This is a genomic window from Glutamicibacter sp. BW77, from assembly GCF_002332285.1.
In the GTDB taxonomy this organism is placed as follows: Bacteria; Actinomycetota; Actinomycetes; order Actinomycetales; family Micrococcaceae; genus Glutamicibacter; species Glutamicibacter bergerei.
Genome location: NZ_NRGT01000047.1, coordinates 103,131 through 159,202, shown reverse-complemented (window position 1 = coordinate 159,202; position 56,072 = coordinate 103,131). Strand labels below are relative to the sequence as shown.

Sequence of the window (56,072 nt, the reverse complement as noted above, 5' to 3'; positions counted from 1 at the left end):
GACCAGTGCTAGACCGAGGGTCAGTGCGGTGCTCTTACGAACGATGTTTTTCATTGGGTTCTCCCTTGAACTAAATGGTGTCAGAAACGGTGATACAAAAACTTTTAGTGGCGCACGTTCTTGCGACGCAGCACGTCGAAGCCCACGGCGATCGCGATAACCAAGCCGATAACTACCTGCTGCCAGAAGGCGCTGACCGAGAGCAGGTTCAGGCCGTTGCGGATCACCGCAAGGACCAGCGCACCGATGAGCGTTCCGGAAATACGACCCACACCGCCAGAAAGCGAAGCGCCGCCGATAACAACCGCCGCAATGGCGTCCAGCTCGTAACCGCTGGCCAAGGTTGGCTGTGCCGAATCCAGACGGCCCGCAAGGATCATGCCGGACAGTGCGGCGAAGATACCGGAAATAACAAACACGGTCACCAGTACGCGCTTGACCGGAATACCCGAAAGACGTGCCGCTTCGGTGTTGCCGCCTACGGCGAAGGCATTCTTGCCGATGATGGTGCGGTTCAGCACGAACGCTGCGATGAGCCCGGAGACAATCAGAATCAGGATGGGCACCGGCATGAAGCCCAGGTCCCCGCCCAGCCAGGACACCGAATCGCCGGTGGCGATGGGCCGTCCGTCGGAGATGACCAGGGTCAGTCCGCGCACAATGGTGAGCATTGCCAGCGAGGCAATGAAGGTGGGCAGTTTGCCGTAGGCGCTCATGGCACCGGTGACCCAGCCGCACAGCCCGCCGATGGCCAGGCCAACCACGATCGACAGTACGTCGGGCAGCCCCGCGGTGGTGACCCAGTAGGAAGAGGTCATCGCGGAGATCGCAGCAATGGAACCGACCGAAAGGTCGATACCGGCGGCGACGATCACGAAGGTCATGCCGAAGGCCATCACCGCGATGGTGGAGACCTGGATGCCGATATTCATCAGGTTCGGCCCGGTCAGAAAGCGCGGGGTTGCGATGAACATGGCAAGGCAGAGAACAACCAGGCCGACGAGGGCACCGTTGTTTGCAAGGAATGCCTTGAAGTCAAAGCCCTTCTTGGGTGTAGTGGCTACGCTGCTCATTACTTCTTTTCCATTTCATCTTCGCGGTGCACATTGCTCACGGCCAGGGCCATGATGCTGTCTTGAGTGGCTTCATTGGTGGCTAGTTCTCCGGCGATCCGGCCCTGGCTCATCACCAGGACGCGGTCGGACATACCCAGCACTTCGGGCAGTTCGCTGGAGGCCATCAGTACGCAGCCTCCGGCGGCGGTGATCTCATTGATCAATTCGTAGATTTCTACCTTGGCCCCGACGTCTACGCCGCGGGTCGGTTCATCGAGCAAGAGCACTTTGGCCCCGGCGGAGAACCAGCGTCCGAAGACTGCCTTCTGCTGGTTGCCTCCGGAGAGCGAACGGATCGGCTGGTCGATGTTCCCCATGCGGATGCGCAGACGCGCGGCGACCTTTTCGGCGCGCTCGCGCTGGCCCTTGCGGTCTACCAGTCCGGCTTTGGCAGTGGATGCCATGGTGGCGTAGCCGATGTTCTCGGCAACCGAGGCATCAAGGACCAGTCCCTGGGTTTTGCGGTCTTCAGGCACATGTCCCAAACCTGCACGGGTGGCCGCAGCAACGTCATTGCGCGGCAGTTTTTTGCCGGCAACCTTCACGGTGCCCGAAGTGTATTTATCCGCTCCGGCGATCGCACGGATCAGTTCGGTACGCCCAGCACCCATCAATCCGGCCAGTGCCACGACCTCGCCAGGACGAACCGAGAGCGAAATATCCTGCAGCGCTCCGACGCTGAGATTTTCCACGCTCAGCAGGTTCTGCTCGCCGGGAACGGAAGCTTGGCGCGGGAACTGCGCGTCGATGTCACGGCCCACCATCAGGCGCACCAATTCGTTCTCGGGGGTGTCTGCCGGGACGGTGGCAATGAACTTTCCATCACGCAGCACGTTGACGAAGTCGCCAATGGCAGCAATTTCATCGAGGTGGTGGCTGATGAAGACCATGCCCACGCCCTTGGTCTTGAGCTGGTTGACGACCTCGAAGAGACCTGCAATCTCGGCGTTGGTCAAGGCGGCAGTTGGTTCATCAAGGATGAGTACGCGGGCGTCCAAGGACAGTGCCTTGGCGATCTCCACTAACTGTTGCTGGGCTAGCCCTAGGTCACCTACTGGGGTGTTGACATCAAGATTCAAGCCCAGCTGGTCCAGTGCTTCGCGGGCAATGCGGCGCATCTCTCGGCGGTTGATAATGCCAAAGCGACGCGGTACACGGCCTAAGGTGATGTTTTCAGCGATAGTCATCGAGGGAACGAGGTTTAGTTCCTGGTGGATGGTGGCGATGCCCAGGGCTTCGGAAGCCTTAGTATCTGGGATCTGCACTTCCTTGCCGTCCATCAAAATGCGTCCGGAATCGGCGCTGTGCACTCCGGCGATCATCTTGATCAAGGTGGATTTGCCTGCACCATTTTCGCCGAGCAGCACCGACACCTTACCGGCGTGGACCTCGACGGTAACCTCATCGATTACCTGGACGGGGCCGAACGACTTGCAGACCCGGTCAAGGACCAGTAGAGCGTCGTTGCTCATGGGCGCACCTTTCCTTCCATCACTTGTGTTGCTTTGGCTGACGCCACCGAGGGGCGCAGCGTAAATTTGCTAATTAGTTCTTCGGGTTCCGGTTTCTGACCGGCCATCACTTCACGCAGGGCTTGAACCGCCATTTTTCCCATCTGGCTCAGGTCATGACCGATAGTGGCAATTGGCGGATCATGGATGAGCATCGCATCGACCTCGTCGAAGGTAATCACCGACAGGTCAGAGCCAACTCTTACCCCCAGTTCGCGCCAGACGCGAAGCGCTCCAATGGCCATCGGTGCATCCGCAACGATTATGGCGCTAGGTTTTGCTGGGTTTTCCAGAAGCCATTTAGCTGCCAGCGCGCCGGAGGCAGGCTGGAAGTCACCGACAAAGTGCAATGCTTCATCGGCATGCAGCCCGTTGTTCGCCAGTGCGGTTTCGAAGGCGCTATACCGTTCAAGGGCGGTGGAGGCGTGCTTTGGTCCGCCAACAAAGGCAATGTTTTGGTGGCCCAGGGATTGTAGTGTGGCTACCGCTTCATCCAACGCTTGGGCGCTGTTGGCGGTGATGGCTGGAACCTGAACGCTAGGCAGTGCCCGGTCAACGAAGATAGTGGGAATGCCGCTGGAAAGCACGCGATTCATCATTTCGCTGGGCTGGTTTGATTCTTCATTCAACCCCTGCGGCACAATGACCAGTCCGTCCACACGGCGTGAAAGCATGGTGGCCAAAAAATCATCTTGTTGTGCGGCATCTTCGTTGGCATTACCAATGAAGGTCATCAGTCCGGCGGCGCGCGCATGCTGTTCCACCGCATGGGCCAGGTCTGAGAAGTAGGGGTTACGCACGTCAGAGATCAACAGTGCGATGGAATCTGTTTTGGTGGAGCGCAGTGAGCGGGCCTGCGCGTTGGGCATGAAGCCCAATTCTTTCGCGGCACTTTCAACCTTGGCGCGGGAATCTGGCGAGGTCGCCGGGTGACCTGAAAGGACGCGCGAAGCGGTGGCAACAGATACTCCTGCTGCGCTGGCAACGTCCTTGATGGTGACGGCGTTCATGGCCAATAAGCTCCCTTGCTTACTCATGTAAACGATTCCATGGAATCGTTTACACAGTCTTCCCTAACAAGTTTTTCAAGTCAAGACGGCGCCCGTGACTCGACGCCAGGGCTTCGTGAGACCTGGGAAAAACGAGTCAATGACTTGTGATTTTTTAGCCAAACCAGACTAGGTCACCGAATAACTCAGATTTATTCGCGATGCGCAGTTCAAGCCTTCGGCGTGCACAGCACAGTTGACTATGATTAGTGATGTGTCGGTAACTCAACTTTCAGATAGCGCGCAGAACTACCTCAAGATCATTTTTAGTCTCAACGAATGGTCTGATGAGGCGGTGTCCCCTACCGTGATCGCAGAAAAGGCCGGGGTCAAACTTTCCACCGTCTCCGGGGCCATGTCTAAACTGCGCCAACAAGGATTGCTGAACCACGCTCCCTATGGCGCGGTTTCGCTGACCGCTTTGGGCCGCGAGTATGCGGTCACCATGGTGCGCCGGCACCGGCTGATCGAGACTTTTCTCGTCCAGATGCTCGGATACCGCTGGGATCAGGTGCACGAAGAGGCCGAACAGCTTGAGCATGCGGTGTCCGACTTCATGGTTCAACGAATCGACGAGTTACTCGGTTATCCAACCCGGGACCCGCATGGAGATCCTATCCCCACCGCAGAAGGTGCGATTTCATTTCCCGCTGCGACCTTGCTTGCCCAGGCAAAGCCGGGGCAAAAGGTCAGGGTCGAGCGAATCTCCGATGCGGATTCGGAACTACTTCAGTACTTTTCGGAAAACGGCATTATCGTCGGCGCGCAATTAAACATCGCGACAGGTGAACCATTTTCCGACACCTTAGAGGTCACCGCGAATGGCGAGCCGACGGTGATCCGTCTAGGCGCGCGAGCCACCGAAGCGGTCTGGGTTTCGCCCCTAGACTCCACCGACTAATCCGAGGAGAATAAGCGCACATCGGTAGGGAGTGAACAATGTTTGGGGTACGAACTTACGACTCGATCAATAAGGTCGAAATCATCAACACCATGCGTTTGGAAGCTTTCCCTGTGCGTTCTGCAGCAGTCTCAAAACTCTGTCGGCGCTCAGCGCGGTTTGCATCGCTAGCTCGTAGGAGCATGCGGAAAACAAGTTTACGTCGGCACGCTCACAAGCTGCGCGAGTAGCTCGACTTATCCTGCGTGCTGCAAGTTCTTGCGTCGTCTGCGCACCGCGAACCGATGCGCAACTAACCCTTGGCGTGGGCTAAACAGGTAGATCAGTACAAAGATCGCCCCTTGCGAAAGCACCACCATACCTCCGGTAGAAGCATCCAGATAGTAGCTGACGTACACGCCGATAATTCCAGCCAGTGCCGCCAAGGCCGGAGAAATCACCAGCATCTTGCCGAAGCTGTTTGTCAGCAGATAAGCGCTCGCACCCGGAATGATCAGCATCGCTACCACCAAGATGACACCCACCGCCTGCAACGCCACCACCGAAGTCATGGCAAGCAACCCTAAAAGGACCGCCCCGATCATTCGCGGGTTCATGCCCAGTGCGTGAGCGTGGGTTGAGTCAAAAGCGTAGAGCGTGAAATCTTTGCGTTTGAGGATCAGAATCAGGAAGGTCACCGCGCCTAGGATGATGACCTGCCACAGGTCCGCAGCGGACACCCCGAGCAGATTTCCAAAGATAATGTGGTTCAAATCTAAGTGACTTGGGGTCACTGAGATCAGCACCAGCCCAAAGGAAAATAAGGTGGTAAACACGATTCCAATAGCCGCATCCTCTTTCAGCCTAGAGGTATCGCGTACTCCCCCAATCAATGCAACCGCCAAGAAACCAAAAACTAGGGCGCCCAAGGCAAATGGTGCGCCGACAATATATGCGAGCACCACCCCGGGCAATACCGCATGGGACACCGCATCACCCATCAGCGACCAGCCGATGAGCACAAGCCAGCAGGAGAGCACCGCACACAGTATCGCAGCGATTACGGTGACGGCGAGCGCGCGCACCATAAAGGTATAACCCAGTGGCTCGGCCAATAATTCGAAGAGGTTCATGCGTCTTCGCCTCGGTTCATAGGATCCAGCCCGGAGGCCATGGCTAGGTTCTCTGGTTGCAGAACCAACTGTGGATCTCCTTGCATCAGTACCTTGCGCATCAAAAGTATTGCTTGATCCGCTAAATTTGGCAGCGCATGAAGATCATGCGTCGAAATCAATACGCTTCCGCCCTGGTCCGCTACTTCCCGCAGGAGCTTGGTAATTGTTGCTTCGCTTCTCTTGTCTACCCCGGCGAATGGCTCATCGAGCAACATGATGTTCGCTTCTTGGGCGATACAGCGAGCTACAAAGGCGCGTTTCTTTTGCCCGCCGGAGAGCTGACCGATCTGTCGTGAAGCCTGTTCGGTGAGTTCAACTCGGGCTAGTGCTTGCTCTACCGCCTCATGGTCCGCCTTCCGCGGGCGTCTGGTGAATCCCATATGCCCGTAGCGTCCGGTCATCACTACTTCGCGCACCGAAATCGGGAAGTCCCAGTCCACGGCCTCGTTTTGTGGAACGTAACCGATAGCCCCTGATTTACGCGCCTGCAGTGGATTAGTGCCGTTGACTAATACGCTGCCGGTGTCGGGTTTAACCAGCCCCATAATGGTTTTGAAGAGTGTCGATTTTCCGGATCCGTTCATTCCAACCAGTCCGCAAACAGATCCACGCTCCAGTTGAATCGATGCCTTATCCAGGGCGAGCAACGAGCCATAGTGAACTGTCGCATTGGCGACATCGATGGCGAGCGTCATGGCATTTCTCCTCTTAAGGCGCGGGTAATAGTTTGAGCGTCGTGGGTGATCAGGTCCAGGTAGGTTGGCACCGGCCCGTCCGGTTCGGACAGGGAATCAACGTAGAGTGTTCCGCCGTAGTACGCATCGGTGGATTCGACGACTCGTTGCATGGCTGCATCCGAAACAGTCGATTCGCAGAAGACCGCAGGAACCTGATGTTCTCGCACGTAGTCAATGGCTGCGGCAACCTTACGCGGGGTGGCCATTGACTCTGCGTTCACTGCCCAAAGGTATTTCTCACGCAAGCCAACATCCCTGGCCAGATAACTGAAGGCTCCTTCGCAGGAAACCAGCACCCGCTGGTTTTCGGGTACTTTTGCTAGGTCAGCCACCAGTGAGTCCTGAACCGCCTGCAATTTACGCTTATAAGTGGCGGCATTTCCCCTGAAATCATCGGCATGCTCTGGATCTAGCTCGCTGAACGCCTTGGCCATCGTATCGACATAAGTTTGGACGTTCAGCGGGCTCATCCAAGCGTGCGGGTTGGGTTTTCCGTCACCGGCACCCCCGGTGATGCTGATGGGCTTGACTCGGTCACTGACGGTGACATGCGGCGCCGGGTTATCGTGCACAAATTGTTCAAACCATGCTTCCAGATTCATCCCGTTATCAAGGATGAGATCCGCATGGGAGGCCCTTCGCAAATCTTCCGGGGTTGGTTCATAACCATGAATTTCCGCCCCGCGTTTAGTCACCGACTCCACACGCAGGTGTTCCCCTGCCACGTTTTGTGCAATATCGGCCAGCACCGTGAAGGTTGTCAGCACCACCGGACGTTCGTCCTGAGGTGCCACCGTCTCAGGTTGGCGCGAAGCGCTGCAACCGCTGAGGATCAGTGCTACTGCGCAAGCCAGCGCCAGAACGCGACGATGCGTTGTTCTGGTCCGTGGACCTTTTGCTGCTTGCACCGTTGCTCACACCATTTCACTTTGACTGCCCGCGAGAAATCCGCTTTCACACAGCATAATGTTTGAGGGGTCAAACATTCAAAGTTGATGTCACAATCAGCGCGAAATAAGTGCGCCTCCTAAACGCCGATCAACGTATTGATTAGCCTGGCAGCGGTACGCGCGGTACGCGCATCGATGTCAAAGCTTGGATTCAGTTCCACCACGTCAACAAGTCCAAGCTTCCCGCTGTCCGCAACATAACGGCACACCGCATGAATTACTTCTAAGGGCACGCCGTAAGCCGCCGGCGCGCTGACCCCTGGGGCCGTTGCCGCTGGCAAAACATCAAGGTCAATGGTCAGGTACAGCTGGTCAACAGAACCCAAGAACTCACGAACAAACTCAATGACCGCTTCCAGGTTCCCCGCGCCGCATTGCTCATCGACTAGGTACCGGACCCCGAGAGCATGAGCCTGGTCAAATAACACCCGGGTGTTATTTGGTTCGCTGATCCCAATGACTGCGTATCTAAAATCGCGTCCCGCCGCTTGCATGTCATTGGCGATATCTTTGAACGGCGTGCCACTGCTCCGACGCGGTGCGCTACGCAGGTCAAAATGAGCGTCCAAGTTCAAGATTCCAATGCGCGTATCGGGGTGTTCTCGAAAATGATCAAAGAGTCCGCTAAACGATCCGTAAGCGGTCTCGTGCCCTCCGCCAAGCACTACCGGCATCGTGCCGGCGTTCAGCAACCCCGACACCGCCTGGGCCAGTCGAACCTGGCCCGATTCGAGTTCGTCACCGAGCACCACGATGTCGCCCGCATCATGCACGGCACGTGGCTGATGGATTGCTAATGAGCTTAAGGCTGTTCTCAACGCCTGCGGGCCACTAGCCGCGCCTGTTCGTCCTTGGTTTCTCAAAACTCCCGCGTCCGAAGCAAAACCAAGCAGTGCTACCGGCCGCGAAGTGGAATGCTCCTCGGAAGGAGCGAACCGATCGGAATTTACATGCTGGTGCCAGCGAAGATGCTCGGCCCCTTCTCCGTCTAGGCGGCCACCCCATTCTGCGGCCGGCCGATCTACCTGAATTCCCAGATGTGACGCATTATTCCCCATGTCACCAGCTGACCAGATCCGCGGCTAGCTAACCAGTACATTGAGCCAACTTAGTCCGAGATTTCGGACTGTTGGTCTCTGGTCGCGAAAATACCGTTAGATACTATCGAGCTCGCCGCGAGCAAAATCGCGGAAGGCAAGGTTTTGATACAACTGCTCCCCACGATTGGTCCTGATGATCAACTAGGGCGTTAATCCCAGTGCACGACTGGCACCACGGTTATTCCGGACACCACGGCGGGCGCGCAAAGGGTTAATTTTACCGGAGTGCGTCATCCGAGGTGTTGTGACAACTACTGTTCACGCAGCTACTTGCCCAGTCCGGGCCGGCGCACCAATTCGCTCTAATTTAGCCTCCCATCAGAACCAGAATCACCATTGACCTCAACATGAATATGATCCATATGCTTGGTGGTGTCATTCCAATTATTGGTGAACTGGGTACCGTATTTACCCGAGGCGGAATATTCGTTCCAACCTGAGCCGGGCAACCATATTTGGTCTTGCCAGATGAGGTAATACACCCCGAGCTGTTCCCGGTTATCGAGCAAGAACTGGGCTATCTTGTCGCCCTGAGCAATACGAGTTTTGTTCTTGTAGTCTCGGATCATCAAGTCAACGGCCTTACCTGCGCTGTGCCCCACCGAACCGCTCCTGATGGTGTGGATATTGCTCACGGTGTCACCGAAACGATGATCTATTGCCTTGAGAACGCGTTGCGCATCGGGTTGCAGACTCACTGGCGCTTTAGTCGCGAGATATTTGGCGCTGACCCATCCGGTGCCTTGAGAAGATTTGATCTGGGACCAGCCGTTGCTCATCTTGAGGAAGGTGACCTTCTCGCCCATTGGCACTACACCTAGGCTTCGGTGCTCAACACCACCGCCTGCTCGTAGATTCACGTTCGCCGTAGTCCAACGAAATACCTGCTGCTTATCGGGAACCGGTGCTTGAGGTTGATTGGACGTCACGTAGGTAGAGCTGACCCACCCGACACCTTGCGTAGTGGTGACGCGAGTCCACCCGTTAGCTGTTCCGTGTGCGGTTACTTGCTGGTTCTTAGGAACAACACCGAGGGACCTGAACGACGTCGAACTGCCTTCGCGTAAGTTCACGTTTGTAGTTGCCCAGCGTTTAACGTTATTCAGTGGCAAGTAGGTCTTGTCGATCAGTGTAGTGCTCGGCACCCAGCCGATAACCTGTCCAGTTTTGATCTTTGACCAAGAGCCACTGCTGCGATAGAACCCTACTTTGCTACCGGGACGAATCGTCCCTAAAGATTTCGCTTTCGACGAGGTGGAGGCTCGGACCGCTACCGAGCTTATGGCCCACCGGTTGCCTTTCAACACGTCGTTCACGGGTTTGTTCGCCGAGAGATCCTTCGAAGAAATCCAGCCGAGGCCCTTCGATGTTTTGACGCGGGACCACCCATTTGAGGTGCCGTACAAAGTCACTTTTTCGCGTGCGGACACCGAGGCCTTTTTGCCCGTGGTGCTAGAAGCTCCGGAACGCAGGGTTGTATTCTTCACGACCCACCGTGGGGTGGCGGGGATTGCTTTGAATGCTCTGCTTGTCAGATTTGCTGTCGGGACCCATCCGGTGCCGCGAGTTGTTCGCACCTTGCTCCACGAACCCTTGGTGAGAAACAGACCCAGTTTTTCTCCGGCTCGAACTGTGCCCAAAGATTTAGTCTTGTTCCAGTTGCCCTCGCGAAGCACCGTGTCCGCGATGAGCCAGCGAGATCCGATGATCTTGGCGTTTACAGGCTTCGTATTACTGAGCTGTGCAGCCGAGATCCAACCCTTTGTCCCCGACACCGAGACATGTGCCCAGCTACCAGAAGTGCGGAACCATTCAACCTTGGCGCCAGAAGCGACATTTGCCAATTTCTTCGATTTGCTCGAGTTCTTCTGGAAAAGCGGCTGCTTGGATTTCGAGTATTTGTAGACAGCCGCCGGCATCGCCGAGGATAGCTGATTTGTGGGAACAAATCCGATGCTTCGACCAACCTTGATGCGCGTCCATGATCCGGAAGAGCCAAGACGTTGAACCTTAGTTTTACGGATGACCCCGGTTAGCGAGGTAGACGCTGCCGCGGGCTTCTGCCGTAACGACTGGAACGATTTTAGGTAGCGATAGACCACGGTCTTTGGCGTCGGCTTCGTCTGAGCCTTGACTGGTGTCAATTGTTTAGCCGGGACCCACCCGGTTTTGCTCTTGTAACTGACTTGGTCCCAACCGGAGCTACTTCGCGAAACGCTGAGTGTGGTGTTCTTGGGAATCACCAACACTGAGGCAGCCTTAGTTGACGGCGTCTTGCGCATCGTCAATTTTGAGTTGGTCTTCTTGGTAATCTTAGCTTTCGCCGCGGAACTTACCAGTGCGGTTCCTTGAGCAGGTTGTGGGGCCGCCACCGCCGGTGTGCCAAGTCCGAGAGTCAAAATAACTGCAAGTCCAAGACTCAGGACACGGTTAACGCGCATATCTTTATTCACTCTCGCGACTAGGCCTTTACGCCATTTCTTGATGGCTCACCAAAATGAACAGCCCTAGGCTGTGGTGCTTGTTCTGCTACCGCCAAAAAGAATCATGACACAAAAATGGTCAGCTAGGTGTAAACGTACTTCTTCAACATTTTATGAGTCGGTACAGTGCACGAATGCCGTGGTGGACCCAGGTTCAATTTCGGTGCGTCCAGCGTCTTGAATCACTGGGCCTGAAGCCTTCGCGCGCAGCTTGTCGAACTCGGCGCGCGGTAGTTGTTTGATCCCCACCGGGGCATGCGATTTCAACCAGTTTTCAATGAGTTCTGGCTGTGCTTCGGTCAGCCAGGCAAAAAGGGCATGAGCAGCTTGCGCTGCGGCTTTGCCCGTGGACATCTCCAAGGATTTATTGAGCACAATATTCACGTGCGCTACCAGCACTTCGTCACTTTTCGGGAGCTCAGTTCCGGAAACCTGAAGCTTAGCGATCAGCTTGGGTAGATCAGCCGCGGGCAAGGGTGGCAGCCCCACGGCCTGCGCTTTACCAACTTCGCTAATCATTTGCTCGGGGAAGAGTTCTAGCACTTTGGCGAACATCTTCGGATTAGCCCGGCGCACGGATTTTGCGAACGCTTGGCTGGCCCAGACCTGCCATTCGTCGTTTTGTGGGTCCTGCAGGTAAGCGATCACCGCCGCGCGGGCTACCGCCGAAATTCCCTCGTCCTCGGTGGACGGGTCTTCCTTATCGATCCGCAAGATGATGGGCTGCACTAATTCGTCTGGTTGTCTTTCAGTATGCTCACTCACCAGTCCATTCTAGATGCGGCGCTCTCGACATGCAGCGTTCCAGAGTTCTCTCCAACCTCACCATTTGGCGCACGGACGGTCAGGCACCGGTTTTGAATGCCGATACCACTATTCCAGCATGATCATCCGCGAGTGGTCGATGCAGTGCTTGCGAGCGGCAAGGCTTACAAGCAGGCCGGCGACTTGATTGGCGTGAATGCTTTCGCGGATCAGATGGCTCAGAAATATTTGGCGGAGGGCCCCAAGTTTGTGAACGTCGGTGCCGAAGTGTCGATTCTGGCTCGAAACACCGAAACACTGGCAGCAAAGTAGTTACTTCCGGCGCCGCTTCACCTATGGTCAGTGCGACGGTTAGGGGCGCCCTAGGGAGTTCATAGCAATCAGCCGCTTCGGTGTACGAACCTTGTAGGAGAACAATGACTTCTTAAGGTCCAAAATCGCGTGACGCACGCACCGCGGTAGACAAGGCAGTGGTCCTACTGCGCGTTTTCGGCGAGGAAGCCTCCACTGGCGTTGGGGTCAGCGAATTAGCTCACCGCGCCGAGTTTTCGGGATCTACCGCATTCCGGATCCTGATATCCCTGCGATTAAATGGTGTCGTGGACCGCGCTGGCAACGCTTACCGACTCGGCAAGCGGATCCAACTTCCGGGGACAAATTCAAGGAAACTTGGCAGACCTCATTTTTAGTACCTGGAATTCTAGGACGTAGTCTGGACTACATGAACTTCGCCCACTCTGACTCGCAGATTTTCTACGCGGTGGCCTCGCCTGGACAAGTGCAGTTGGCGGCCGAAAAACTTGGCGGACCCGCAAAAATCCTAGGCAGCGAAGCCGGCCGGGCTGAAGGCTTCACTCATCAGGAAGACCGCGAAGCATTTACCGCTTCTCGAACGCTGTTGCGACTGCTGCTCTCCTACGTCACATACGGAGAGCTTGATCAATCATCAGACGTGGACATTTCGCGGCATTGCATCTCCTGCAATTCCAGCGACCATGGCAAGCCAACAACGCCACATCACTCAATCTCGTTGTCCAGAACTAGAGAACTAGTCATTGCTGCCGTGGGCCCTAAAGACTTGCGCCTTGGCACCGATATTGAACGGGGCACCGCGCTGAGCCCGCGGGGGGTCTTTCCCGGCTTTGACCAGATCGCGCTAACGCCTGCCGAACTCAAACTGGTGCACCGAGACAAAGACCCAGATGACACAAGGCTTTTGGCGTGGACCGCCAAAGAAGCACTGCTCAAGGCGGATGGCGCCGGATTACGAAGCGAACCTTCAACGGTGCGGGTACTCTCGCCTTCGGTGTTAAAGGCGGCCCGCCGCAACAGGTGGGCCAGCTCAAGGCACCTTGCCGGGTACAGCCTTCGCTGGCTCCCGGTGCCAGCCACGCATGTGGCGGTGCTTGCCGCTTCGACGCCTTTGCCTGTTCAAGAACTCGGCGCGGAAATCTTCAAAACGACACTGAGCTGACGATTCGTTTCTAGATGTTGATGAAGGTAATGAGTATTCTGGCGGGTTTCTCGGCATAAACGGCGTGCACGACTCCGGCTTCGAGCCGAATAATCCCGCCGTAGTTGAGGTGATGGGTTTCTTCACCCACGCTGAAATCCACTTCCCCATCAAGTACTTGCACAATAATTGGCGTGCCGGCTTTATGCTCGGCGAGCTCAACATCTGCGTCGAAGGCGATCTGCACCAAGGTGGCTCCCGAGCCGGCGCTGAGGCGCTTAGCCGAATACCCTCCAGGCTTTATCGGATTCGCCTGCTCCAAATCGCCAAGTTCCTGCGCCAGGAGGTTGCTTGCTTCCTTCGTATCGTTATTGTCCACCACGAACATTCCTTTACTTCAGGTGATGCCGGATTTCCAGACCCCGGTCACTTCCGAGTATCTCAGAGATTACCGTTCTTGCACGCTCAATGGCCTTCGGGCTTCAACGAACTAATATGAGCGTCGTTTGGCCTTACGGACAATCAGGAGAATAACACTGACCAACATGGCTACCGCAAGGGTCACCAAGGACGGTATGAGCCAGTCGGTTTGCCCGATGGAGCCTTGGGTCAGCTCACCAAATTTGGCCAACGAACCACCGGCGGAACCCACCGGATTTTCCAGAAGTGTGACGACCGCGGAGATTACCGCTGGCATGATCCATTGGATAGCTAGGGCGATAACCCAAACCACCAAATGCCAGATCTGCAAAAATCCGAGGAAACCCAATACTAAACCAAGCACCAATGCCCCGGCGTAGGTTAAGGATGAATAGATCTCCGGCTCTAAGGGAGTATAGGTTGCCACCATCTGCAGCCATTGGCCCACACTAAAAACAAGCGCGGCTACCAATAGCGCCACGATACTCAGTCGCAATTTGGCAATCAAGAAATACAGCACCTGGCTGATCACAAACGCCGTGCCTAAGGCCCAGAGCTGGGTTTGGAGTCCGTCGCTGATTTTCCCTTGGAAAATTTCCGGTGCGTCGCCCCAGATCCATTGGAAAACAAGCCCGACCAGGGCGAGAAGCACACCAATATCGGTCAGGATTGCGAAGCTTGTACCGTGGCGGCCAATCACTCGCGTGAACCAACCACCGAGCAAGGCGATGCTCGCGAAGATGATGATCAGCCCCGCCGCGTCACTCATTGAAGTTGGCAGCATTGGTTGCTCTCGTTGCCCCAACCATAACCACAACCACGGACCAACCGCGAGCAGGACAATAAATAGCCCGGCAATGATCTGTGCCCACCACGGGCTCCAGAACTGACGACTGCTTCTCATACTTAACGTGTGTGCTCCCACGCGCTCATTCTGTCAGAGCCGAGCTAACGTTCCTAGGACCTCGGGACCCGTTTCACCTTTCATTGAGCGCGCCACCGTATCTACGGCTTTGAGAATTTCTCCTCGGAACAAAATCAAAGGGATCCGTAAGCGCTTCTCCAGAGCTGGAGCGAACGCTTACGGATCCCTTGATCAGATGCTTCGATGCCCAAGAACGGTATCTTTGTCCCGTCTCTCAAAACCAACCGTCAAGACATGATGATCTTTTCGGCGATCGGCGCAAGCCATGCAAGGTGGTAACCCGATGACTTCAACTGAGACCAGTAAACATGGAACCAGTCAGTGTGCGCAACAGGCACATTCATGATTGATCAATATGATCACTACAATCAGGGAGACATCGTCTAAAACCTGCGTTTTGCTAAGCGCACTGAATTTAGTGCCGTGCATCACTCTCGAGTTCAGGTCCATCGGAGACCCGTTCAAGTTTGATTTTCCTTTCGGCAACTGCCGATGAAAAGAACATCGCCACAATGACAAATCCAAGGGGAAGGTGCAGCGCCTGCCGTAATCCAAATTCATTCCCTATAAAGCCCAGAAGTGGTGGACCGACTAAGAAAGCGATATATCCGATGGTGGCGGCCACCGCGACGCGCCCCGCCGGATCCGCCCCAGAAGCTCCGGCGGCGGAAATCGCCAAAGGGAATGCCAACGAAGTACCAATTCCCCACAGGATGACCGCGGCACCGGCAAGGACTGGGCTGTTCAGGAAAATGACGCCTGCAAGCCCCAGCGCTCCAAGGAAGGCACTGACCGCAAAGGTTCTGCTTGCTCCAAAGCGCCCAATAAACCAGCCACCGCAGAACCGCCCGATAGTCATCGCCAGCGCGAACCCGGTGAAGATCAATGACCCTGCGGCTGGATCAAACCCGTGCCCGTCAACCATCACCAATGGCAGCCAGTCATTGGCCGACCCTTCGGCGAGCGCCATCGCCAAAACGATAAACCCGATCAACAGCAAGCGTGGGTCCGTCCAGAGTTTGGCTGCGCTCGGCGATACGGACTCTTCCGTGCATGACCTGTCAATTTTCCCTGTGCCTTGCGGAAGGTAACGGATAACGTACAGAAATAGTGCTAGCGAAAGCAGCCCGCTGAACACCAAATGCCAGAGGACTGGAAAAGCGATTGAAGTGAAAATAATTCCTGCGCTGGCGCCAATGACCGTGCCAAGGGAGAAGAATCCGTGAAGACTCGCCAGGAACGGTTTCTTAGTGAGTCGTTCAATCTCGGCGCCTTCCACATTCATTCCAACTTCTGCGCTTCCCATACCGGCACCGAAGAGAAACAGCCCAGCGGCCACGCACCATTCAAGTTGGAAGTGGGCGCTAATTCCAATGAGCGGCATCGAGGCGATCACCGCTGCAGAGCCGGTGCGGATAACCGGACGTGCGGCAAACCGTGCAACAAGTTTTCCGGAGAAGATGATGCCGAGCATGGAACCGACCGATAGTCCGAAGAGTACGAGGCCCATCTTCGCCGGGGTGGCTTCCAGCAGGTCTCTAATGGCCGGGGTGCGCGTCACCCACGAGGCCATACTCAAGCCGGGCAGGAAAAATAGTGTGTACAGGGCCCAACGACGTTGGGTAATGGTCGGTGACAATTCCGCTCCTGGTGCGGGTGCTGGCAGTGCCGAAATCGGCATTCAATCTAAAACTACATAAGTTTCGGATTCTCTACTTGCTCACCGGCGCCTTAGATCAGTCAAGATCTCCGGTGACTTCCTCACGGGCTTGGGCGTAACGATGCTGAATGTAGTTCTCTAGTTCTACCCGCTCCACCCGCCACATGCCACGGCCACCAATTTGAATAGCAGGAAGCTCACCGCTTTTCACCAGCGCACGAACTTGGGGAAGCTTTACGTTCAATTCCTCGGCAACATCCTCTAATCTCAAAAACCTCATATCTGAAAGGTTACTGCGATTTAGGATCATTTGGTATGAAACCGGACAAGTTGTTCATAAGTAATGCTTTGTGATTCGACGCAAGCCAAGCCATGGCACATAATGGGTTAGACGCAACAAAACCGGTCAGACCGTGCAACACAGTTGGGCATGGCTGGTCATTTTGACTAAAATCCTATGAAGGCACCTAGGCCGCGGACCACCCAACATGGCAGCACAGGAGAATCTCCACATGAATTCGGAAACGTATCAGCTCGATGAGACCGACCGCCGAATTCTGTTGGCTTTAGATAATGATCCACGTGTACCGATCATGATGCTCGCTCAGCAGCTAGGCCTGGCACGCGGAACGGTGCAGACACGTCTGGAACGTCTGGCTCATTCCGGTGCTTTGCGCCCGAATACCGCCCGTATCCTGCCAAGCTCTATGGGCCGTGGAGTCAGTGCGTTTGTGAGCGCCGAGTTGAACCAGTCGAGTCTGAATGAGGCCATCGATGCATTGCGTCGCATCCCAGAAGTTTTGGAATGCGTTGCTCCTGCCGGGGAAACTGATCTGCTGATTCGCGTCTCGGCTACCGATCCAGATGACCTTTACCGGGTCTCTGAAGAGATCCGTTTATGCCCTGGGATCACTCGCACCTCAACCTCAATGATTCTGCGTGATGTTATCCCCTACCGCACCACTGCATTGCTGTCGAAGCTGAGCGGAACAAAGAACTAGTTTCTAGCCTTGCACCAGATCCAAGGTCCGTGCTGGCAGATGCTTGCGGGCTGCGTAGACGCAAACCATGCTCACTAGGCAAAGCCCGATAAGCAGCACAATAAACCAGAGGGGATCAGCAAACGGGCGCCACATGGCAAAGAGCGTTGGGAAGCTGAAGCCGATAAAGCACACCGCATAGAACCGGCCGGTAAGTTTTCCGATTTCGCCGGATCCTGCAAGGTCGAGTACCTGGCTAAGCCCAGCAACCAGCAGCACTCCATTGGCCGAACCCGAAACGATGAAGGCCACATAGCCCAACGCTTCAGATCCGCTGAGGTATACCAGAATCATCAATGCGAATGCCAGCACTGAGAGGATCAGCCCGGCCATCAGTACGTTGACCTTGCTGGTGTCGTTATAGCGTTTGGCCAAGGGCTGGACCAGCAGGCCCATCCCCATGGTGATAACTACCGCGGCAGTAGTGAAAAACAACGATGACTGACCTGCTGCCGAGCTCAACGCGGGCACGATAGCAAAACCGCTTGCCGCGAGTCCGAAGACCCATGGGGCAGCGGGAAGCACCACAAGTTTAAACCGCTTGAGATTCTCGGGGGTGGTCGCAGTCCCAGAATTATTGGCCTGAACCGCCTTTTCTTCCTTGACCGTAGTGATAAGGAATAACCACGAGAGCGCAGCGACCGCGTGAATTCCATAGGCCAGTTCAGGGCTGGCGCTCGCGCCCACAATAGTTCCGGAGATCATCGGGCCGATGGCAAACCCTGCCGAGGTGCACAGTGCCGCTCGGGTTGCTCCTGCCGGTCCCACACTGAGCACTTTAACCCAGCTGGTCACCGCCACCATGGCCAGTCCCATGCCCATTCCGGTAAACACTCGTCCGGCATATAACCCGGAGTCGTGGACTGCCCCGAACATCATGCTGAGCGAGCCGAGCGTGGAGGCGGTCAAAGCGAGGAGGGTGAAAGGCTTGCGGCCAAACTTGTCAGCTAGCGGGCCGCCCAGCAGCAGCGTCGGAATCATGCCGAGCAGATAACTGCCCATCACCAGCATTGCTTCAAATTCACTGAGCTCGCGGTGCTGCTGATACCAGCTAATGAGTGAAACATACTGGTTAGCGCACCATCCGGTGAGAATCAGGCAGATTCCCGGTAGCCACCACGAGGTTGTGCCCAGTTTCGTCTTGCTAACGCTGATCTTATTTCTCCAGTTCGCGGTACAGTTCGCGTACCCGCTCGGCGATTTCATCACGGATCAGGTTCATCCGTTCGCTGCCCGTCACCCCGTCCTCGCTTGGCTCATAGGTGACCCAGCGTTCGGTGGGAATGCTTTCGTTGATGCTGGGATTAGCTTCGCTGCCCAGAATAACCACGCGGTCCACCTGGTCCAATATTGCAGGGTCAATGCCCTTGGGAACACCTGCGGACATGTCTGCTCCGGCCTCGGCGAGCGATTCGGCAGCCTCGTGATTGATCACGGAGCCAGGGTTTGTCCCGGCCGAATAGCTGGTCACCTTGCCGTCCGAGACAAGGTCCATCAAGGCCGCAGCCATTTGCGACTTGCCTGCATTGCGAGAACAGATAAAAAGAACCGAAGTAGCCATGAACATATTGAACCACCCACTGAGCATTAGTGGGTGGTTCAATAACAATTGTTGAGCGCAGCAAGGGTAACTAGCTACCGAGTCCTAATGGTTTCTCCTCTGAAGAAGGCTGGATGCCGCCACTTGGTGAACAGCATGATTGCGACACCGAGCAGCAAAACACCCACCCCCAGAATGAAGACCATGCCCACGGAACCAATCGCGGATCCTGAACCATAGTCGGGATTCATTGATTCGATGGCCGTGCTGAAGAACATCACCAGCAGCACTGCACCGCCGATGAGGGGTGCAAGGAACTTGAAGAAGAAATTCCGAACGCTTGCAAACAACTCAGAGCGGAAATACCAGACGCAGGCTAGTGCGGTAATCCCGTAGTAGAAGCAGATCATCAGTCCCAGAGCCGTGATGGTGTCCCACAGGGCATTTTCAGAAATCAACCGGGTCACCACGTAGAACACGGCCGCGGCTGCTGCCGAGACTACCGTGGCAACTGAAGGGGACATGAAGCGCGGGGAAATTTTTGCGAAGCTCGGCGGCAGCGCCTTGTAGTACCCCATGGCCAGCAAGGTACGTGCCGGAGAAACCATGGTTGACTGCAGCGAAGCCGCCGAGGAGGAGAGAATCGCCAGCGACATCAGAATGGCTAGTGGACCCATGATAGGTCCGGAGAGCACCGCGAAGATTGATTCCTGGTTTGCCTCGTTGCCCGCACCGAGTCCGGTTTGGCCTACTCCGGCCCAGTACAGGACGCCCAAAGACACCGCAAGGTACAACGCGATGATGACCAGCACCGTCCACGTCGCACCGCGTCCGGGAACCTTGGCCGGGTCAGTGGTTTCCTCGTTCATGGTCAGCGTGACATCCCAGCCCCAGAAAACGAAGATTGACAGGGAAATGCCTGCGGCGAAGGCGGTGAAAGAATCCACTGAGGCCGGGTTGAACATCTCTAAGCTAATTGGTGTCCGGTCAAAGGGAGTGTCACTGGTGAACGCCATGATCGCAAAGAGCAGCAGGACCGCCACTTGAAAACCAACCAGTATGTACTGGAACACCTTGGTGGCGTTGAGTCCACGATAGGAAATGTAGGCGGCCGCCGCGATGAAGACCAACGTGGTGGGAATGTTGACCCACAAGTTTTTCGTCAAGTCGGCGATTGCCTGGTTTCCGGTGAGCTGGGCGAGGAGAATATAGAAGAAGTCCACCGCCACCGCGGCAAGGTTGGATAAGACGATCACGGTAGCCGCGATAAGCCCCCAACCGCCCATCCAACCGATCATCGGTCCGAAGGCTCGGGTGGCCCAGGTAAATGAGGTTCCGGAATCTGGCATCGCGTTGTTTAGCTCGCGGTAGCCCAAGGCGACCAGCAACATCGGAATGAAGCCGGCTAACAAGATGGCCGGAAGGCTCGTGCCGACCTCTGCCACGGTGGCGCCGAGTCCGGCGGTCAAGGTGTAGGCCGGGGCAATGCAGGAGATGCCGATGACTACTAGTCCGACTACTCCTACGGTGCCGGTGGACAAACCTTTAGAGTGCAGACCGCTCTCGGATTGCTCGGCAGTTTCCTGCCTCAGTTCTTGCGACATAGTGTTAACCTTCTGGGTTTTTTCTGGGCAGACCTCTGCGTCTGCCCAGAAAACGGGTATCCCCCGCGCGATGGTTTTAGTTCGGTATCACTGCCATGGGCACGTGCAACTTGCCTAGGATTCGTTGGGCCTTGGCTCCGACAAAGAGACGACGGCTTGCAGCTAACCGGGAAGAACCCAGAATTGCTACTTCTCCGGCTTCCCAAGCCAGCGAATCAATGGCTTCATCCAGGCTTTGACGTGAAATCACTTCGATACTTGCCTGCAGTCCCATGGACTCGGTCAGTTCCGCGAGGAACTTCTTGGTGCGCACCAGATGCGGATCAAGCTCAGTGGCTGGATCCGATACGTCGGTATCGGATACGAGCGTCGCGACGCGTAATGCCACTTTGCGGACCGTGGCGAACTTGGCCGCGTTGGCAATGACCTCCCGCGCTCCGGGACGGTCTCCGACGAATGCTGTCATTCGGGTGATTTGCCCATTCGCTGCACGCAACGAGGCAAGCGCCTGCGGGCTGGACATGAATACCGGAACCGGTGAAGCGTGCAGGAGTGCATTTACTACCGCGCCGGGCATGAAAAATCCCGCACGGTGGCGTTTACGCCCACCCAAGACGATGCCATGCACACCGGTTTCTACGGCAAGCTCAATCAGGCCTCCGGCGACCGAGGATACCGAGCGAGCCACGACTTTGGCGCTGACTCCTTGCGGAACCTGGGCTAGCGCGGCAACTGCCCACTCATCAACTTTGGCCGAGAGAATAGAGTCGAACCCATGGTCTCCACCGGGGTAGATGGCGCTGAAGGGTGTCGTTGCAGGCACCACAATGCCTATGGTCAGGCTAGGCGTTGTGGTTCCCGCCACCAGAGCAGCCGCCAGCTCCAGTGCTTCGGCACCGCGCTGATCTGCGGTGTATCCAACAAGCAGATTCATGGCTACGCGTTGACCTTTCCTAGCGGAGCAACACCGTCATAGCTTTCGTCATAGCTGCTTCCTTCTAGCTTTGCGATGATTCGAGCAGCGCTGCGGCGTCCCATGCGTACCGCACCATCCACGTGCTGGTAGCCCTCACCGGCAAGATCTGATGAGGAGAAGTACAGCGGTCCCACATTGTCGTTCTGGACTGAGCCAAATCGTGTCAGACCACCAAGGTCGTAGCTGGTGGCGTAGGCGCCTCGGGTCCATTCTTCGGCCGCGAAGTCGGAGAGGTAAAAGACCTTGGGGTCCAAGGCCTTAGCACCGAGGAAGTCGGCGATTCCCTGCAAGATCTGCGATTTGCGTTCTGCTTCGTCTAATTCCCACATGGCATCGGCGTCAACATCGGAGATAAATCCGACCAGTGTGCCGGTGCTTTCTCCGGTGTAGGTATTGTCGTAGAGTTCCTGGACTACTGCATTGGGTCCGAAGCAGGTCCCGGAAAGTCCAGCTTCACGCCAGAAAGGCGTCTCGTACACTGCGTGAACCTTGATCACCAATCCCATGGACTGGTGCTGGTGGGTGACCAATTGCTTGCGTGGAAGCGCAGGAACGTAGCTGATACGCGAGTACAGGTTCGGAGGAACCGCTATCACGGCCTTTTTGGCCTTGATGCTCACCGTCGCACCGTGGGCAATCACGCTGTCCTGTGACCATTCAAGCTTGAGTACCGGGTTCTCCAGGTACACGTCGTCGCCCAGGCGTTCGGCCACCGTTTTGGAGACGCCCTGCATGGTGCCAACGATACGGCGGTCAAGAATGAAGTCTTCGTCCACAAGATTGTCGAAGGAGCCAGCCGAGGAAGCCATGAGCACTGCTTGCAGCGCCGAGAAGGTGTGAGCGGGTTTGGTCAGCATGCCACCGGCGATAAATAGACCTACGTTATCGCAGGCAAGTTCATCGCTGCTGTGCTCGCGCAGGAAGTGATGGAAGGAGATCATGTCAAGCTCTTCAGCCTGCGGGTGCTCCCACGGCTTGTCCGGATCCATTTGCGCTGCGAGGCCATTCATCACCTCGATAAGCTTGTTCATTTCGGCCACGGTGCTTGGCGCTACGGGGAAATCTTCACCGTCGTAGGCAATGGTCTCGCCCTCCGCTGTGCGGTACAGGCTTTTGCCTTCCTTGTAACGCTCGAAGGTTTCGATGCCCAGTTCGTTGATTAGCGAATACAACCCGGTTTGGTCCGGGCTAATCCATTGCCCGCCAATTTCAATGGTCGCCCCCTCCATTTCTTCGCTCCAGGTACGTCCGCCGACGCGGTCGCGGGCTTCAAGAACTGCCACCGTTTTCCCGCACTTTTTCAGTTCATAGGCGGCGGTGAGACCCGATGGACCTGCCCCGATAATGACAACGTCGCGTTCGATCTGTTTCACAATAATTCCCTTCGGCACTAAATGAATTTGGTTCATTTACCTCTGCGTATAGCATAGGGTACGAAGATGCTCTTGTGAAGCATGCCACGTCAGGGGGAAATTGGAATGAGTACCGAGAGTCCTCGACGGGCTGGAAGGCCGCGCAAAGCGATACTCAGCCGAGATCGCATTACCGAGCACGCGCTGAGCCTAGTCTCCCAAGACGGTTATGATGCACTGACCATGCAGCAACTCGCACGATCCTTGGGGGTATCGCCTTCGGCGCTCTACAACCATGTCGATTCCAAACAAGACCTACTGCAATGGATTCAGGAACTGGTCATGGCTCAGGTAGATACCTCGGCCTTTGGGAAACTTGAGATCCACGAGGCGCTGATCCAATGGGCGACGAGCTACCGAAACGTTTTTGCGTTGCACATCCCGCTGATTCCGGTCATCGCAGTGCTACCGGTATCTGATTCCCCACGCACCATAGCAATGTATGAGCATGTGGCCGAAACACTGAGAGGCCGTGGTCTGGCCGACGCCGCAGTGATTCCCACCATCGTCGCCCTTGAGTCCTTCATCTTCGGATCGGCAATGGATACCGGTGCACCGCACGACATCTTTGATACCAGCAATCATCGCGAGGCGACCCCGCACTTCACCCAGGCAGTGGCGGCGCAACGCGCAACCGGGGTCAACACCAGTGACGACTCTTTTGAACGCGGATTACGCGCCCTGGTGACCGGACTACTAGCATCGAGAGACCTCACATGAGCCAGGATTCAGTCCCGGCAGGGCACCGCCGGCTTTCTGCCAAACAATGGACAGCAATTGTTCTGGGAATTATCGCACTCATATTCATCTTGCAGAATCTGAATTATGTTCGTGTGGAGCTACTGATATTCCATACCAGCGCCCCGCTCTGGGCAATACTCAGCATCACCTTGATCATTGGTTACTTGATTGGGCGTTTCTCCAAGAAGCGGGATTAGTCCTCAAGTAACGCCCACTCGCCAACCTCTTCCCCTTCGGCGTCGAGAATATCTTCCTGCGCGCCGGGTTCAAATGGGTAAAGTGCGATATTTTTAGACCAATCCGAGAGAATTTTCTGCAGCTCTTCCAGCGGCTTGAGTTGCATACTCTCGGAGTCAAAGTTTACTTCCATGACGAAACGCATGTTGGGCTCCAATCCCTAGGATTATCGCCATCTTATGCCCAGAAAACTTAAATTACGAGACTTGCCAGCCCGTCTTCAAAGTGCTCACCTGCAAGGAATTCGGCTCTCCATATGCAACAAGGGCGAAACCCCATGGTTTCGCCCTTGTTGCCAGGAAATTTGAGAGCCTACAGTGTTGCACCCATGCTCGAAAGGGAGGTAATCGCTTCATTGCCACCGACCTTGTACAGGGCTAGAAGCAGTCCACCAAAGACAATCCCCATCACTGCACTGAATCCGAGGGACACCTTGACCAGCGAACGAACTTCCTGACGGCTAACCGAGGACTCGTTGTTCAGGTAGTTCATCGTTCCCTGGCTGATCGCCTGGACAGGGGTGCGCACGGAAGTGCTGAGAACACGAGCCGAGAGTATGTTGGATGCCGAATCCGTTTCGCCACCACGTAGGTAAGCTACCGTTGCACGGTTCTTGCGATCCTGGCGGAATTTGATAATGCTCTCGCCATGGCGGGCCAAGAGTATGTCTTCACCAAGAGGGATCGCGCCCATTGTTTTCTCCTAAAGTTTCAATAACACCGTAATTCCAGTAAAGCCCATAAAGTTTTCCCTTTAATACAGAACCCCCTTATTCGTTCACAAGGTCACAGGAGACTGTGATTGAACCGGCATCAATTCAATTAGAATTCCATAAGAATGGTGACCTGCGTCATTTTATGAAAGCCATTATGGAATGCTATTCATCCATTAGTTGCTGGGTTGGGTTTTGACCGCCTTCATGGCGAGCTACACCACACAACGCACATCGCTTACACGGCGCTACGAACCAAATGCAAAATGAGGGCCGAAGGATCCTTGCGACCCCTTCGACCCTCACGATGCTGCACTTGAGCTAAAAACTATGCGGCTTTCATGTGCTTTTGTTTACTTTCACGTTTAGCGTTGTGAATTGCCACTGCCAAGTCATGATTTGTCAGCTCATCCGGAGACGCAACTGCGTACTTTCTTGCCTGCCGCATCAGGGATTCGCGAATCTGGGACGCATGCGTCCGGCGATACTTCGCAACCAGATAGATACTGGCGCCTGCTAGTACCGCAAGGGTGACCAGCGCGGTTAGTAGAGTAACTTCAATACCCATTGCCTTCTCATCCTCCTCGATCCTCAACTGGGAAGGTGATACGTCGTAGTTAACGTAGGACCCTAGTCACCCAGGGCCTCATCACGTCTCGCCGCTGAAGAGAACATTTATCTTAGCATTTTTATTCGAATAGTTCAAATGCTTTTAGTGAGAGAATTCGAATCTACACAGAGGTCAGATTAGATTCGACAACCGGCAAGATGGGATATCAATAATTTGATCAAGCCTTTGGTTAGTACTCGTCAGTTCCGTGGCTGTGTTCGAAGACTAGGGATGTTTGAGTGGTTGCCACCGCAGGGTTGGCTGACAGGTTATCCAATACGAACTGTCGAACGTCGGCTGAGTTGCGGACGGCAATATGCAACACGAAGTCGTCTGCTCCGCCCAAGAAGAATAACTGCTGCACTCCGGGCTTTGAGCGCATATCCGATGCGAAGGTAGACATCAGATGTCTTGCACCTGGGCGGATTTTTACGAAGATCAATGCTTCGAGCTCACGGCCCAGGACTTGGGGGTTCACCTCAATAGTGAATCGTGAAATAACCCCCGAGTCGCGTAAAGCGTTCAGCCTCGCCAAACATGTAGAAGCCGCAATGCCCAGTTCTTCAGCCAATGAATTATTGGTCCGCCGCGAGTTCTCTGAAAGCAAGGACAACAGACGACGGTCTAACTCGTCGAGCTGCGCCGTGCGCTTTTCGCCGGAGGCAGGATTGTTCAGCATTAGGTGGCACCGGCTTTCACTGCGATATCTTTTGACTTTGAAAAACTCGCGGAATTCCTACGCGATGGAACTACAGCATAGTAAATTTATGTCTCGTCTGATTTCGCCACCGGAGACCTGCTCTGCCGAAATCGCAAAACCAGGATAACAATGGCGGAAATGAGTAAGGCGCCTGTGAGTAGGTACGGCCATTCCAGAGAGAGCCAAGCATAGAAAATTGCCATGCCAATGGTCGTGTATATCAATGCCCACGCTAGTGCTCCGACAGTGACGGCGGGAAGGTAACGCCGCAAGGGCATTCGGCTCACCCCGGCGGTTGCGTTCACAGCTGATTGAATGCCGATGGTAAGAAAGCACAATGGGACCGCGAGCATTCCCCACCGCGCGATAAATCGTTGTGCACGCTGATACATCGCCCCGTGCACGATCCTTTGATACCGGGTATTCTCAACTCCGCGCGCCACAGCACGACCTAACCAGTAGGTCGCGTTGCCTCGCAGCATTGCTCCAATGAAGAAGAAAGTAAACGTCACCATAAAAGGTGCCTCATTTACCAACCAATTTATTGTCATTACTGGCTACGGAACGCTTTTAATTTTTAAGACCAGAACCGCACCGAGCAGGCTGATCACTGCAGAACACATGAATAACGTTGAATAACCGCCTAGCCACGTCACCGAAAGCCAAGCAATAAGCGGGGCAAACACCTGTGGCAGCGAGTTCGCAATATTGATCATGCCCAGATCTTTACCGCGAGAATCCTCAAACGGCAGTACCTGTGTAAGCAAGGCAAAATCGACGGCGAGATAAGCGCCAAAACCAACCCCGAGAAACACGGCCGCGAAGATCGCAGTGGTGAAGGTAGTCGCAAATGCGAGGGTCAACGCAGCCCCAGCCACAATGACCGAGGAGAGGATCACGTATTTCTTGCGTTTTCCATCCCGGTCAGAGAGCCGACCGGCAATCACCGAGGAGAAAATCACGCAAAAGGCGTAGGTCGCTGTCAGGATCAGCACGCCGGTGGCGGGTTCTGGGTGGCGCAACTTGTCCTGCAAGAAAAAGAGCAGGTAAACCAAGCACAGCTGGCTGCCCAGATAGAGCAGGAAACGGGAGAGCCAAGCCCATCCGAAATCTGTGTGCTGCATCGGGTTGATCCAGAAGCTCTTGACGAATTCCATGAGCTTTAACGGTTCTAACGCACCCTTTGGAAGCGGAACATCTTGCCGCAGCAAGACAAAGGGAATCGCGCAAATGGCTACGGCCGTTGCAACAATCGCATATCCGAACACCAGATTTGAGGCCGCAAACATGCCGATGACTGCACCAATAAGTGAGCCGCAGGTCTGCCCCAACGCCACCATCCCACCGACAAGGCCACGTTGTTCCACCGGCACCTTGTCCGGGATGGCGGCAAAAATCGCGGCTAAGGCTGCATTGCCAGCCGCTTGCATCAGCGCCCAGCCCAGTACCAGCATGCTCACCGTTTGGGCGGTTGACATGAGTAGCAGCGCTAACGCTCCGCAGACCGTGCCGAACAGAACCCACGGAACACGCCGGCCAAATTTCGAGGTACTCCGATCGCTCAGAGCCCCGAAGAGTGGATTTGCCACCAAAGAGACAGCCGCACCAACGCCGGTTACCAGCGAAAGAATGGCGGCCTTCTGGCTGGCATCTAGCTGTTCAGCGTGTAATCCAAGGAGTACCTGAATCGGCGCGAAGAAGCCAACATTAATCCCGATATGAACGGTGACAACAGCTGCAATCCAGCCAACGCCGACTCGTTTGGTAGGGATCTTGAGAGCTTCGGGGACTCCCCAATTGCGTTCAGCGATCATAGCTGTTCCTGCCGTCCAAGGTCACGCGGACCAACACTGGAGTCTTGCAGTTCCTCAATGCTTGGCGTGTAGCCACGTGCGATGAGTCGTTTGACGGCTTTAGACATCTGGCCACCGTCAATCATGGAGGCCGCTACCAAATTGCCTGCTTCGTTAAGACCGAAAAGTACCTGCAACTTCCCGCGTCGGTTCAATCGCGGCACATGCTGCGCAGCTTGGGAAAAATCCCCTACCGCTTCAACATGGCTCTCGTGCCTATCAGACCAGAACCACGGTACCGAATGGGGCCGTGCGTCGCCTCCCATGATGGTGGCCGCGGCAATCGCTGCGTCTTCCATGGCTGCTTCCCAGTGCACGGCACGGGTGCGTTGAGTCATCCGTGCGCCATCGCCTATGGCCAAAACCTGACGGTGCATGGTGGTGCGTTGCTGATCATCGACAAGTATTCCGTCGTTGATCTCTAGCCCCATCGCTTGTGCGAGGGTAGTTTCGGGCTCGACTCCAATGGCAGCGACGAGGATTTCAGCCTCGATTCGTTGCCCATCGACCACCGCGTAGCCTGCACCGGCCTCGGTGAGTTCACCAGATAATACGGTGATCCCGTGCCGGGAGTGCTCGGCATGCAAGACTGCCGCCATCTCAACACCCAAGACGTTGGACAACGGCGCCTCCGAGTTGGAAACGAGTGTGACCTGAGCGCCGAGCATTTTTGCGGTGGCCGCAAATTCTGCCCCCACCAGGCCGGCACCGATAACCAGTACGCGCTGCCCGAACATTCCATCTTCCAATGCGACCGAAAGATCAGCCGCATCGGTGGCGGTATGCAGGCTGCGTATGTGCTCTGCGCCCGGCACCTGAAGTTTTTTTGGGGTGGTTCCGGTAGCTAGCACCACCCATTCATCCTCGGCGGTGGGAGCAACTAGCTCGGTAATGTTTTCTTGGATGAGCGAAACACCGTGCTGTTCAAACCAGGCGGGTGGAACAAAGTACTCGCGCTGCAGGGATTTGCTCAGCGGTGGCCGGTCATAGGGAAGCCCCTCGGGGTCGCTGATTTTGATGTTCCCGGCATAACCCTTGCTCACAAGTTCGCGCGCGAGAGTAAAACCGGCAACACCACCGCCGACAATGTGTACTGACGGCATCTAGATATCTAGCTCCAAGTTTCCGTCGACTACGGCAACCTTGTACGTGCGGGCATCTACGGTGGCAGGCATGCACTGCACCTTGCCGGTGCGCATATCGAAGCTGGAGGAATGCATCGGGCATTCAACTTCGCAGCCTTCAATCCAGCCGTCGGAGAGCGAGGCTACCTCGTGGGTGCACTCGTCTTGCAACGCGTAGAAATTGCCATCATCGGCGTGGAACACCGCAATGTCCTCGCTCGCACCGCTTTCGCTGGCGGGAACTAGTAAGGCTTCGCCTTCGGGTAGCTCGTCTGCAGGGCCTACCTTGTAGCTCACGATGACTCCTTTGAAGTGGTTAAACGTCTGGAACCATCTTGTCACTGTTGGTGCCCGCTGTCCTATCTGAAAGATCACTACTAAGTAATAACAGCACCACGAAATCCAGGGTCGGAATATCTCCTCATCTCTTGGTGTTGTGCCAAAGACGACAACCGAGGAGAAAAGAGCAGCATATGTCCGAAACAAATCGAGTAGTCATCATTGGTGGACACGGGAAGGTTGCACTTCTTGCGGCACCAAAACTTGCAAGTCACGGGTTGAACGTAGAGTCGGTGATTCGCAACCCTGAACATAGCGATGAAATCAGTGCCCTGGGCGCCACCCCGGTAGTGCTGGACATCGAACAGGCAGACGTTGACACGTTGGCCCAGCATTTTAGCGGCGCCAAGACAGTGGTGTTCTCCGCCGGCGCTGGCGGCGGAAGCACCGAACGCACCGTCGCGGTGGATTACGAAGCCGCCGTACGCACCATGAAGGCGGCCGAGCAGGCCGGGGTGAAGCGTTTTGTCATGGTCTCCTATGCGCGCGCATCCGTTGACGTGGACAGCCTAGAGAAGGACAACTCCTTCTACACCTATGCCAAGGCCAAGCATGACGCGGACAAATTCTTGCGTTCAACCGACTTGGACTTCACAATTCTTGGCCCTGGCCTACTGACCCTGGATCCATCCAGCCAGAAGGTCACGCTGACCGATGAAGAAGGCAAGATCCAAGGACGTGCCCCGCAGGACGATGAGGGGAATACTGCGCGTGAAACCGTTGCAGATGTCCTGACCCATGTTGTCGTCAACAACGCAGCCGTTCGCCAGACAGTGAATTTCTACGACGGACAGACACCGATCGCAGAGGCGATCAACTAAGTCGTTACTGATTAATTGAGCCCATCCGGTTTTTCGGGTGGGCCCAATTCTTTCTTAGTCCAGATAGCTCCGGATTCTTTGTCTGAGGAACCAGCTGTCTTGCGTTACTGAAAATCTGCAAGCCATAGGTCAGGGCCGAAGACTTCATACTGGATGTCCTTGGCGGGAATCCCTCTGGCTATCAGCGCGCTGCGCACAAGTTTCATAAATGCCAATGGTCCACACAGGTAGTATTCGGCATCTTCAGGCAATTGAACATCGTCGATGTTCATATACCCGGAGTGCTCGTTTTCTGCCATGGTGCCATCCGGATGTTCAAACCAGGCATCAAGTTTGCCCTCATTAAGCGGCTCTTCAAGTTTTAGCGTGGTGAGCCCGAAAAATAAGTAAGGCCCGCAGTCCTCTGCGAAAATGGATGTTGTCTAGACAAACCATCAGCAAGGAACTACGAGCCGTGTTTAAGGATACCGGTGGAAACGACACTGCGTCGATTCTTCTCAACCTCACTGACTACCGCGTCATCGACGCAACCCAAGAACCAGCCGGACGACAAGTCCTTATCGAGCCCAAAGCCACAGAGGCAGCCTGCCCAACTTGTGGGGTGATCACCACCCGCATCCACTCCAGACCAGTGCACCGGGTCAAAGACCTCCCAACCGGTGGCAACGACATTCAGGTCCTGGTGCGCAAACGCCGGATGGCCTGCCAAGAGACCGCCTGCGAACGCCGCTCGTTCGTGCAAACCACCGAACAGCTACCGTTGAGGGCCAGAATCACTACCAGGCTCTCTCAAAAGCTCGTGGACGAGATGAGCTGCGAACTGCGAGCCGTGTCCAGGGTCGCTTCTGCGTACCAAGTTTCCTGGCCAACCGTGATGGCAAGAGTGAACATGGTCGGTGAGCTTGTAGGCAACGTGGACCGCATGTTCATCCGCCGTCTCGGTATTGATGAGCATCGTTTTCGTAAGGTCCGCTACGCGCGCGGCCGCACCGGGAAAGTGATTCGTATTGAGCCGTGGTCTATTGTCTTCACCGATCTGGATACCGGAAAAATTCTAGATATTGTGGACGGACGGCGCGGTGCAGCGGTGAAGAAGTGGTTGAAGTCCCGGCCACGGTACTGGCGTCAACGAGTGCAGTATGTGGCCATTGATATGTCTGCTGAGTTCCGCAAAGCGGTGCGTGAAAACCTGCCCAAGGCCAAGATCAGCGTGGACCATTTTCATGTCATTCAGCGTGCGAATCTGATGATTACTCAGGTGCGCCGGCGTCGCTCCCACGAGGTGCTCCAGCGCCGAGGAAGGGTCGCTGATCCGGCCTACAAGTATCGGAAACTGTTGACCTGCAACTTGGAGAACTTGTCGATCAAGCAAGTTGAACGACTGAAACTGATCCTTGAATCAGATCCTGAGCTGGGCGTGATTTATGGGATTAAGGAACACGTGCGGGAACTGCTGAAAACCAGGGATATCCATGATTTTCAATCGAGGTGGGCGGTACTGGAGAAATCGGTGAAAGCAACCAAAATGGTCGAAGCGAAGTCCTTGTTCCGGACACTCACTGCGTGGCGTCGGGAGTTGCTGGTGTTCATTCGTACGCGGTTGACGAATGCTCGGAGCGAGGCGGCGAACCTGACGGCGAAGAACTTGAAACGGATCGGTCGGGGTTATCGGAATCATGATCATTACCGGGTCAGGATATTGTTATACACGGCGGGCCTACGGCCGTGCTGAGCATCCTGCACCACGCTTAAACTCGAAGAGCCCTCCAAGCTATCGCAACATGACAAGAGCAGAAGCAATCCGGCATGAACGCCCGATTGCTTCTGCTCTTGTTTCTATTCCTAATCCTGGGCCGGCTGGGTGCCGCCAGACTTCGTAACGAACTTCGGTTTCTGCTTGAGCATCCACCGAACGATCAGGGCGAAGCCGACCAGCAGAATTACCAGCATGATGGTTCCGACGTTCAGTCCGAATCCGTGGATAAAGAGGAAGGAAATAACACCGCCAGCTAGGCAGTAGTAGATCGTGACCAGAATCGTCTTGCGCAACAGATCGCCTTCACGCCCTAGCAAGCCAACTGTTGCCGATGCTGCAACAATATTATGAATGGAAATCGGATTGCCTCCGGCACCACCAATAGCCTGCGCCGCAACGATAGATTCCGGCGGAACTCCGATCTGCGCTCCGGTGGAGAACTGGAATTGGGAGAAGGTCAGGTTGGAAATGGTATTTGATCCGGCTACGAATGCCCCCAGAGCCCCGATCCACGGTGCAATTAGTGGCCAGGCGCCACCTGAGATTGCGGCTGCGCCCTCGGCCAGCGTCACCGGAATGCTGGAGAGCCCAGAATTATTCAATTCCGGCCCGGATTGAATCAGGATACGCACCAAAGGAACCGCGAAGAGCAGGGCAACAGCGGTGCCAAATAGCTGCGCGGCCGAGACTTTGAAGGCACGTGCGATTTGCGCGCCATTCATCTTGTGCAGCACAAAAGCGAAGACGGAAGCAAGAATCAGCACAAAGCCTGGCAGGTAGAACGGCTGAATGCTGGTACTGATTCCGGTGCCGAGAATATCGTTCACCGGAATGGCAAGCCCCGTCAAGAAGGTTTTCACCTCGGGGATCACACGGGTCGCGACCAACAGCGTGCCCATCAAAATATATGGTGCCCAGGCACGGATCAGGCTCATCTTCCCAGTCAATTCCACTGCCTTAGCCGATTCGAGCGAGCCCATCCAACGCTGAGACCAGGTTTCTTTCGGTCCGAAGTCGAAGATCTCCTTGGGCATCAAGAATCCGCGGCTAGAAGTGAACATAACCAGCGCGAGGCCGATCAGACCGCCAAATAGTGACGGGAATTCAGGCCCGAAGAAGCGGGCAGTGAGAACATAAGGAACCGTCATGGCCAGGGACGCGTAGATAGCAAAGGGCCAAACGGCCAACCCGTCGCGGAAGCGCCGTTCCGGGCCAAAGAACCCGGTAAGCATGCAGACCATGATCAGCGGAATAAGCAAACCTACGAGCGCGTGGATTATTGCGACTTCCAGGCCAATAGAGTTAATGAACTCCGGCATGGTCAGTCCCAGCACACTGACTCGTTCTGCAACGGCGGGATCGCCGCCAAGCCCCTGCTGCACACCAATCAAAATTGGTGTGCCTACGGCACCGAAGCTCACTGGAGTGCTCTGAATGATCAGACCCACCATCACGGCGGCCATCGCCGGGAACCCAAGGGCTAACAGCAACGGCGCAACCACTGCGGCGGGGGTACCGAATCCCGAGGCCCCTTCGATGAAGCTACCAAATAGCCAGCCGATGATGACTGCCTGGACGCGGCGGTCGGGTGAAATGTTATTAAATCCGGCCCTGATGGCGTTCATTGCACCGCCCACGGTTAGCGTCGCGAGCAAGAGTAGGGCACCGAAAACGATGTATAGCATGGTGGCGGCAACAACGAGCCCCTCAATCGAGGCGGCAAGCACCCCGCTGAAGTCCATCTTCCAGACGAACAATGCCACGAGTACCGCAACGACGTATCCGACCGGCATGGCGAATTTTGCGGGCCAACGGAATCCTACGAGTAACACCCCGACTACCAATATTGGTGCGAGCGCGAGCAACGCGAGCACTCCTAAGTTGTCCATATTTCTGATCCTCTCTGACCATACTTTCGCAGCATTCCCATCTGCATGTAGACAGCTCCACTTGGTGCGAGAAAATGACTACCTAATGGTCAGACCACTATGGTCCGACCATAAGATCATAACCTACATTTACCTAGATTGTGAGACCCGTCACCTAGTGGATTTAAATCCACCACTTCCATCCGCAACACTTCAGACTGCAATCCTCCTATATCCACGGGCGACTTTTAGTTCGAGTAAACCAAAAAACGATCCCGCAGACCAGTGGTCCGCGGGATCGCTTTTCTCGTTTTAGGAAATCTACAGTGGTATTAGGTGAGCGTCCAGGAACGCTTGGACAGCCCGAACCAAAAACCGTCGATAGCAGTTTTTGCGTCAATACCGCCCGAGGCATAAGCGGCGCCGAGCGAGACATAGAGTGGAGCCCAGTGCTCGGAGCGCGGATGGGCTTCCCGAGCGGCAGGAGCCTTATGCATGAAGTCGAGAATCGAGTCCACATCCCCACGAGCCATCGCTTCTTCGGCCCAATGATCAAACTCGCTGGAGGCACTTGGTGGGGTGACGTCGGCGCCACCGGCAGGATTGAACCAACGCAGGTTGTGGGTGGTGAATCCGGAACCGACAATCAAGGTCCCGCGTTCACGCAAGGGAGCCAAGGACTTGCCTAGCTCAAAAAGACCGGCGGGATCTAGCGTTGGCATGGACATCTGCACTACCGGCACGTCGGCATCCGGGAACATTTCCTTGAGCGGGACATACGCCCCGTGGTCCAGCCCGCGGCTCTCATCTCGCTCTACATGGTGGCCATGAGTTGCGGTAAGCCGTTCAACTTCCAGCGCAAGATCTGGAGCCATCGGTGCGTCATAACGCACGTCGTAGTACTTCTGCGGGAAACCCCAGAAGTCATAGACCAGCTCATTTTTCTGCGAGGTTGCACTGAGCGTGACCGGGGCATTTTCCCAGTGCGCAGAGATCATCAAAATGTCTTTGGGCTTACTGATGGTTTCTGACCAGCCAGCTAGTTCACTGGTCCAGCGGGCATCGTCGGCCAGGGGCGGTGCACCATGGCTCAAGAATAATACCGGAGGGAGTTCTGCTGACTGTGTCATAAATACAGCATATACTCACTTGATTGAAGCTTCAAGCAATTTTTGTATATCTCTACATTTCAGCGCACCCCCAAGTCGGTCAAAGTCTTACTTTTCCGACAAATGTCGGCGACAGTCGCACTGTTCTCTAGAATAGAAACCATGCACGATGAAAAGCTGCTTGCCCAGGTAGAAAAAGAATTCACCACCACGTTGCTTCGCGCGCGACAATCGATCCGCGAGCGCGCCAAAGCTATCCACCCTGAACTTCAGGCACCTGGCTACCGAATTCTGTCATTCTTGATCCACAATGACGCCCAACAACAAGGAGCCCTCGCAGAGCACCTTGAACTGGACAAGGCCACCATCTCGCGGATGGTCAAACAGCTTGAATCAATGGGCCTTATCACTCGCACCACAGATCCATCCGACGGACGAGCCCAATTGGTCTCAATCACCGTCAAGGCACACGAAGCGTGGAAGGCCAGTGGAAATAGCCTCCGCACTCGACTTCACAACCGTCTTTCCGATTGGGATGAAGCAGATGTACAACGCTTCGCTGATCTCCTGCACAAGATGAATGAGGACCGCGAAGACCTACGCTAGTCGTCGCTACTCAAGCAAGGCCAAAAAGTCCTCGGTATCCAAGGTGGTTGCCGAGGCCATTTGCTCCGAATCCCCCAGAACATCGTTAAAGAGCTGGGTTTTCTTAGCTTGCAGAGCCAGAACCTTGTCTTCAATCGTGTCTTTAGCAACCAACCGATACACGTACACCGGCTTATCTTGTCCGATACGGTGTGCTCTGTCGATCGCTTGAGCTTCTGCAGCCGGGTTCCACCACGGGTCCAATAGGATGCAGTAATCAGCCGCGGTGAGGTTAATACCGAAGCCGCCAGATTTCAAAGAGATGAAAAATACGGGGAACTTGCCTGCGCTGAAGTCCTCGATTAGTTCTCGTCGCTTGGCACCACTGGTGCTCCCATCGAGATAACCGGTCTCAAACCCAAGGTCGAGCGCTACCCCGCGGGCTTTGGCTAGGAACGAGGTGAATTGGCTGAAGACTAAAATCTTGTGCCCCTCGGCCACTGCATCTTCCAATAATGATTGTAGAAGCTCCAGTTTGGCACTTGGCCCGTTGCCTTCATCAACCAGTGATGGATCCAAGGCGAGCTGGCGCAACAAGGTCAGCGACTGCAAGATCTTAAAACGGTTGGAATCAACATCTTGAACCAGTCCTAAGACTTCTTGACGTACCCGCTGAAAACGCCGGTCGTAGGCCTTACGGTGAGCCGGTTCCAGCTCGACGTGAATGACTTGTTCGGTCTTCGAAGGAAGATCCTTGGCTACCTGGTCCTTGGTACGGCGCAGCACAAACGGGCGCAACCGGCTCTTTAGCCGTTGCATCCGTGCCCCATCCCCGGAGGCAATGGGCTTAGAATAATTATCTTTAAACGCCTTGAGGCCGCCTAAGAGCCCTGGTGCGGCCAGAGAAGTCAACGCCCAAAGTTCCAAGAGATTGTTTTCAACCGGAGTGCCGGTGACGACAAACTTGCAGGGGACCTGAATCTGGCGAACCTGTTTGTACCCCTTTGAGGCGTGGTTTTTCACCATCTGCGCTTCATCCAGGATGAGCACGGAAAATCCCATCTGTTCAAACTGTTCAAAGTCCAGACGGAAAATCGCGTAGCTAGTCACTATCAGCTGTGCGTCACCGACGGTCTCGGCAACGCTGCTACGTCGCTTAGTGCTCGTTTCATTCAAGGCCGTGGTGCGCAATTGAGGAGTGAATTTCGCGGCTTCACTTGCCCAGTTGCCGACCACCGAGGTCGGCGCGACCACCAAATACTTGGCTTTTGGATCTTCTATACGCGCCTTCTCCAATGCGGCCAACAACTGAACCGTTTTGCCCAGTCCCATATCATCGGCCAGCACCCCGCCAAGCTGATGACGACGTAAGAAATCGAGCCAGTTCAGGCCCTGTTGCTGGTAGTCACGCAAGGTGGCGGTAAAGCTTCCGGGCACCTCAACATGATCGGGGCCTTGGGCGCCTGTCAGCTTCGCCATTGCGGCGAGCCACTCATTTTCCTGAGCCTCGATAATTCCTAAGGCCACAAGTTCTTGCCACCAGTCAATGTTCAACCGGTGCATCCGCACCCCTGAGGAAGTACTTTGCGCTAATTCGCCAGCCTCAGAGATCAATTGGCGAAGGGCATGGAACTCTGCACCGTTGATGGGAACAACTTGCGCATCGTCTAACACCAAATAGTCGTCGCCAGCACTGAGCGCACTAAACAACTCGACGAAGGGAATCTTTTTCTCGGCAAGTTTGATATCGACGTCTAGGTCGAACCAATCATTGCTTGCTTCACCCACGCCAATGCTGACGACCGCTTGTCCTTCGGCGCGTTTATAGTCTGGGACGACGCTGTGCTCATCAACTTGTACGTCTGGGTGCTCACGCAACAACGGCAAGGTATCCAACACAAAGTCGATGCTCGCAGTGAGATTGAGTTGCAGGGGCGCAAAACTTCCCGTACCAGATTGAACTAATGGATTCTCCGTTCCTACCTTGTCCAAAATGCTACGCAGAATCTCTCGCTCCACGGTTCTCTGCCGAGAACCGGAGTCAACGTAGTGCCAAGAGAATTCACCGGACAGTTCGTTGAGCGAGTGACGCAACTGCAGTTTCAGTACTGGCCGAGCCGGCTCAGGAACCTGGTAACTTCCGTCCGAGCTTTCTAGCGGCGCAACTTTGCGCATCCGCGGCATGAAAGAGTGATGGAATTCCGGGATCTGCTCCGTGGGGATCTGCACCGGACCATTACGCACTAATTCAATGAGTTCGTCCGTAATTTTTGGTTCAAAGCAGGCCAAATGTAAAGCCTTGGCTTTATCCGGGCTTCCTTCGAAGAACAGTGCCGCGGCCGGTGGCAGGCCCAGCGCGATCATTGAGGTGGGGAATCCTTCGGGAGCCAAAATCTTTGGTTCCAGTTTTAGACCCTGCTCATCTTCGATGAAATTCACCAGCCCCTGTGCAGGAGTCTGCGGGAAGTTGATGGGTTCTTTGGTCTTTGCCGACACCACACTAACGCCTGCGTCACGAATGCTTTTGAGGATGCGCCCAAGTTCTTCGCCGGGCAATAAGTTCAATGTCACCCAATCGTTGCCCCAGTGATCGTAATAATGGGATTCGCTCATCCGTAAGGAAATTCCGTACAGGTCCATCATGACTCGGCGCTGGGTGTCATCAAATCTTCTATCACTTGCCAGATGAGTCCAGGAGACACCGCTTTGCACCCAGGGCGAACGAGTGCCGGGTTGTGCCGGGCGCACCTTCACATCATAGGCGTCACGTTTGCGGTATTTTTCGTGAACTACCGAAACTAACAAGCCAAGTGGAACGGCCTCAGTCTCCGGTTCTAGCACCGGCAGCAGTGCATGCAACGAACGCTGCCAGTGAGGCACCGGACGTGGGCTGTCACCGTCATGATCTTCTAGCTTTGGATCATCGCTGACGGTGAGCTCTTCTTCCGGCGTCCGGGTCAGATACAGCCCCAACGCGGCAACGTGTTTGCATGGGCCTTCTAACTCTCCAGCCGTGCAATTAAACCGGTAGCGCACCTTGCCTTGGACAAGGTCCAACTGCATAAAGACCTCGGCGTCTGCTACGTCGGCGTATACCCGGCTCATTCCTGAACTTTGCACCCAGCGATAAGGGTTCACCTCGCCGGAGCTCATGACGAGGCTGCCCTCCATCATGGTCCGAGCGGCAAAGTGCCGGTTCAGCTCGGGAAAGGTCAGGGTGTATTCCATGTCCACCATTCGTTGCAGCGCAGGCCAAAGTCATTGGCCTGTACTAGTCTATTTTGTTTCGCCCTAGCATCTAGATACGGCTAGGCATTCAGTCTGAATACTTCTAAAAACTTGCTATTTCACAAGGCCTCATGACCTGCCTGGCAAGGATTAATTTCCTGCAGAAAACTCACTGCGTACGGGATGAGCGTTTTGAATCATCGTGGATCCACGAAGCTAAGGTCCGCATTTTTGCTTCAGAAGCAGAACCGGGTTCAGTTGTATAGATAAACATGGTCTGGTCAGCTACTCCGGTGACATCTAGTGCTTCATAGTCGATCTCTAGTTCACCAACCAGTGGATGGCTGAGCCGTTTAACCCCGTCGCGGCGTTCAACGACGCGGTGGTCGGCCCACCACGTGCGAAATTCTTCGCTGTGTAGGGATAACTCACCGACCAATTGTGCAAGTAACGGGTCGTGCGGATGTCTTCCAGCGTCCAAACGTAAAGTGCCCACCATAGACGAGGCAACCTTTTCCCAATCAAGGTATCTGGAACGTGCTTCAGGATCCAAAAATGCCCAGCGGATGAGGCTGCGTTCGCGCACGGGCTTGGCCATGACATCGGTCAAGAGGAAGGCAGCCAGCGGATTCATTGCCAAGATCTCTGTTCGACGGCCTCTAATGAATGCGGGGTGTTCAGTGAAGGAGTCCAACAATGCATGTAGTGATGGGCGTACCCTTTGAGCTCGTTTGTCGAGTTTGTTGCCATTGGGATCTGCCACTGCTCTAGCGAGGTCAAAAAGATGGCGAGAGGCCGTTTCATCTAATTGCAGGGCCCGGGACAGGGCATTGAGCACCGATTGGGATGGGCGTTTATGCCGTCCTTGCTCAAGCCGCGCGTAGTAGTCCGCGCTGACCCCGGCCAGTGTTGCTACTTCTTCACGGCGCAATCCGGCGACGCGACGGCGTGGGCCACCGTCACCGCTGGGGGCGACTAGTGCTCGACGTGCCTTGAGAAAATCACCAAGTTCGGTACCGGGAGTCATCTCCAAGCTCCTTTCACCACAGGACCTGAGATTGTTCTCCATAGTAGGCAGATGAGCCAAAACTACGCACCTTGTGACCTGTTATGGCTCTGCTTCAATGCGTGCAACCTGCGTACTGACCGTACAAGTAGCAGCGATAAAAACGATGTTCTGGCTAGAAAGGGAAGCCGCCTAAATGATCCTAGGTATGCCAGTCCTAGGATCAGCTAGGTGCTTTCTATGGCTTAAATGTCCGCACTTCTCTGATGAACTGAATAGGTACAAAAATCTCGATACTCCGCGACATCGCCTAGGAGCTGTAATGAGCACTGTCCCGCCTGACTCCAAGCTGAGCGAAGAGCCAGTAATCGAACCCGCCCTACGTCAGCCCCTCATTGAGCGTCCCGGCGTTGCTCCGGCAGGGCTCCGTCAACTGATGAGGGACATCGGCCCGAATTACGTCTCCAACGGGATCATCGGGTTGATCTTCTCTTCTTCGGGACCAATCGCTGTGACCTTGGCGGTCGGAATGGCTGGTGGGCTCTCCGAAGGGCAATTAGCTTCGTGGGTATTCGCCATATTCCTCTCCGCAGGACTCGCAACGTTGATCATGTCGTTGATCTACCGCCAACCGCTGGGTTTCGCGTGGTCCATTCCGGGCACTGTCCTGCTTGGTCCATCGCTGCAACACTTACAGTTCACAGAAGTCGTCGGGGTATTTTTCACCTCTGGCCTGCTCATTCTTGCGCTGGGTTCTACCGGGGTGGTGCGCCGAATCATGTCGGCTATCCCCATGCCCATCGTCATGGCTATGGTTGCTGCGGTCTTCCTCCGGTTCGGCACCGACATTGTTTCCTCCACCCAGAGCAACCTCATCGTGGCCGGACCAATGGTATTGGCTTTCCTGCTGCTCAGCGCGGTTCCAGCCTTGGGTAAATATTTGCCCCCGGTGCTGGGAACCTTGGTTGTCGGTATTGCGGCAGTGGCGCTCAGTGGACAATTTGCATTGCAGTCAGCCGGTGGCCCGATTCTGGCCTCTCCGGAATTCACCGCCCCTGCATTCACGTGGGGCTCCCAAGTTGAACTGTTGTTGCCGCTGGTGCTGACCGCACTGGTGGTACAAAACGGGCAGGGTGTGGCAGTGTTGCGCGCTGCCGGTCACCGGCCACCTATTAATTCCTTCGCTATCGCCACCGGTGGATTCTCGGTGCTCAACGCATGCTTCGGCGCGGTATCTGCCTGTGTCACGGGACCAACCAATAGCCTGTTGACCTCGTCCGGCGAAAAACACCGGCAATACAGCGCTGCGGTAGTTTATGGTTCGCTATCTTTGGTCTTTGCGTTGTTTGCACCGTTATTGACCCGACTTATGCTCGCGACACCTGAAGCTTTCGTGCTGGCATTGGGCGGTATCGCAATGCTCAAAGCCTTACAACAGGCCTTCGTCACGGCATTCGCTACTAAGTTCACCATGGGCGCTCTGATTACTTTTGTCGTGACGATTTCCGGGATGAACTTATTCAATATTCACGCGGCATTCTGGGGAATTCTTATCGGTTACTTTGCATCGCGACTCTTGGAACGCAACCACCATACGGCAGCCAAACTACCGGCCTAGCCCCAACGTAGCTAGTGCCGAAACGTCGATATCGAAAAATAAAATCTCCGGTACCCTTCCAATCTTGTTGGAAAGTACCGGAGATTTTCTTTGAACTCTTAGCGCGTCTGAGAGTAGAACCAGGTGATGTGTTCTTCTATCAGCTGCGCAGCACGTTCGCGCTGGTTAGTGGCGAAAGCGTGATGGATCGCCTTGTGCTGGCGTCGAAGCACACGCACGACCGGCTGCCAAGATTCGTCGTTGGGAATCGATTCAGCAACATAATGGCTGATCGAATGCCTCAAGGATTCCATCATCGACTCCACCACGGTGTTTCCCGCCATGGAGGCTAACAGCACGTGGAATTCTGCATCGATGCGGTGAAATTCCTCGCGAGATAGCTGCGCGTCATCCATGCGCATAATCAACACCGCGGTTCGATCAATGACCTGCTGCGCATGGAGCGGGTTACGTGGAGGCATCTGCGCGGCCCACGTTTCCAGCAGAATACGAGACTCAACGATCTCGCGAACGTTGATCCCTTTGGCAGCCAGGTGCATTCGTAGGGCCTGCGAGATTCCGGCGGCAGGGTTGGAGATGATTACGGCACCCGAATTTGGTCCGGATCCCGTTGAAGTCTTCACCAATCCCAGCACATCGAGAATTCTGATGGCATCACGTACCGAGGCACGGGAAATCTGATGCTGCTCCGCGAGCGCACGCTCGCCGGGGAGCTGGTCCCCTAAGGCAAGTTTTCCCGAACGCAGGTCAGACTCGATTGAGTCGAGGACAACTTGGTACGCACGCGGAGCTGGATTTATAGACATCAGTAGACCATTTTAGCCTTTAACTCAATTATGGAAGCATCCAAGACAACACCGGGGTGGACTGCAGGTAAACCAGGGTGCAAAGCACCAGCAGCATACCGACGGACCAGCCAGCGACCTTCTTCAGGATGACCGACTCTTGGCCCTCCATCTTTACCGCGGTGGCGGCGATTGCCAGGTTCTGTGGCGAGATCAGCTTGCCGACCACGCCGCCGGAGGTATTTGCAGCAACCAGTAGAGTTGGGTCGATTCCGGCATTTACGCCGGCGGTCTGCTGTAGCTTGGCGAACAGCGCGTTAGCCGAAGTGTCGGAACCGGTCACTGCGGTACCGATCCAGCCCAAGATTGGCGAGAGGAATGCAAAGAATCCACCGGCGCCAGCAAGCCAGGTACCTACGGTGATTGTCTGTCCGGAAAGGTTCATGACGTAAGCCAGGCCCAGAACCGACAGGATGGTCAACGCTGCGTAACGCATGTTGTAGATGGTCTTGCCAACTTCGGACAGCCCTTCGCCAAAGGTCATCGCATACTCACCGTTGCCGGTATTACGCGAGTAAACGAAGGCAACAATCACGCCGGTGATCAGCAACAAGGTGCCGGGCGATGATAGCCATTGGAAGTTGTAGATCGTGGATGATACTGGTTCGCCGGCGGCATTCAAGATGTTGCCGTCCAGTCCTGGCCAGCCGAACTTGATGTCGGTACTTGCCAGCCACTTAGGAATATCAACGCCCAGCTTCCACAGCTTGGCCACACCGAAGATCACGATGACCAGCAGGTAAGGGAACAAAGCCATCCAGGTGTTGGCGCCGTGAAGCTTCTGATTACGCTCAACAGGTTCTGCGGCTGCTTCAGCTGTCAGCACACGCTGGCGGGCCTCATCGGCACCCTTCGGAGTCCAGAAACGAAGCAGTATAACGGCAGCGGCCAAACCAACGAGCGAAGCAACAATGTCGGTCAGTTCGTAGGAGAAGTAGGTCGCGCAAAGCCACTGGGCAATACCGAAGGAAATACCAATGGTCAGGGTGGCTGGAAGTGTCTGACGCATACCGCGCCAGCCATCGATAACCAACACCAAAATCGAAGGAACAAACAATGCCAGCAGTGGTGATTGGTGACCAACAACGGCGCCAATGTCTGCGGCCGGGATTCCGGTCAATGCACCAGCGGTGGTGATCGGGATAGCCACGGCGCCGAAGGCAACCGGAGCGGTGTTAGCGATCAGTACCGCGCAGGCTGCGCGCAGTGGGGCCAGACCAAGAGCCAGCAACATGGTTGCGGTAATTGCCACGGGGGCGCCGAAACCTGCCAGCGCTTCAAGCAGGCCACCGAAGCAGAAGGCTATCAATACCGCTTGGATGCGAACGTCTCCGCCGCCGATTACGTCAAAGACGCGACGCAGATCCTCGAACCGACCGGATTTAACCGTCACCTGGTAGAGGAAGATAGCCATGACAACGATCCAGACGATCGGGAAGGCACCGAAGACCATGCCCATCACGCCGGAGTTTAACGCCATCCCGACCGGCATCTGCCAGCCGAAAATTGCGATGATGATGGCAACTAATAGCGAACCAAGACCGGCAACATGTGCTTTGGTCTTGATTATTGCCAGTAAAACAAAGAAGGTGAGAAGTGGGATCAAAGCAATCAGTGCCGAGATCGCAACACTTCCCGCAACGGGATCCGTTGTTGGTGTAAACACGGTGTGGGCGTCCTTACTCAAAGTTGGTCTGACCATATGTGGTCCGACCAACTAGCCTACAAGGTGAGTGCAATCACAACAAGTCTTGACTTATGGAAAGTTCAGCGCATAGTATGGTCAGACCACACTTCGAAAGAGTTATTTACTATGCGGATTGCTCTCTTTGCCACATGCATCGTGGATGCCATGTACCCCGAAACCGCCAAGTCGACCGTGAAAATCCTGGAACGCTTGGGCCATGAAGTCGTATTTCCCAAGGCTCAGGCCTGCTGTGGGCAAATGCACATCAATTCCGGATATATGCCTGAAGCCCTGCCTGTGGTGGAAAACCACATCAATGCCTTTGACACCGATGACTACGATGTTGCGGTGGCCCCCTCGGGTTCCTGCGTCGCTTCGGTCAAACACCAGCACCCCATCCTCGCGGAGCGACTAGGCAAACCCGAGCTGAAGGAACGCGCGATAGCGGTGGGCAAACGCACCTATGAACTCTCCCAGCTGCTCGTTGATGTCCTGGGAATAACTAACGCCGCCGAGCAACTCGGCAGCTACTTCCCCGACACCATCACCTACCACCCCTCCTGCCACGGTATGCGTTCTCTGAAACTCGGCGACCGCCAGCTGGATCTGCTTAAGACCGTCGGCGGCATCACCGTCGAGGAACTTCCCGAAGCAGATCAGTGCTGCGGCTTCGGCGGCACCTTCTCCATCAAGAACGCGGATGTTTCTTCGGCCATGCTCGAAGACAAGATGAAAAACATCTGTTCCACCGGAGCCTCGGCCTGCGCCGGCGGCGACGCGTCCTGCCTCATGCACATCGGTGGCGGCCTGTCGCGCACCGGTGCCAAACCAAAAACTCTGCACCTAGCCGATATCTTGGCTAGCACCATGGAAGAGACGGTGACACTGTGACACAGGTATTCCTCGGCATGCCGGCCCCCGGTCATGGAAACCTCTTTGAAGAGGAACCATTCCCGCAGGCAGCACATCGTGAATTGGGCAATACCCAGATGCGCAAGAACCTGCGCCACGCAACCCACACCATTCGCGACAAGCGTTTGAAGGTTGTTGGCGAACTTCCCGACTGGGAGCAGCTGCGCGACGCGGGCGCGGCCATCAAGAACAACGCCATGGCCAACCTCGAAGAGCTGCTATTGCAGTTCGAGAAGAACTTCACCGCCCGTGGCGGCATCGTCCACTGGGCACGTGACGCCTCCGAGGCGAACAAGATCGTCACACAGCTGGTCAAGGACACCGGTTCCACTGAGGTTGTCAAGGTCAAATCCATGGCCACGCAGGAAATCGGCCTTAACGAGCACCTGGAAACCGAAGGCATCTCCGCTTTCGAAACCGACCTCGCCGAGCTGATTGTCCAGCTGGGTCATGACAAGCCAAGCCACATCCTGGTTCCGGCGATTCACAAGAACCGCACCCAGGTACGGGATATCTTCTTGCAGGAAATGCCGGAGGTTGACCCAAACCTCACCGATGATCCCAGCAAGCTAGCCGACGCCGCGCGTACCCACCTGCGCAAGAAATTCCTTGCCGCCAAGGTCGCCATCTCCGGTGCGAACTTTGCGCTGGCAGACACCGGAACCCTCGGCGTAGTGGAATCCGAAGGCAACGGACGGATGTGCCTGACCCTCCCGGAAACCCTGATTACCGTGATGGGTATCGAAAAGGTCCTGCCACGGTGGGAAGACCTGGAAGTCTTCATGCAGTTGCTTCCACGTTCCTCCACCGGCGAGCGCATGAACCCCTATACCTCGTTGTGGACCGGGGCGAGCGCCGATGATGGGCCGAGCAACGTGCACATCGTGTTGCTCGATAACGGACGCACCCGCGCACTGTCGGATCGTTTTGGGCGCACCGCGCTGAACTGCATCCGCTGCTCGGCGTGCATGAATGTCTGCCCGGTCTACGAGCGCACCGGCGGGCACGCCTACGGCTCAACCTACCCGGGGCCTATCGGCGCGATCCTCTCGCCGCTGATGACCGGCATCGAGGCCGAGGACAACGGTTCGCTGCCTTACGCCTCCTCGCTGTGCGGGGCCTGTTATGACGCTTGCCCGGTGAAGATCAACATCCCCGAAATCCTGGTCCACCTGCGTGGCGAAGATGTGGATGCCCAGCGCGAGACGCATAAGATCCCGACCCAAATGGACCTGCTGATGAAGGGCGGCTCCTGGGCGCTGGGCAAGGGCAAGAATATTGGCCTGCTGGAAAAGGCACTGCCGCTGGGCCGGCTGATGGCCGGCAAGGATAAGAAGATCAAGAAGCTTCCGGGTATCGCAGCGGGCTGGACCCAGAGCCGCGATATCCCAGCCCCGCCAAATAAGTCTTTCCGCGACTGGTGGAGCGACCAGAAGGAGTCCAAGTGAGTGCCAAAGAAGAAATCCTCGGCCGCATCCGCTCGGCGCTAGCGGACGCACCGGTAGCCGAGGAAACTCCGCGCGAATACCGCACGAGTTCCCAGATGCCCGAGGAAGAACTGATCGAGCTGCTCGTTGACCGACTGCTCGATTACAAGGCCGGTGTTGAGGTCATCAACTCCGCGCAGATTCCAGAGTTTGTGGCGGCGAAGCTGAAGGATGCCAACTCGGTCGTTTACCCGCACGGGCTAGAACAACTCTGGCTCTCCGAGCTGCCAACGGGCATCACTCAGATCCCCGATGCGCCCGGTGCACGATTGAGCGTGGCGCAGCTGGATGCGACCAGCGCGGTAGTGACCTCCTCACAGGTTTCCATTGCCGAATCGGGAACCATCATCCTGGACGGCGAACCTAACCAGGGCCGCCGTGCAATCTCGCTGGTTCCGGATCATCACCTGTGCATCGTTCCGGTCTCCAGCATTGTGCGGCTGCTTCCCGAGGCCATGGTGCGGTTGACCATCACTCGCCCACTGACTTGGATCTCCGGCCCTTCGGCCACCAGTGATATCGAGTTGGAGCGTGTTGAAGGGGTACACGGCCCACGTACCTTGGACGTGCTGCTGGTGCGCGGCCTGTAGTCCACACCGCACCGCGAGAAGCCTTCATGGCCGGATCCCGTTCCTGAACTTCCAAGGGGATCCGGCCATGAATCTTTTAATCCCCGCCGCCTACTTGGTGGTGAGGGCCATTTCATTCGGTGCGTGCTCCAACTGCACCGACGACTTCTTCTCACCGGTAGCCAGATCTACCGCATGTATGGACTTGGTTGCCGGGTCAGCCACGTAGGCAGTATTTCCATCGATACGCAGCGAAGGGTGCGGATCCTGCCACTGGGCAGGGTCTTCCCACGGCTCGATGACCTTAAAGTCACGGGTAATCTCCCCGCTACGCGGATCGATCACGTGAATCTTACCGTCCATGCCCAGCAAGTAACCCAGATCCTGCGGTCCACGCGCTATCCCCCGCCACGTGTATTCCGCGCCTTGAGGTAAGCCGACCACCTTGGAGGTCTGCTTGGCCGCATCGATCAGGACGATCTGGTCAAGCAGTGTTCCTTCCGCATCGGGGTCATCCTTATAATCGCCGATGACCAGTTCGCTGGTCGGCGACACATAGGCGTTGCCCATCCGCCCGTAGCCATCTGGTGCTTTCAACTTAGTGAACTTAGCATCCGCGTAAATCAGAGCCCCGTCCTCGCAGCCAAAGACCGCGCGGCCCTGGCCAGTCATTCCTTCACCATGCACGTTCGGGCAATCGGTATTCCGTGCGGTCTCCTCGCCTTGGGCGTCCACGAGCCTCACCCCGCTGCGTGCGGTGGCATCTCCGATGGTGGTCAGCATCGATCCATCGTCAAGGGCCACCGAAACACCATGATGCGCAGGTGAAGTAATGGTTTTGGTTTCGGGCAGCTGGTCTGTGCTTTTCGACAGCTCCGCGGTTTCAAAGAGGGTGGTGGCACCCGTACCATCGTCAAAGAGCGCGGTCTTTCCCGCATGCGGGACCACGTGTCCGGCAGCGCTTGCTCCGAAAACGGTCTGTCGCAGCGCCGGTGCGACTGCGTCCAGAACTTGGAACCCGGCCGAGGTGGTCAGCAGAAAGTTGCGTCCGTCCCCTGCCGAATTCAGCCGGGTGAATTCCTCGGTATCAAAGCTTTTGATGAGCTCTAGGGTCTCCCCATCCAGTACCGAAACCCCGTTGGCGTAGCCCACGGCGACACGAGGCGCGGTCAGTTCTTCCGCCGCGGCGTCACCCTGGGCCCCGCAAGCCGTGGCGCCCAGGCCCAGGACCGTCAGAATGACGGTACCGGTGATGAGGTGATGATTTTTCTTTTTCATTTTTCCCTTCATGGCTACGCGTTAATCGCGTAGTGCGTGGCTGATTTGTTCGGTATTCGCCTGCATCATCTGCAGGTACGACTCGGCGCCTTGGCCCGCCATGGACAGCGATTCGGTGTAAAGATCAACGATTTTCACCTCGATTTTTGCTTCGCTGGCGAGGGCTCGCGCTAATTTGTCGGGCTGTGCCGACTCCACAAAAATTGCGGAGACCTGAGCTTCGCGGATCGCGCCGCTGAGCGAGGCCAGGTCGGCGGCGCTCGGCGAAGCGAGGGTGCTTCCCGAAGGGATCACCGCGCCAATCACTTTGAGGTCGAACCGGTCTGCCAGATAGCCGAAAACGTGATGGTTCGTCACGAGCTGCCGCTGCGCCGATGGTATCGAGGAGAACGCGGTGAGCATCTGCGCGTCGAGGTCAACAAGTTTCTGGCGGTAAGTTCCCGTGGCAGCATCAAGTTGCCCGGTTGAAATTCCAGTGATCTGCTGAAGGTCCTTCTCCAATGCGTCCACTACCTGCACAACCCGTGCCGGGTCGGTCCAGAAATGCGGATCCCCTGCCCCGTTCGCCCCGGGCACGTTCAGCAGCTCGATGTGATCGGTCGCCACAAAGTGGTTGACTCCCGCCTCGTCAACGGCCACGAGCTGTCGGCTCAGCCCTTCTTCCAGATTCAGGCCATTGGAGACCACAAGATCCGCGTCCTGCAGCAAAGCTGCCTGCTGGGCGGAGATCTCAAAGGAATGCGGATCAACGTTTGGCGGCATCAGGGTGTGGACTGTTGCCTGCTCCCCTACCAGATTTGTCACCACGTCGGCCAAGATATTTGTGGTGACCACGATGCTCGGTTTTTGTTCTTGCTGTCCTTGGCCCGCACATCCGGTGAGTAGTAAAAGCCCGGAAAGCACAAGTGCTAATACCTTCGCTACGTTTGCCATCTTTTGATCTTTCAATTTCCGACCTGGGTCATCCAATGTGGTGAGGTTTCAGGTGCCAAGGTGCGGGAGATGCGGGCCGAGTCCGCGAAGTCGATTTCATAGATCTTGTTTTCGCTCGGCGCATTAACGTAGGCGCGTTGCGCATCGGTTTCCAGGCTGACTCCGCGTAGCGCCTCTGGGTCCTTCACGGTGCGTGGAAGCAGTTCTTTGGTGATGCCCACGCTCTGACCGGTGGTTGTTGAATAGACCAGTACTCGTCCGCGGTCGTCAAGAGCCACAATGTGCCCCGGTGAATCCCCTACTGCGGAGACTCGCAACAGTTTGTGCTCGGTCAAAACCCGTTGCAGCTGCAGCGAACGCGTATTCAGTACCCACGCTCCGTGATCTCCTGCCACACCCGCAACTGCGGGGCGGGCTTTGCGGTGTTCCAGCGACTCTGCGCGGTCACCGGCTTTGGTCCCGGCCGGGTAGGGAACCAGGTCAAACTTCGCCGAATCATTTGCTGTTTCCGTGGCCACTAAAAACCCCTGGGCGCAGGCGATCACCAGCCCGGCCACCGTGGCGGTGGCTCCGGCGGGCTCAGCGCATTGAGCCGACGCGCCGGCGACTGGTTCGCCGGTTGCATCCAAATACTGCACGCGCATGTCTGCCGGTTTCTGCCCGGGCTGGCTGGAGATGGCTCCGTCGCCTAGGGGCGCCAGCAAACCCCGGTGAGGAGCATGGTGGGTGGTGAAGCGTTGACTGATTTCACCGTTGGCGAGCCGGGCGTTATCCAGCAATATTCCTTCACCGGTGGCCGGAACGTACACTCCCGTGCTGCCCGCCGTGGAGAGCGGTCCGCCGGTGACTACTGCCTTGGGTGCGTTGTCCAGGATTCCGATTTTCCGTGCGGTTCCCCGATAGAAATGGAAATGATCGGTGTGGTTCCAGCTCCACACCCCGCTGTCTAAAATCGTGAGCCCTTCGGCCGTGGAGGCGAAGAGGTACCGCCCATCGGTCTGCAAAGCGCTCACCTCTTCCAGCGAGTCAAGACTTGATTCGGTTTCGTTGAGCAGGTCAAACATCCCGGCTGACCCGCGCTTATCGATCGTTGCTAGGTGCAGTGGTGCTTCGGCGACTTCACGGGCGCCTTCGACAGCTCCATGCCCGGCTGCCGGTTCGTTGGTTGGCTGTTGAGATTCTTCTGTGGCACCAGATGGGAGGCATCCGGTGAGCAAGAGACTGGCGGCCAGCCCAAGAACTACCGCGTATTTAGTGGATTTCATCGAGCACTTTCTAGTTCATTGATTGCGGGTGCAGACCTGGTAAAACCCCTCGTTGCCCGGCGGAGCAGCGCAGAGAGACCGGCAAGGAGTATGGCGGTGCAGGCGATGGAGGGTCCGGCCGCGCTTTGGGCATACCAGGAAATCAAAAGGCCGCCGAATACCGACAGCATTCCGAAGACGGCGCCGAGCACCATCACTGCCGGGATTCGAATCATCCATTGTTTAGCCGCAACCACCGGTGCCAGCAGCATCCCTACTACCAGCAGGGTTCCAACGGCACGGAATGATGCGGTGATCGCCAGGGCAACCAGCCCAACCAACATGATTTGGGCAAGTTGCGGTCTTAATCCCAGGCTCTGCGCTATTCGAGCGTCGAAGGCTGCGGCAACAAAATTCCGGTGGAACAGCTTAGCGATGACCAGGCTCACCGCTAGCGCCGCGGCGAGCGTCCACAAATCCGCTGTCCCAATGGCCAAAATATCTCCAAAGAGCATGCTGGTGGCATCTGTGGCGAAACTTTTCGAATGCGATACCACGATGATGCCTACCGAGAGCATTCCAACAAACACCAAGCCGATGCTGGTGTCATAAGATAATTTTCCTCGCCGTTGCAGCGCGCTCAGCAGGGCCGTCATAACCAGCGCACTGGCTCCGGCACCGAGCATGACCGGGAAGCCTAGAACGGTAGCCATGGCGACTCCCGGAAGCAGCCCGTGACCGATGGCTTCACCCAGAAATGCCATGCCCCGAATAACCACCCACGTACCGGCGATGGCACAGATGATAGCCACTAGGCTGCCGCCGATGAGGGCTCGTTCCATAAAGTCAGGAGAGAAAGGATTAGTCAGCACACAGAGAAGACTAACTTTAAATGAGAATCATTATCAATTGCTATACTCGGAACATGGCTTGCTCCGATACCCGCTTACTCGTTCATTCCCTCTACTTCTCCTATGGAAACCGTGAAATCCTCTCAGACGTGTCGCTTTCGATTCGGGCTGGAGAAATGGTGGCGATCACCGGTGAAAACGGGTCGGGAAAATCTACCCTGCTAGAACTTATGGCCGGGACAATGACGCCGGATCGCGGACTGGTCGAACGATCCTGTCCGGTGGCTCTGGTCGTCCAACGTCCAGCGGTCCCGGCAGAACTGCCACTGACGGCGGGGGATGTTGTAGCCATGGGGACCTGGCGGTCAAAAGTTACTCGAAAACAGCGAAATCAGCACGTAAGCCGCGCCCTCGCACGGGTCGAGCTAACGGGATTTGAGGCGAGGAATTTTGATGAGCTCTCCGGCGGCCAGCGCCAGCGAGTCTTAGTAGCACAAGGGCTGGTACAAAATACCGGCGTCCTGCTGCTTGATGAACCGCTGGCTTCCATGGACTCCACCAGCCGCACGCTGATCCACGAGCTCCTGCGTTCCGAGGTACGCCGGGGACTGGCCGTCGTGCTAGTAACCCACGATGAGGATTCCAAGATGCTGGCCGATCGCAGCGTGGAGCTACGCCATCCAGGTTTAGTGGCAAACGAACTTCAGGTGGCGCTCTAGCCCTAAACTCAAAAACCCCGTCGCTGCTCACCGGCGACGCCGCGATCAAGCACTGGCTACCGGATGCCCAGTCGGCGAGCGATTTTGTTCCTCGCCGGTCACCAGACTCGCCGATACCGACCGGATTGGTCTGGGGCACACCGACACCTCGGTGGCGCACTTACCTGCGGCGCTCTTGCCAAGGGTCGGTTCCTTGCAGCTCACCGACTATGAAAAGGCCTACTGCTCGGAGCTTGAAGATGGCCAAGAGATCTTCGAGGCCCGCTTAGTGAATCGTGAGCACGGTGCGTTAGTGGTGGTTCGTCCGGATCAGTATGTGGCTCAGGTTCTTCCCCTGACCGCGACCGGAGAACTCACCGAATTCTTTAGCGCCTTCATGAACCCTGCGCTGGTTCAGGCCTAAAGACTGGAGCTCTACTCATGCTCCGAGTCGTCATCTGGCGGCTCGGAGCATGCCAGCACCGCGAATGGCTCGGCCCGCCCTTGAGAGCATAGGGTGATCATAGGTAATGGGTTCGACGGTAGGAAAAATATTGAGCAAGTCACCAGCTGCGGAACCTCGGCAGCTGCCCGACTCGGCACTGCGCTTTGTTGGTTTTTTAGCTTTCTTCGACCGCTACGCCACGCCACCGATGTTCGTGGCACTGTCATTGAGTACCGCGCTGTCGCTGTCTCAAGCCGTAGAACTTGTGGCCGGTTACTCTTTGCTTTATGCCCTGGGACAGCCGCTTTGGGGACTGCTGAGCGATCGGTTCGGCCGCTTGACGGTGCTTCGTTGGGCATTATTCGGTGCCATCCTCGGCGCGATCGCTAGTACGTTATTCACTTCTTACTTTGCCCTGCTGATCGCCCGCTCGTTGACCGGGTTGATGTTCGGCGCCCTTTATCCCACGTTGCTGACCCTGCTCGGGGATACACGCGTGGGAATGGCCAAGGCCCGCGGGCTCTCGGATCTGCAGATCTTTTCGTCTTTGGGCACCACGTTGGCGACCCTTGTAGCCGGTGCGATAGCCACTTCCCTTGATTGGCGTTTAGTCTTTTTGCTGCCTGCCGCTGGAGCCGCAGCTGCCCTCTTGTCACTGCGCCAAGTTCAAGAACCCCAGCGCGAGCACACCACCATGAACTTCAAAGCCGCATTTGGCCGGGAGAACTTACTGCTCTACGCGGTGGTCTTCCTCGAAGGCGGGCTCCTGATGGGATTTTTGACCTATATTGTTCCCGCATTGCAAAGCGTCGGGATGGGCATCTGGCTCTCCGGCGTGCTGGGATGTGGATTTGCGGTAGGAGTGATTCTTGGTGCACGGTTTATGCGGCTGCTCGTGCCGAGATTTTCACGCACCTGGCTTATCGGAATCGGCGGGGTCATCCTGATCCTGAGTTTTGCACCTTCCGCGGTGTTGCCCTCTGCAGGGTCTTATACGGTCACGGCTTTCCTGATAGGTGCCGCAAATGCCATCATGCACTCCTCCATGCAGGGCTGGGCCACCGAGGTAGCGCCCCAAGCTCGTGCCACCACGGTTTCTTTCTTTGTGTTTGCCCTATTCTTCGGGGCTTCGGTAGCCACCTATCTGACGGCAGACCTTGCAGAGCAAGGAAAGTTCTCGCAGATTTTCACGATAGGTTTTTGGCTGAGCATCCTGCTGGTAGCCGTCGCCACCTGGCTGCATGCGCACTGGTACTCGAAGCGCTCAAACTAGAGCAGGGCACTGAGCAGCACACCAGCACCCATGATGACCAGCGCTGCACAGGCCACCATTTCGAGACGCAGAGTGATCTCTGGTTTTTTGAACCAATGCATTGCTTTTGAAGCGACGGTACTCAGAATCAGTAGGTAGAGGAAGCCGACCACGGCAAAGACCGCCCCCAACCCCATCCCCCACCACAACGTATTTGAATCTTTGGGGATAAAACTTGGCAGCATCGCCAGAAATAACAACCCGAGTTTCGGATTCAGCGCCGCGGAAAGAACTCCAGCTATAAATGCCTGCCGGGATGTTTGCCTCTGCCCGGAGTTAGCTCGAATATTTCGTGTTTCGGTGCGCGCAATCGCATTGTCCGCTTTCGCTACGGCGCGGGATTTGCGGAAGCCAGACACTCCAAGATAGATCAGATACAGTCCACCAAGAATGGCGATAGCGGATTCAACTGCCGGATAGCTCTGCATCACCGAGGCCGCACCGACTCCAGCTAGAGCGGCCCACGCAAAGATAGCCGTTACCATACCCAGGGCCGCGAGAATACCGTGGAATTGGCGTACCAGCGAGAACCGGAGCACGAGGAAGGTATCTGGCCCTGGCGAAAGAGTAACCATCACGCATACCCCGAGGTATGCCAAGAATGAAGCCCAAGTCATGATCTTTAATTATAGAAATGAGTCCGCAGAGCGTGGAATTCATGACGCTGGCATAGCATTAGAGGAGAATCAGATGGGCTAGAGGAGGCCGAGCACAATGTCGCAGGCGCCACAGGAATCGCAGCCAGGTTTTCAAGAGCCTGCCTCCGTGCAATACGGTTGTTACCCGCCGCAGAATCCGGGAATTGCTCTCTCTCAGACTTCGATGATTCTGGGGATACTCTCGCTTTTTGTTGTCGGCGTCATCCTTGGCCCGATTGCGATCCTCAAAGCCAATGAAGCCGAACGAAATTTTGGCGTTCAGGCTACGGTAGGTAAGGTCACCGGGCTGATCGGCCTGATTTTCGGAGCGCTCCAGGTGCTCGCTATCATTGGTTATTTCTTACTCATGCTGTTCCTGATTCCAGCTTCGATATACGGATCCAATTTGTAAGCGCTCAACAGATCGCTTGAGCAACAGATCATTCTTTCTAAATTTAGGGGTCACCCATGAGCACCGAAAATAACGAACCGACCAACCCTTACAACTCCGGCACTTCTGGACAGCCTCCGCAGTACTCGGGCCAGTATCCGAATCAATATCCGAATCAGTACCCTGGTCAGAACCAACAGTTCGGCGCAGCACCGGGATACCCGCCGTATGGATACAACCCTCAACAGGCTGAGGGAGCGCAGCTCGCACAGACCTCTATGATCTTGGGGATCATCTCGCTCTTTGTTGTGGGCATCATTTTGGGCCCACTAGCGATCATCAAGGCCAAGAAGGCAGAACGAGAGTTTAACACCGATGCCACCGTGGGTAAGGTGACCGGATGGATCGGAACGATCTTGGGAATTATCGGCGTTCTATACATCATTTTTGTGATCGTCATGGCGTTCTCGTTTGCCGGGGCCTCGATGATGGATCCGAGCTACTACTAGCCCATCGCGCGAGGTATTAACCAGCAAAGCCCCGGTAGCAACANNTGTTGCTACCGGGGCTTTGCCTGTATCGGCCCTTATCCATTCCCCATGGATGGATACGGGAAACTTATTCTGCGGTTGGCAGGACGAACGATGCGTCGATTTCGATCTTTACCTTGTCGCTGACCAAGACGCCGCCTGCTTCGAGTGCAGCGTTCCAGGTGATGCCAAATTCCTTGCGGGAAATGGTGGTCGAGGCAAAGAAGCCTGCGCGGGTTGCCCCGAAAGCGTCAACTACCTGGCCGCCAAGCTCAGCCTTGAATTCAACCTGCTTGGTAACACCGCGCAGAGTCAACTCGCCAACCAGTACGAACTCTTCGTCATCACCCTTGACCTCGGTGGACTTGAAGGTCATCGTTGGGAACTCTTCGGCGTTGAAGAAGTCGCCGCTCTTCAGGTGGCCGTCGCGGTTGGCGTCCTTGGTGTTGATCGAGCCGATCTGCACGGTAGCTTCTACCGAAGACTCTGCCAGGCTCTGACCGATGTTCAAGGTTGCGTCGAATTCCTCGAAGCTGCCGCGGACCTTGGAAACGCCCGCGTGGCGAACCGAGAAACCGATTTCGGAGTGCGAAGCGTCCAGGTTCCAGGTACCGGCGGTCAGTGGTGAAGTTGCAGTTGAAGTCATTTTCAAATCCTTTTCCTCGACGCCAATCATGTAGTTGACGTTTCAATTTGTTTTGCTGATACAAGTATTGCACTAGTTAAGTTGAAGCGTCAACCACCTAGTGCAAGAAATTTTCTTCTCTCCCACTAATGCTTCCAAAAACCAGTATCTGACTAGTAATTTAACTTCCAAAAATTCTTTGTAAAACTCTTATCTCGTCCGAGTTTGCTCGCTAGTATGAGTACATGAGCACCCACCGGAACATCCCAGACAAACAAGAGCAAGAAGCCGAACTAGCAGCAGATCTTGAAGCTACCTGGCAGGAAGAGTCTCCAAGCACCGCCAAGACCACCAAGTTTGCCGACGAAGTAGACGGCGAGCTTGGTACCCGCGAGGGTGTTTAGAAATCCTTGTTTGCAACGTATCCAGCTTTTCAGCGCACAAGGCCGGAAAGAACCAACTGTGCATGAACTCTGTGAGAGCGTTAATTCGATCGGATTAACAGCAAGCGACCGCCACCAGAGA

58 protein-coding genes and 2 pseudogenes (1 of these 60 only partly in view) are annotated in these 56,072 nt (G+C 55.8%); 20 read left to right on the top strand and 40 right to left on the bottom strand.

Translation table 11 applies throughout. The features are described from left to right. The 4 genes in view from CIK74_RS06220 to CIK74_RS06205 are tightly spaced (at most 50 nt apart) and all read right to left on the bottom strand, a layout consistent with a single transcriptional unit that may run on beyond the window. A protein-coding gene (locus CIK74_RS06220) for a substrate-binding domain-containing protein (RefSeq protein ID WP_096254904.1) crosses the window boundary here: on the bottom strand, positions 1–54 show its 5' portion. Its footprint begins 885 nt before the window's first position; only the first 54 of its 939 coding nucleotides appear in the window; its start codon is at positions 52–54; the stop codon falls past the left edge of the window. A 50-nt stretch (positions 55–104) separates the two neighbouring features. Next, on the bottom strand, positions 105–1,073 hold the full coding sequence (locus tag CIK74_RS06215) for an ABC transporter permease (protein ID WP_096254903.1): 969 nt from the start codon (positions 1,071–1,073) through the stop codon (positions 105–107). Next, on the bottom strand, positions 1,073–2,587 hold the full coding sequence (locus CIK74_RS06210) for a sugar ABC transporter ATP-binding protein (RefSeq protein WP_096254902.1): 1,515 nt from the start codon (positions 2,585–2,587) through the stop codon (positions 1,073–1,075). Before CIK74_RS06210 ends, CIK74_RS06215 begins: the two co-directional genes overlap by 1 nt. Further along, a complete protein-coding gene (locus tag CIK74_RS06205; protein WP_096254901.1) occupies positions 2,584–3,663 on the bottom strand; it encodes a LacI family DNA-binding transcriptional regulator in 1,080 nt (359 codons plus the stop codon). Before CIK74_RS06205 ends, CIK74_RS06210 begins: the two co-directional genes overlap by 4 nt. Before the next feature lie 226 nt (positions 3,664–3,889). Between CIK74_RS06205 and CIK74_RS06200 the strand changes: the two genes are divergently transcribed. Beyond that, a complete protein-coding gene (locus CIK74_RS06200; protein WP_096254900.1) occupies positions 3,890–4,576 on the top strand; it encodes a metal-dependent transcriptional regulator in 687 nt (228 codons plus the stop codon). Positions 4,577–4,812: 236 nt separating this feature from the next. On the opposite strand, the gene CIK74_RS06195 is transcribed toward CIK74_RS06200, so the two are convergent. The 6 genes from CIK74_RS06195 to CIK74_RS06170 all read right to left on the bottom strand — a co-directional run bounded on the left by CIK74_RS06195 (position 4,813) and on the right by CIK74_RS06170 (position 11,765). Then, positions 4,813–5,688 (bottom strand): metal ABC transporter permease, encoded by an 876-nt coding sequence (locus CIK74_RS06195; RefSeq protein WP_096254899.1) that lies wholly within the window; start codon positions 5,686–5,688, stop codon positions 4,813–4,815. Beyond that, positions 5,685–6,425, bottom strand: coding sequence for a metal ABC transporter ATP-binding protein (locus CIK74_RS06190; RefSeq protein WP_096254898.1), 741 nt, complete (start codon positions 6,423–6,425; stop codon positions 5,685–5,687). Before CIK74_RS06190 ends, CIK74_RS06195 begins: the two co-directional genes overlap by 4 nt. Next, positions 6,422–7,303: a metal ABC transporter substrate-binding protein gene (locus CIK74_RS06185; protein WP_275542534.1), complete on the bottom strand. Its 882-nt coding sequence runs from the start codon at positions 7,301–7,303 to the stop codon at positions 6,422–6,424. Before CIK74_RS06185 ends, CIK74_RS06190 begins: the two co-directional genes overlap by 4 nt. Before the next feature lie 191 nt (positions 7,304–7,494). Beyond that, on the bottom strand, positions 7,495–8,475 hold the full coding sequence (hutG, locus tag CIK74_RS06180; RefSeq protein WP_096254897.1) for a formimidoylglutamase: 981 nt from the start codon (positions 8,473–8,475) through the stop codon (positions 7,495–7,497). Between the two features lie 344 nt (positions 8,476–8,819). Further along, the gene (locus CIK74_RS06175) at positions 8,820–10,958 is read right to left on the bottom strand and encodes an SH3 domain-containing protein (protein WP_096254896.1); all 2,139 of its coding nucleotides are present in this window, start codon (positions 10,956–10,958) and stop codon (positions 8,820–8,822) included. Positions 10,959–11,111: 153 nt separating this feature from the next. After that, complete coding sequence (locus CIK74_RS06170; RefSeq protein ID WP_141392888.1) at positions 11,112–11,765, bottom strand: peptidyl-tRNA hydrolase; 654 nt, start codon at positions 11,763–11,765, stop codon at positions 11,112–11,114. A 96-nt stretch (positions 11,766–11,861) separates the two neighbouring features. Between CIK74_RS06170 and CIK74_RS06165 the strand changes: the two genes are divergently transcribed. The 3 genes and pseudogenes from CIK74_RS06165 to CIK74_RS06155 all read left to right on the top strand — a co-directional run bounded on the left by CIK74_RS06165 (position 11,862) and on the right by CIK74_RS06155 (position 13,239). Then, the gene (locus tag CIK74_RS06165) at positions 11,862–12,077 is read left to right on the top strand and encodes a hypothetical protein (RefSeq protein WP_141392887.1); all 216 of its coding nucleotides are present in this window, start codon (positions 11,862–11,864) and stop codon (positions 12,075–12,077) included. 155 nt (positions 12,078–12,232) lie between these two features. Beyond that, positions 12,233–12,454 (top strand): annotated as a pseudogene (locus tag CIK74_RS06160) (helix-turn-helix domain-containing protein); the annotation flags it as partial. A gap of 32 nt (positions 12,455–12,486) precedes the next feature. Continuing rightward, positions 12,487–13,239 (top strand): 4'-phosphopantetheinyl transferase family protein, encoded by a 753-nt coding sequence (locus CIK74_RS06155; protein WP_096254892.1) that lies wholly within the window; start codon positions 12,487–12,489, stop codon positions 13,237–13,239. 10 nt (positions 13,240–13,249) lie between these two features. On the opposite strand, the gene CIK74_RS06150 is transcribed toward CIK74_RS06155, so the two are convergent. From CIK74_RS06150 to CIK74_RS06135, 4 genes are all read right to left on the bottom strand, one after another. Beyond that, positions 13,250–13,597: a cupin domain-containing protein gene (locus tag CIK74_RS06150; protein ID WP_170947766.1), complete on the bottom strand. Its 348-nt coding sequence runs from the start codon at positions 13,595–13,597 to the stop codon at positions 13,250–13,252. A gap of 111 nt (positions 13,598–13,708) precedes the next feature. Beyond that, a complete protein-coding gene (locus tag CIK74_RS06145; protein WP_096254890.1) occupies positions 13,709–14,542 on the bottom strand; it encodes a hypothetical protein in 834 nt (277 codons plus the stop codon). A 436-nt stretch (positions 14,543–14,978) separates the two neighbouring features. After that, complete coding sequence (locus tag CIK74_RS06140) at positions 14,979–16,202, bottom strand: MFS transporter (protein ID WP_096254938.1); 1,224 nt, start codon at positions 16,200–16,202, stop codon at positions 14,979–14,981. Between the two features lie 97 nt (positions 16,203–16,299). After that, a complete protein-coding gene (locus CIK74_RS06135) occupies positions 16,300–16,503 on the bottom strand; it encodes a helix-turn-helix domain-containing protein (RefSeq protein WP_229676933.1) in 204 nt (67 codons plus the stop codon). A 232-nt stretch (positions 16,504–16,735) separates the two neighbouring features. Here CIK74_RS06135 and CIK74_RS06130 point away from each other — a divergent pair, with 232 nt between their 5' ends. Further along, positions 16,736–17,224, top strand: coding sequence for an Lrp/AsnC family transcriptional regulator (locus CIK74_RS06130; RefSeq protein WP_096254888.1), 489 nt, complete (start codon positions 16,736–16,738; stop codon positions 17,222–17,224). A gap of 3 nt (positions 17,225–17,227) precedes the next feature. Here CIK74_RS06130 and CIK74_RS06125 read toward each other — a convergent pair whose 3' ends face one another. The 5 genes from CIK74_RS06125 to CIK74_RS06105 form a co-directional block, all read right to left on the bottom strand. After that, positions 17,228–18,469 (bottom strand): MFS transporter, encoded by a 1,242-nt coding sequence (locus CIK74_RS06125; RefSeq protein WP_096254887.1) that lies wholly within the window; start codon positions 18,467–18,469, stop codon positions 17,228–17,230. Continuing rightward, positions 18,420–18,824 carry a low molecular weight phosphatase family protein gene (locus tag CIK74_RS06120; RefSeq protein ID WP_096254937.1) on the bottom strand — a complete coding sequence of 135 codons (405 nt, stop codon included), beginning with the start codon at positions 18,822–18,824 and terminating at the stop codon, positions 18,420–18,422. Before CIK74_RS06120 ends, CIK74_RS06125 begins: the two co-directional genes overlap by 50 nt. 74 nt (positions 18,825–18,898) lie before the next feature. Next, positions 18,899–20,407: an APC family permease gene (locus CIK74_RS06115; RefSeq protein ID WP_096254886.1), complete on the bottom strand. Its 1,509-nt coding sequence runs from the start codon at positions 20,405–20,407 to the stop codon at positions 18,899–18,901. Between the two features lie 76 nt (positions 20,408–20,483). Next, positions 20,484–21,341 carry a universal stress protein gene (locus CIK74_RS06110; protein ID WP_096254885.1) on the bottom strand — a complete coding sequence of 286 codons (858 nt, stop codon included), beginning with the start codon at positions 21,339–21,341 and terminating at the stop codon, positions 20,484–20,486. Positions 21,342–21,343: 2 nt separating this feature from the next. Then, positions 21,344–22,756: an NAD(P)/FAD-dependent oxidoreductase gene (locus tag CIK74_RS06105; protein WP_096254936.1), complete on the bottom strand. Its 1,413-nt coding sequence runs from the start codon at positions 22,754–22,756 to the stop codon at positions 21,344–21,346. A 105-nt stretch (positions 22,757–22,861) separates the two neighbouring features. On the opposite strand from CIK74_RS06105, the gene CIK74_RS06100 reads away from it, so the two are divergent. Both CIK74_RS06100 and CIK74_RS06095 read left to right on the top strand, forming a co-directional pair. Next, the gene (locus CIK74_RS06100; RefSeq protein WP_096254884.1) at positions 22,862–23,515 is read left to right on the top strand and encodes a TetR/AcrR family transcriptional regulator; all 654 of its coding nucleotides are present in this window, start codon (positions 22,862–22,864) and stop codon (positions 23,513–23,515) included. Further along, positions 23,512–23,733, top strand: a complete 222-nt coding sequence (locus tag CIK74_RS06095; RefSeq protein WP_096254883.1) for a hypothetical protein — start codon at positions 23,512–23,514, stop codon at positions 23,731–23,733. The genes CIK74_RS06100 and CIK74_RS06095 overlap by 4 nt, the downstream gene beginning before the upstream one ends. Here CIK74_RS06095 and CIK74_RS06090 read toward each other — a convergent pair. The 8 genes from CIK74_RS06090 to CIK74_RS06055 form a co-directional block, all read right to left on the bottom strand. Continuing rightward, on the bottom strand, positions 23,730–23,918 hold the full coding sequence (locus CIK74_RS06090) for a hypothetical protein (protein ID WP_096254882.1): 189 nt from the start codon (positions 23,916–23,918) through the stop codon (positions 23,730–23,732). The two genes, CIK74_RS06095 and CIK74_RS06090, sit on opposite strands and share 4 nt — an antisense overlap. Before the next feature lie 167 nt (positions 23,919–24,085). Further along, complete coding sequence (locus CIK74_RS06085) at positions 24,086–24,466, bottom strand: hypothetical protein (RefSeq protein WP_096254881.1); 381 nt, start codon at positions 24,464–24,466, stop codon at positions 24,086–24,088. A 347-nt stretch (positions 24,467–24,813) separates the two neighbouring features. Then, on the bottom strand, positions 24,814–25,053 hold the full coding sequence (locus CIK74_RS06080) for a hypothetical protein (protein ID WP_096254880.1): 240 nt from the start codon (positions 25,051–25,053) through the stop codon (positions 24,814–24,816). 232 nt (positions 25,054–25,285) lie between these two features. Then, entirely contained in the window at positions 25,286–25,774 is a 489-nt protein-coding gene (locus CIK74_RS06075) for an Lrp/AsnC family transcriptional regulator (protein ID WP_096254879.1), read from the bottom strand. An 86-nt stretch (positions 25,775–25,860) separates the two neighbouring features. Beyond that, on the bottom strand, positions 25,861–26,310 hold the full coding sequence (locus tag CIK74_RS06070; protein ID WP_240520470.1) for a VTT domain-containing protein: 450 nt from the start codon (positions 26,308–26,310) through the stop codon (positions 25,861–25,863). 42 nt (positions 26,311–26,352) lie between these two features. Then, positions 26,353–27,609 carry an MFS transporter gene (locus CIK74_RS06065; protein WP_096254877.1) on the bottom strand — a complete coding sequence of 419 codons (1,257 nt, stop codon included), beginning with the start codon at positions 27,607–27,609 and terminating at the stop codon, positions 26,353–26,355. After that, positions 27,606–28,751: an FAD-dependent oxidoreductase gene (locus CIK74_RS06060; RefSeq protein WP_096254876.1), complete on the bottom strand. Its 1,146-nt coding sequence runs from the start codon at positions 28,749–28,751 to the stop codon at positions 27,606–27,608. Before CIK74_RS06060 ends, CIK74_RS06065 begins: the two co-directional genes overlap by 4 nt. Beyond that, the gene (locus CIK74_RS06055; RefSeq protein ID WP_096254875.1) at positions 28,752–29,069 is read right to left on the bottom strand and encodes a bifunctional 3-phenylpropionate/cinnamic acid dioxygenase ferredoxin subunit; all 318 of its coding nucleotides are present in this window, start codon (positions 29,067–29,069) and stop codon (positions 28,752–28,754) included. Positions 29,070–29,245: 176 nt separating this feature from the next. Between CIK74_RS06055 and CIK74_RS06050 the strand changes: the two genes are divergently transcribed. Further along, complete coding sequence (locus CIK74_RS06050) at positions 29,246–29,932, top strand: NAD(P)H-binding protein (protein WP_096254874.1); 687 nt, start codon at positions 29,246–29,248, stop codon at positions 29,930–29,932. Positions 29,933–30,036: 104 nt separating this feature from the next. Here CIK74_RS06050 and CIK74_RS06045 read toward each other — a convergent pair. Continuing rightward, positions 30,037–30,210, bottom strand: a pseudogene (locus CIK74_RS06045) (hemin transporter); the annotation flags it as partial. 176 nt (positions 30,211–30,386) lie between these two features. Between CIK74_RS06045 and CIK74_RS06040 the strand changes: the two are divergent. Beyond that, positions 30,387–31,664, top strand: coding sequence for an ISL3 family transposase (locus CIK74_RS06040; RefSeq protein ID WP_096254873.1), 1,278 nt, complete (start codon positions 30,387–30,389; stop codon positions 31,662–31,664). 110 nt (positions 31,665–31,774) lie between these two features. Here CIK74_RS06040 and CIK74_RS06035 read toward each other — a convergent pair whose 3' ends face one another. Further along, on the bottom strand, positions 31,775–33,577 hold the full coding sequence (locus CIK74_RS06035; protein WP_096254872.1) for an L-lactate permease: 1,803 nt from the start codon (positions 33,575–33,577) through the stop codon (positions 31,775–31,777). Positions 33,578–33,888: 311 nt separating this feature from the next. Next, positions 33,889–34,686, bottom strand: coding sequence for a class III extradiol ring-cleavage dioxygenase (locus CIK74_RS06030; RefSeq protein WP_096254871.1), 798 nt, complete (start codon positions 34,684–34,686; stop codon positions 33,889–33,891). Positions 34,687–34,827: 141 nt separating this feature from the next. Here CIK74_RS06030 and CIK74_RS06025 point away from each other — a divergent pair, with 141 nt between their 5' ends. Beyond that, entirely contained in the window at positions 34,828–35,271 is a 444-nt protein-coding gene (locus CIK74_RS06025) for a MarR family transcriptional regulator (protein ID WP_170947764.1), read from the top strand. A gap of 6 nt (positions 35,272–35,277) precedes the next feature. On the opposite strand, the gene CIK74_RS06020 is transcribed toward CIK74_RS06025, so the two are convergent. Together CIK74_RS06020 and CIK74_RS06015 are read right to left on the bottom strand one after the other, a co-directional pair. Continuing rightward, a complete protein-coding gene (locus CIK74_RS06020; protein ID WP_170947763.1) occupies positions 35,278–38,478 on the bottom strand; it encodes a DEAD/DEAH box helicase in 3,201 nt (1,066 codons plus the stop codon). A gap of 169 nt (positions 38,479–38,647) precedes the next feature. Then, positions 38,648–39,505, bottom strand: coding sequence for a helix-turn-helix transcriptional regulator (locus CIK74_RS06015; protein ID WP_096254868.1), 858 nt, complete (start codon positions 39,503–39,505; stop codon positions 38,648–38,650). A gap of 301 nt (positions 39,506–39,806) precedes the next feature. Between CIK74_RS06015 and CIK74_RS06010 the strand changes: the two genes are divergently transcribed. Beyond that, positions 39,807–41,102, top strand: coding sequence for a benzoate/H(+) symporter BenE family transporter (locus CIK74_RS06010; RefSeq protein ID WP_096254867.1), 1,296 nt, complete (start codon positions 39,807–39,809; stop codon positions 41,100–41,102). A gap of 98 nt (positions 41,103–41,200) precedes the next feature. On the opposite strand, the gene CIK74_RS06005 is transcribed toward CIK74_RS06010, so the two are convergent. Together CIK74_RS06005 and CIK74_RS06000 are read right to left on the bottom strand one after the other, a co-directional pair. After that, positions 41,201–41,908: an FCD domain-containing protein gene (locus tag CIK74_RS06005; RefSeq protein WP_096254866.1), complete on the bottom strand. Its 708-nt coding sequence runs from the start codon at positions 41,906–41,908 to the stop codon at positions 41,201–41,203. 28 nt (positions 41,909–41,936) lie between these two features. Continuing rightward, positions 41,937–43,649: an L-lactate permease gene (locus CIK74_RS06000; RefSeq protein WP_096254865.1), complete on the bottom strand. Its 1,713-nt coding sequence runs from the start codon at positions 43,647–43,649 to the stop codon at positions 41,937–41,939. A 111-nt stretch (positions 43,650–43,760) separates the two neighbouring features. Here CIK74_RS06000 and CIK74_RS05995 point away from each other — a divergent pair, with 111 nt between their 5' ends. Genes CIK74_RS05995 through CIK74_RS05985 form a run of 3 tightly spaced genes read left to right on the top strand, consistent with a single transcriptional unit; the run spans position 43,761 to position 46,623 of the window. Further along, the gene (locus CIK74_RS05995; RefSeq protein ID WP_096254864.1) at positions 43,761–44,525 is read left to right on the top strand and encodes a (Fe-S)-binding protein; all 765 of its coding nucleotides are present in this window, start codon (positions 43,761–43,763) and stop codon (positions 44,523–44,525) included. Then, positions 44,522–45,994, top strand: coding sequence for a LutB/LldF family L-lactate oxidation iron-sulfur protein (locus CIK74_RS05990; RefSeq protein ID WP_205738259.1), 1,473 nt, complete (start codon positions 44,522–44,524; stop codon positions 45,992–45,994). The genes CIK74_RS05995 and CIK74_RS05990 overlap by 4 nt, the downstream gene beginning before the upstream one ends. Then, entirely contained in the window at positions 45,991–46,623 is a 633-nt protein-coding gene (locus CIK74_RS05985) for a lactate utilization protein C (protein WP_096254863.1), read from the top strand. Before CIK74_RS05990 ends, CIK74_RS05985 begins: the two co-directional genes overlap by 4 nt. 90 nt (positions 46,624–46,713) lie before the next feature. Here CIK74_RS05985 and aztD read toward each other — a convergent pair whose 3' ends face one another. The 4 genes from aztD to aztB are packed head-to-tail and all read right to left on the bottom strand — an operon-like array spanning position 46,714 to position 50,929. Then, entirely contained in the window at positions 46,714–47,880 is a 1,167-nt protein-coding gene (gene aztD, locus CIK74_RS05980) for a zinc metallochaperone AztD (RefSeq protein WP_096254862.1), read from the bottom strand. A gap of 21 nt (positions 47,881–47,901) precedes the next feature. After that, positions 47,902–48,813: a metal ABC transporter substrate-binding protein gene (locus CIK74_RS05975; RefSeq protein ID WP_096254861.1), complete on the bottom strand. Its 912-nt coding sequence runs from the start codon at positions 48,811–48,813 to the stop codon at positions 47,902–47,904. Between the two features lie 11 nt (positions 48,814–48,824). Continuing rightward, positions 48,825–50,078 (bottom strand): ABC transporter, encoded by a 1,254-nt coding sequence (locus CIK74_RS05970; RefSeq protein ID WP_096254860.1) that lies wholly within the window; start codon positions 50,076–50,078, stop codon positions 48,825–48,827. Beyond that, complete coding sequence (gene aztB / locus CIK74_RS05965; protein ID WP_240520469.1) at positions 50,075–50,929, bottom strand: zinc ABC transporter permease AztB; 855 nt, start codon at positions 50,927–50,929, stop codon at positions 50,075–50,077. Before aztB ends, CIK74_RS05970 begins: the two co-directional genes overlap by 4 nt. Before the next feature lie 20 nt (positions 50,930–50,949). On the opposite strand from aztB, the gene CIK74_RS05960 reads away from it, so the two are divergent. The 3 genes from CIK74_RS05960 (at position 50,950) to CIK74_RS05950 (ending at position 53,324) form a co-directional block, all read left to right on the top strand. Continuing rightward, the gene (locus CIK74_RS05960) at positions 50,950–51,627 is read left to right on the top strand and encodes an ATP-binding cassette domain-containing protein (RefSeq protein WP_096254859.1); all 678 of its coding nucleotides are present in this window, start codon (positions 50,950–50,952) and stop codon (positions 51,625–51,627) included. 193 nt (positions 51,628–51,820) lie between these two features. Further along, the gene (locus tag CIK74_RS05955) at positions 51,821–52,030 is read left to right on the top strand and encodes a hypothetical protein (protein ID WP_205738258.1); all 210 of its coding nucleotides are present in this window, start codon (positions 51,821–51,823) and stop codon (positions 52,028–52,030) included. A gap of 130 nt (positions 52,031–52,160) precedes the next feature. Beyond that, the gene (locus tag CIK74_RS05950) at positions 52,161–53,324 is read left to right on the top strand and encodes an MFS transporter (RefSeq protein WP_229676940.1); all 1,164 of its coding nucleotides are present in this window, start codon (positions 52,161–52,163) and stop codon (positions 53,322–53,324) included. On the opposite strand, the gene CIK74_RS05945 is transcribed toward CIK74_RS05950, so the two are convergent. Next, positions 53,321–53,980, bottom strand: coding sequence for a LysE family translocator (locus tag CIK74_RS05945; RefSeq protein WP_096254856.1), 660 nt, complete (start codon positions 53,978–53,980; stop codon positions 53,321–53,323). The two genes, CIK74_RS05950 and CIK74_RS05945, sit on opposite strands and share 4 nt — an antisense overlap. Before the next feature lie 97 nt (positions 53,981–54,077). Between CIK74_RS05945 and CIK74_RS05940 the strand changes: the two genes are divergently transcribed. Further along, complete coding sequence (locus tag CIK74_RS05940) at positions 54,078–54,413, top strand: hypothetical protein (protein ID WP_096254855.1); 336 nt, start codon at positions 54,078–54,080, stop codon at positions 54,411–54,413. Between the two features lie 56 nt (positions 54,414–54,469). Beyond that, positions 54,470–54,901 (top strand): DUF4190 domain-containing protein, encoded by a 432-nt coding sequence (locus CIK74_RS05935; protein WP_096254854.1) that lies wholly within the window; start codon positions 54,470–54,472, stop codon positions 54,899–54,901. A gap of 109 nt (positions 54,902–55,010) precedes the next feature. On the opposite strand, the gene CIK74_RS05930 is transcribed toward CIK74_RS05935, so the two are convergent. Then, positions 55,011–55,568: a YceI family protein gene (locus CIK74_RS05930; protein WP_096254933.1), complete on the bottom strand. Its 558-nt coding sequence runs from the start codon at positions 55,566–55,568 to the stop codon at positions 55,011–55,013. Positions 55,569–55,792: 224 nt separating this feature from the next. Between CIK74_RS05930 and CIK74_RS18690 the strand changes: the two genes are divergently transcribed. After that, positions 55,793–55,951, top strand: a complete 159-nt coding sequence (locus tag CIK74_RS18690) for a hypothetical protein (protein ID WP_170947760.1) — start codon at positions 55,793–55,795, stop codon at positions 55,949–55,951. Positions 55,952–56,072 lie beyond the last annotated feature (121 nt).

Excerpts from the sequence above, each read along its gene's own strand:
- CIK74_RS06000 (WP_096254865.1), bottom strand. The coding sequence starts at position 43,649 with ATGGTCAGACCAACTTTGAGTAAGGACGCCCACACCGTGTTTACACCA.
- CIK74_RS06050 (WP_096254874.1), top strand. The coding sequence starts at position 29,246 with ATGTCCGAAACAAATCGAGTAGTCATCATTGGTGGACACGGGAAGGTT.
- CIK74_RS06215 (WP_096254903.1), bottom strand. The coding sequence starts at position 1,073 with ATGAGCAGCGTAGCCACTACACCCAAGAAGGGCTTTGACTTCAAGGCA.
- CIK74_RS05945 (WP_096254856.1), bottom strand. The coding sequence starts at position 53,980 with ATGACTTGGGCTTCATTCTTGGCATACCTCGGGGTATGCGTGATGGTT.
- CIK74_RS06125 (WP_096254887.1), bottom strand. The coding sequence starts at position 18,469 with ATGAAATCGCCGAGCGGGTACGCGAACTGTACCGCGAACTGGAGAAAT.
- CIK74_RS06100 (WP_096254884.1), top strand. The coding sequence starts at position 22,862 with ATGAGTACCGAGAGTCCTCGACGGGCTGGAAGGCCGCGCAAAGCGATA.
- CIK74_RS05995 (WP_096254864.1), top strand. The coding sequence starts at position 43,761 with ATGCGGATTGCTCTCTTTGCCACATGCATCGTGGATGCCATGTACCCC.
- CIK74_RS06015 (WP_096254868.1), bottom strand. The coding sequence starts at position 39,505 with ATGACTCCCGGTACCGAACTTGGTGATTTTCTCAAGGCACGTCGAGCA.
- CIK74_RS06195 (WP_096254899.1), bottom strand. The coding sequence starts at position 5,688 with ATGAACCTCTTCGAATTATTGGCCGAGCCACTGGGTTATACCTTTATG.
- CIK74_RS06205 (WP_096254901.1), bottom strand. The coding sequence starts at position 3,663 with ATGAGTAAGCAAGGGAGCTTATTGGCCATGAACGCCGTCACCATCAAG.
- CIK74_RS06110 (WP_096254885.1), bottom strand. The coding sequence starts at position 21,341 with ATGAATCTGCTTGTTGGATACACCGCAGATCAGCGCGGTGCCGAAGCA.
- CIK74_RS06210 (WP_096254902.1), bottom strand. The coding sequence starts at position 2,587 with ATGAGCAACGACGCTCTACTGGTCCTTGACCGGGTCTGCAAGTCGTTC.
- CIK74_RS06120 (WP_096254937.1), bottom strand. The coding sequence starts at position 18,824 with ATGGCTACTTCGGTTCTTTTTATCTGTTCTCGCAATGCAGGCAAGTCG.
- CIK74_RS06010 (WP_096254867.1), top strand. The coding sequence starts at position 39,807 with ATGAGCACTGTCCCGCCTGACTCCAAGCTGAGCGAAGAGCCAGTAATC.
- CIK74_RS06075 (WP_096254879.1), bottom strand. The coding sequence starts at position 25,774 with ATGCTGAACAATCCTGCCTCCGGCGAAAAGCGCACGGCGCAGCTCGAC.
- CIK74_RS06115 (WP_096254886.1), bottom strand. The coding sequence starts at position 20,407 with ATGTCGCAAGAACTGAGGCAGGAAACTGCCGAGCAATCCGAGAGCGGT.
- CIK74_RS06085 (WP_096254881.1), bottom strand. The coding sequence starts at position 24,466 with ATGGGCGCGATCCCTCTTGGTGAAGACATACTCTTGGCCCGCCATGGC.
- CIK74_RS06190 (WP_096254898.1), bottom strand. The coding sequence starts at position 6,425 with ATGACGCTCGCCATCGATGTCGCCAATGCGACAGTTCACTATGGCTCG.
- hutG (WP_096254897.1), bottom strand. The coding sequence starts at position 8,475 with ATGGGGAATAATGCGTCACATCTGGGAATTCAGGTAGATCGGCCGGCC.
- CIK74_RS05940 (WP_096254855.1), top strand. The coding sequence starts at position 54,078 with ATGTCGCAGGCGCCACAGGAATCGCAGCCAGGTTTTCAAGAGCCTGCC.
- CIK74_RS18690 (WP_170947760.1), top strand. The coding sequence starts at position 55,793 with ATGAGCACCCACCGGAACATCCCAGACAAACAAGAGCAAGAAGCCGAA.
- CIK74_RS06025 (WP_170947764.1), top strand. The coding sequence starts at position 34,828 with ATGCACGATGAAAAGCTGCTTGCCCAGGTAGAAAAAGAATTCACCACC.
- CIK74_RS06135 (WP_229676933.1), bottom strand. The coding sequence starts at position 16,503 with ATGAGGTTTTTGAGATTAGAGGATGTTGCCGAGGAATTGAACGTAAAG.
- CIK74_RS06090 (WP_096254882.1), bottom strand. The coding sequence starts at position 23,918 with ATGCGTTTCGTCATGGAAGTAAACTTTGACTCCGAGAGTATGCAACTC.
- CIK74_RS06060 (WP_096254876.1), bottom strand. The coding sequence starts at position 28,751 with ATGCCGTCAGTACACATTGTCGGCGGTGGTGTTGCCGGTTTTACTCTC.
- aztD (WP_096254862.1), bottom strand. The coding sequence starts at position 47,880 with ATGAAAAAGAAAAATCATCACCTCATCACCGGTACCGTCATTCTGACG.
- CIK74_RS06005 (WP_096254866.1), bottom strand. The coding sequence starts at position 41,908 with ATGTCTATAAATCCAGCTCCGCGTGCGTACCAAGTTGTCCTCGACTCA.
- CIK74_RS06030 (WP_096254871.1), bottom strand. The coding sequence starts at position 34,686 with ATGACACAGTCAGCAGAACTCCCTCCGGTATTATTCTTGAGCCATGGT.
- CIK74_RS06155 (WP_096254892.1), top strand. The coding sequence starts at position 12,487 with ATGAACTTCGCCCACTCTGACTCGCAGATTTTCTACGCGGTGGCCTCG.
- CIK74_RS06145 (WP_096254890.1), bottom strand. The coding sequence starts at position 14,542 with ATGAGAAGCAGTCGTCAGTTCTGGAGCCCGTGGTGGGCACAGATCATT.
- CIK74_RS05960 (WP_096254859.1), top strand. The coding sequence starts at position 50,950 with ATGAGAATCATTATCAATTGCTATACTCGGAACATGGCTTGCTCCGAT.
- CIK74_RS06080 (WP_096254880.1), bottom strand. The coding sequence starts at position 25,053 with ATGGGTATTGAAGTTACTCTACTAACCGCGCTGGTCACCCTTGCGGTA.
- CIK74_RS06035 (WP_096254872.1), bottom strand. The coding sequence starts at position 33,577 with ATGGACAACTTAGGAGTGCTCGCGTTGCTCGCGCTCGCACCAATATTG.
- CIK74_RS06020 (WP_170947763.1), bottom strand. The coding sequence starts at position 38,478 with ATGGAATACACCCTGACCTTTCCCGAGCTGAACCGGCACTTTGCCGCT.
- CIK74_RS05975 (WP_096254861.1), bottom strand. The coding sequence starts at position 48,813 with ATGGCAAACGTAGCGAAGGTATTAGCACTTGTGCTTTCCGGGCTTTTA.
- CIK74_RS05935 (WP_096254854.1), top strand. The coding sequence starts at position 54,470 with ATGAGCACCGAAAATAACGAACCGACCAACCCTTACAACTCCGGCACT.
- CIK74_RS05930 (WP_096254933.1), bottom strand. The coding sequence starts at position 55,568 with ATGACTTCAACTGCAACTTCACCACTGACCGCCGGTACCTGGAACCTG.
- CIK74_RS06070 (WP_240520470.1), bottom strand. The coding sequence starts at position 26,310 with ATGGTGACGTTTACTTTCTTCTTCATTGGAGCAATGCTGCGAGGCAAC.
- CIK74_RS06065 (WP_096254877.1), bottom strand. The coding sequence starts at position 27,609 with ATGATCGCTGAACGCAATTGGGGAGTCCCCGAAGCTCTCAAGATCCCT.
- CIK74_RS06130 (WP_096254888.1), top strand. The coding sequence starts at position 16,736 with ATGAATTCGGAAACGTATCAGCTCGATGAGACCGACCGCCGAATTCTG.
- CIK74_RS06175 (WP_096254896.1), bottom strand. The coding sequence starts at position 10,958 with ATGCGCGTTAACCGTGTCCTGAGTCTTGGACTTGCAGTTATTTTGACT.
- CIK74_RS05970 (WP_096254860.1), bottom strand. The coding sequence starts at position 50,078 with ATGAAATCCACTAAATACGCGGTAGTTCTTGGGCTGGCCGCCAGTCTC.
- CIK74_RS06095 (WP_096254883.1), top strand. The coding sequence starts at position 23,512 with ATGAGCCAGGATTCAGTCCCGGCAGGGCACCGCCGGCTTTCTGCCAAA.
- CIK74_RS06165 (WP_141392887.1), top strand. The coding sequence starts at position 11,862 with ATGCCGATACCACTATTCCAGCATGATCATCCGCGAGTGGTCGATGCA.